At 39.0% G+C, this 57,671-nt stretch carries 50 protein-coding genes, 2 tRNA genes and 3 pseudogenes (2 of these 55 only partly in view); 17 read left to right on the top strand and 38 right to left on the bottom strand.

Going from position 1 to position 57,671, the window contains the following annotated elements:
- The 3 genes and pseudogenes from B3E00_RS00945 to B3E00_RS00935 all read right to left on the bottom strand — a co-directional run.
- On the bottom strand, positions 1-1,178 hold the 5' portion of the coding sequence (locus B3E00_RS00945) for a DUF4876 domain-containing protein (protein ID WP_293936342.1). It extends 187 nt beyond the left edge of the window; only the first 1,178 of its 1,365 coding nucleotides appear in the window; it begins with the start codon at positions 1,176-1,178; the stop codon falls past the left edge of the window.
- A 15-nt stretch (positions 1,179-1,193) separates the two neighbouring features.
- Complete coding sequence (locus B3E00_RS00940) at positions 1,194-3,905, bottom strand: TonB-dependent receptor (protein WP_293936340.1); 2,712 nt, start codon at positions 3,903-3,905, stop codon at positions 1,194-1,196.
- Between the two features lie 387 nt (positions 3,906-4,292).
- Positions 4,293-5,062, bottom strand: a pseudogene (locus B3E00_RS00935) (peroxiredoxin-like family protein).
- A 75-nt stretch (positions 5,063-5,137) separates the two neighbouring features.
- Between B3E00_RS00935 and B3E00_RS00930 the strand changes: the two are divergent.
- A pseudogene (locus B3E00_RS00930) lies at positions 5,138-5,347 on the top strand (winged helix-turn-helix transcriptional regulator); the annotation flags it as partial.
- Positions 5,348-5,692: 345 nt separating this feature from the next.
- On the opposite strand, the gene eptA reads toward B3E00_RS00930, so the two are convergent.
- Both eptA and B3E00_RS00920 read right to left on the bottom strand, forming a co-directional pair.
- Positions 5,693-7,213 (bottom strand): phosphoethanolamine--lipid A transferase EptA, encoded by a 1,521-nt coding sequence (eptA, locus tag B3E00_RS00925; protein WP_293936336.1) that lies wholly within the window; start codon positions 7,211-7,213, stop codon positions 5,693-5,695.
- Positions 7,214-7,353: 140 nt separating this feature from the next.
- The gene (locus B3E00_RS00920; protein ID WP_293936334.1) at positions 7,354-8,712 is read right to left on the bottom strand and encodes a Gfo/Idh/MocA family protein; all 1,359 of its coding nucleotides are present in this window, start codon (positions 8,710-8,712) and stop codon (positions 7,354-7,356) included.
- A gap of 148 nt (positions 8,713-8,860) precedes the next feature.
- Here B3E00_RS00920 and B3E00_RS00915 point away from each other — a divergent pair, with 148 nt between their 5' ends.
- Positions 8,861-9,526: a hypothetical protein gene (locus B3E00_RS00915; RefSeq protein ID WP_293936331.1), complete on the top strand. Its 666-nt coding sequence runs from the start codon at positions 8,861-8,863 to the stop codon at positions 9,524-9,526.
- A 222-nt stretch (positions 9,527-9,748) separates the two neighbouring features.
- Here the strand turns inward: B3E00_RS00915 and B3E00_RS00910 are convergent, their stop codons facing one another.
- From B3E00_RS00910 to B3E00_RS00900, 3 genes are all read right to left on the bottom strand, one after another.
- Positions 9,749-10,846 (bottom strand): DUF2891 domain-containing protein, encoded by a 1,098-nt coding sequence (locus B3E00_RS00910; protein WP_293936328.1) that lies wholly within the window; start codon positions 10,844-10,846, stop codon positions 9,749-9,751.
- A 23-nt stretch (positions 10,847-10,869) separates the two neighbouring features.
- Positions 10,870-11,559, bottom strand: a complete 690-nt coding sequence (locus B3E00_RS00905) for an SIR2 family NAD-dependent protein deacylase (RefSeq protein ID WP_293881432.1) — start codon at positions 11,557-11,559, stop codon at positions 10,870-10,872.
- Between the two features lie 74 nt (positions 11,560-11,633).
- Positions 11,634-12,089: a hypothetical protein gene (locus B3E00_RS00900; protein ID WP_293881430.1), complete on the bottom strand. Its 456-nt coding sequence runs from the start codon at positions 12,087-12,089 to the stop codon at positions 11,634-11,636.
- A gap of 391 nt (positions 12,090-12,480) precedes the next feature.
- On the opposite strand from B3E00_RS00900, the gene rnhA reads away from it, so the two are divergent.
- Positions 12,481-12,975 (top strand): ribonuclease HI, encoded by a 495-nt coding sequence (rnhA, locus tag B3E00_RS00895; RefSeq protein WP_293881428.1) that lies wholly within the window; start codon positions 12,481-12,483, stop codon positions 12,973-12,975.
- Between the two features lie 44 nt (positions 12,976-13,019).
- Here the strand turns inward: rnhA and trxB are convergent, their stop codons facing one another.
- The 7 genes from trxB to B3E00_RS00860 form a co-directional block, all read right to left on the bottom strand.
- The gene (trxB, locus tag B3E00_RS00890) at positions 13,020-13,976 is read right to left on the bottom strand and encodes a thioredoxin-disulfide reductase (protein WP_293881426.1); all 957 of its coding nucleotides are present in this window, start codon (positions 13,974-13,976) and stop codon (positions 13,020-13,022) included.
- Between the two features lie 28 nt (positions 13,977-14,004).
- The gene (locus B3E00_RS00885; RefSeq protein WP_293881424.1) at positions 14,005-14,958 is read right to left on the bottom strand and encodes a 3'-5' exonuclease; all 954 of its coding nucleotides are present in this window, start codon (positions 14,956-14,958) and stop codon (positions 14,005-14,007) included.
- A 71-nt stretch (positions 14,959-15,029) separates the two neighbouring features.
- A complete protein-coding gene (locus tag B3E00_RS00880) occupies positions 15,030-16,349 on the bottom strand; it encodes a M16 family metallopeptidase (RefSeq protein WP_293936326.1) in 1,320 nt (439 codons plus the stop codon).
- Positions 16,339-17,598: a M16 family metallopeptidase gene (locus B3E00_RS00875; protein ID WP_293887419.1), complete on the bottom strand. Its 1,260-nt coding sequence runs from the start codon at positions 17,596-17,598 to the stop codon at positions 16,339-16,341. The genes B3E00_RS00880 and B3E00_RS00875 overlap by 11 nt, the downstream gene beginning before the upstream one ends.
- 19 nt (positions 17,599-17,617) lie before the next feature.
- A complete protein-coding gene (gene hemF / locus B3E00_RS00870) occupies positions 17,618-18,514 on the bottom strand; it encodes an oxygen-dependent coproporphyrinogen oxidase (RefSeq protein WP_293887417.1) in 897 nt (298 codons plus the stop codon).
- A 19-nt stretch (positions 18,515-18,533) separates the two neighbouring features.
- Positions 18,534-19,538 (bottom strand): NAD(P)H-dependent glycerol-3-phosphate dehydrogenase, encoded by a 1,005-nt coding sequence (locus B3E00_RS00865; protein ID WP_293881416.1) that lies wholly within the window; start codon positions 19,536-19,538, stop codon positions 18,534-18,536.
- Between the two features lie 88 nt (positions 19,539-19,626).
- Positions 19,627-19,962, bottom strand: coding sequence for a Rieske (2Fe-2S) protein (locus B3E00_RS00860; RefSeq protein ID WP_293881414.1), 336 nt, complete (start codon positions 19,960-19,962; stop codon positions 19,627-19,629).
- A 68-nt stretch (positions 19,963-20,030) separates the two neighbouring features.
- Here B3E00_RS00860 and ychF point away from each other — a divergent pair, with 68 nt between their 5' ends.
- Positions 20,031-21,131 (top strand): redox-regulated ATPase YchF, encoded by a 1,101-nt coding sequence (ychF, locus tag B3E00_RS00855; protein WP_293936324.1) that lies wholly within the window; start codon positions 20,031-20,033, stop codon positions 21,129-21,131.
- A 293-nt stretch (positions 21,132-21,424) separates the two neighbouring features.
- Here the strand turns inward: ychF and B3E00_RS00850 are convergent, their stop codons facing one another.
- Complete coding sequence (locus B3E00_RS00850) at positions 21,425-21,721, bottom strand: YgaP family membrane protein (RefSeq protein WP_209579990.1); 297 nt, start codon at positions 21,719-21,721, stop codon at positions 21,425-21,427.
- A gap of 130 nt (positions 21,722-21,851) precedes the next feature.
- Between B3E00_RS00850 and B3E00_RS00845 the strand changes: the two genes are divergently transcribed.
- The gene (locus B3E00_RS00845) at positions 21,852-22,697 is read left to right on the top strand and encodes an ATP cone domain-containing protein (RefSeq protein WP_293936321.1); all 846 of its coding nucleotides are present in this window, start codon (positions 21,852-21,854) and stop codon (positions 22,695-22,697) included.
- Positions 22,698-22,733: 36 nt separating this feature from the next.
- Here B3E00_RS00845 and ispE read toward each other — a convergent pair whose 3' ends face one another.
- The 5 genes from ispE to B3E00_RS00820 all read right to left on the bottom strand — a co-directional run bounded on the left by ispE (position 22,734) and on the right by B3E00_RS00820 (position 27,871).
- Entirely contained in the window at positions 22,734-23,549 is an 816-nt protein-coding gene (gene ispE, locus B3E00_RS00840) for a 4-(cytidine 5'-diphospho)-2-C-methyl-D-erythritol kinase (RefSeq protein WP_293936318.1), read from the bottom strand.
- Between the two features lie 30 nt (positions 23,550-23,579).
- Positions 23,580-24,107: an adenine phosphoribosyltransferase gene (locus tag B3E00_RS00835; protein WP_293936316.1), complete on the bottom strand. Its 528-nt coding sequence runs from the start codon at positions 24,105-24,107 to the stop codon at positions 23,580-23,582.
- Positions 24,094-25,056, bottom strand: a complete 963-nt coding sequence (locus tag B3E00_RS00830) for a helix-hairpin-helix domain-containing protein (protein WP_293936314.1) — start codon at positions 25,054-25,056, stop codon at positions 24,094-24,096. The genes B3E00_RS00835 and B3E00_RS00830 overlap by 14 nt, the downstream gene beginning before the upstream one ends.
- Before the next feature lie 108 nt (positions 25,057-25,164).
- Complete coding sequence (locus B3E00_RS00825; protein ID WP_293936312.1) at positions 25,165-26,469, bottom strand: efflux RND transporter periplasmic adaptor subunit; 1,305 nt, start codon at positions 26,467-26,469, stop codon at positions 25,165-25,167.
- A 22-nt stretch (positions 26,470-26,491) separates the two neighbouring features.
- Positions 26,492-27,871: a TolC family protein gene (locus B3E00_RS00820; RefSeq protein ID WP_293936310.1), complete on the bottom strand. Its 1,380-nt coding sequence runs from the start codon at positions 27,869-27,871 to the stop codon at positions 26,492-26,494.
- Positions 27,872-27,926: 55 nt separating this feature from the next.
- On the opposite strand from B3E00_RS00820, the gene B3E00_RS00815 reads away from it, so the two are divergent.
- Positions 27,927-28,538 (top strand): polysaccharide deacetylase family protein, encoded by a 612-nt coding sequence (locus B3E00_RS00815; RefSeq protein WP_209579972.1) that lies wholly within the window; start codon positions 27,927-27,929, stop codon positions 28,536-28,538.
- On the opposite strand, the gene B3E00_RS00810 is transcribed toward B3E00_RS00815, so the two are convergent.
- The 4 genes from B3E00_RS00810 to B3E00_RS00795 all read right to left on the bottom strand — a co-directional run bounded on the left by B3E00_RS00810 (position 28,535) and on the right by B3E00_RS00795 (position 33,612).
- On the bottom strand, positions 28,535-29,332 hold the full coding sequence (locus tag B3E00_RS00810) for a DUF4249 family protein (RefSeq protein WP_293936307.1): 798 nt from the start codon (positions 29,330-29,332) through the stop codon (positions 28,535-28,537). The genes B3E00_RS00815 and B3E00_RS00810 overlap by 4 nt on opposite strands.
- 6 nt (positions 29,333-29,338) lie before the next feature.
- Positions 29,339-31,663, bottom strand: coding sequence for a TonB-dependent receptor (locus B3E00_RS00805; protein ID WP_293936304.1), 2,325 nt, complete (start codon positions 31,661-31,663; stop codon positions 29,339-29,341).
- Positions 31,664-31,803: 140 nt separating this feature from the next.
- Complete coding sequence (locus B3E00_RS00800) at positions 31,804-32,727, bottom strand: alpha/beta hydrolase (protein WP_293936301.1); 924 nt, start codon at positions 32,725-32,727, stop codon at positions 31,804-31,806.
- Positions 32,728-32,730: 3 nt separating this feature from the next.
- Positions 32,731-33,612 carry a hypothetical protein gene (locus B3E00_RS00795; RefSeq protein ID WP_293936299.1) on the bottom strand — a complete coding sequence of 294 codons (882 nt, stop codon included), beginning with the start codon at positions 33,610-33,612 and terminating at the stop codon, positions 32,731-32,733.
- On the opposite strand from B3E00_RS00795, the pseudogene B3E00_RS22210 reads away from it, so the two are divergent.
- The 3 genes and pseudogenes from B3E00_RS22210 to B3E00_RS00785 form a co-directional block, all read left to right on the top strand.
- A pseudogene (locus B3E00_RS22210) lies at positions 33,611-33,925 on the top strand (DUF4377 domain-containing protein); the annotation flags it as partial. The gene B3E00_RS00795 and the pseudogene B3E00_RS22210 overlap by 2 nt on opposite strands.
- Positions 33,926-33,943: 18 nt before the next feature.
- Positions 33,944-34,546: an META domain-containing protein gene (locus B3E00_RS00790; RefSeq protein WP_293936297.1), complete on the top strand. Its 603-nt coding sequence runs from the start codon at positions 33,944-33,946 to the stop codon at positions 34,544-34,546.
- Positions 34,547-34,798: 252 nt separating this feature from the next.
- Complete coding sequence (locus tag B3E00_RS00785; protein ID WP_293936295.1) at positions 34,799-35,752, top strand: glycoside hydrolase family 43 protein; 954 nt, start codon at positions 34,799-34,801, stop codon at positions 35,750-35,752.
- A gap of 83 nt (positions 35,753-35,835) precedes the next feature.
- On the opposite strand, the gene B3E00_RS00780 is transcribed toward B3E00_RS00785, so the two are convergent.
- Entirely contained in the window at positions 35,836-38,055 is a 2,220-nt protein-coding gene (locus tag B3E00_RS00780; protein ID WP_293936293.1) for an NADP-dependent isocitrate dehydrogenase, read from the bottom strand.
- A gap of 271 nt (positions 38,056-38,326) precedes the next feature.
- On the opposite strand from B3E00_RS00780, the gene B3E00_RS00775 reads away from it, so the two are divergent.
- Entirely contained in the window at positions 38,327-39,166 is an 840-nt protein-coding gene (locus B3E00_RS00775) for an aldo/keto reductase (RefSeq protein WP_293936291.1), read from the top strand.
- Between the two features lie 62 nt (positions 39,167-39,228).
- Here the strand turns inward: B3E00_RS00775 and B3E00_RS00770 are convergent, their stop codons facing one another.
- On the bottom strand, positions 39,229-39,879 hold the full coding sequence (locus B3E00_RS00770) for a peptidylprolyl isomerase (protein ID WP_209579950.1): 651 nt from the start codon (positions 39,877-39,879) through the stop codon (positions 39,229-39,231).
- Positions 39,880-40,091: 212 nt separating this feature from the next.
- On the opposite strand from B3E00_RS00770, the gene mgrA reads away from it, so the two are divergent.
- The gene (mgrA, locus tag B3E00_RS00765; protein ID WP_293936289.1) at positions 40,092-41,132 is read left to right on the top strand and encodes an L-glyceraldehyde 3-phosphate reductase; all 1,041 of its coding nucleotides are present in this window, start codon (positions 40,092-40,094) and stop codon (positions 41,130-41,132) included.
- A gap of 57 nt (positions 41,133-41,189) precedes the next feature.
- On the opposite strand, the gene B3E00_RS00760 is transcribed toward mgrA, so the two are convergent.
- The 4 genes from B3E00_RS00760 to B3E00_RS00745 form a co-directional block, all read right to left on the bottom strand.
- Positions 41,190-41,723, bottom strand: coding sequence for a DUF1697 domain-containing protein (locus tag B3E00_RS00760; RefSeq protein WP_209579944.1), 534 nt, complete (start codon positions 41,721-41,723; stop codon positions 41,190-41,192).
- A 9-nt stretch (positions 41,724-41,732) separates the two neighbouring features.
- Entirely contained in the window at positions 41,733-42,035 is a 303-nt protein-coding gene (locus tag B3E00_RS00755) for an MGMT family protein (protein ID WP_293881371.1), read from the bottom strand.
- A gap of 160 nt (positions 42,036-42,195) precedes the next feature.
- Entirely contained in the window at positions 42,196-42,465 is a 270-nt protein-coding gene (locus B3E00_RS00750) for an ASCH domain-containing protein (RefSeq protein WP_293936286.1), read from the bottom strand.
- A 437-nt stretch (positions 42,466-42,902) separates the two neighbouring features.
- A tRNA-Arg gene (locus B3E00_RS00745) sits at positions 42,903-42,979 on the bottom strand.
- A gap of 185 nt (positions 42,980-43,164) precedes the next feature.
- Here B3E00_RS00745 and B3E00_RS00740 point away from each other — a divergent pair.
- Both B3E00_RS00740 and B3E00_RS00735 read left to right on the top strand, forming a co-directional pair.
- The gene (locus tag B3E00_RS00740) at positions 43,165-43,683 is read left to right on the top strand and encodes a YceI family protein (RefSeq protein ID WP_293936283.1); all 519 of its coding nucleotides are present in this window, start codon (positions 43,165-43,167) and stop codon (positions 43,681-43,683) included.
- A 55-nt stretch (positions 43,684-43,738) separates the two neighbouring features.
- Positions 43,739-43,823: transfer RNA gene (locus tag B3E00_RS00735), tRNA-Ser, on the top strand.
- Positions 43,824-43,930: 107 nt separating this feature from the next.
- Here the strand turns inward: B3E00_RS00735 and B3E00_RS00730 are convergent.
- The 5 genes from B3E00_RS00730 to B3E00_RS00710 form a co-directional block, all read right to left on the bottom strand.
- Positions 43,931-44,296 (bottom strand): response regulator, encoded by a 366-nt coding sequence (locus B3E00_RS00730; RefSeq protein ID WP_293881365.1) that lies wholly within the window; start codon positions 44,294-44,296, stop codon positions 43,931-43,933.
- 68 nt (positions 44,297-44,364) lie between these two features.
- Positions 44,365-45,195 carry a CheR family methyltransferase gene (locus tag B3E00_RS00725; RefSeq protein WP_293881363.1) on the bottom strand — a complete coding sequence of 277 codons (831 nt, stop codon included), beginning with the start codon at positions 45,193-45,195 and terminating at the stop codon, positions 44,365-44,367.
- Complete coding sequence (locus B3E00_RS00720; protein WP_293881361.1) at positions 45,196-45,567, bottom strand: response regulator; 372 nt, start codon at positions 45,565-45,567, stop codon at positions 45,196-45,198.
- Positions 45,568-45,581: 14 nt separating this feature from the next.
- Positions 45,582-49,184 carry a response regulator gene (locus tag B3E00_RS00715; protein WP_293936281.1) on the bottom strand — a complete coding sequence of 1,201 codons (3,603 nt, stop codon included), beginning with the start codon at positions 49,182-49,184 and terminating at the stop codon, positions 45,582-45,584.
- Positions 49,171-50,658 (bottom strand): ATP-binding protein, encoded by a 1,488-nt coding sequence (locus tag B3E00_RS00710; RefSeq protein WP_293936278.1) that lies wholly within the window; start codon positions 50,656-50,658, stop codon positions 49,171-49,173. Before B3E00_RS00710 ends, B3E00_RS00715 begins: the two co-directional genes overlap by 14 nt.
- 145 nt (positions 50,659-50,803) lie before the next feature.
- Between B3E00_RS00710 and B3E00_RS00705 the strand changes: the two genes are divergently transcribed.
- Genes B3E00_RS00705 through pdeM form a run of 4 tightly spaced genes read left to right on the top strand, consistent with a single transcriptional unit; the run spans position 50,804 to position 56,533 of the window.
- Complete coding sequence (locus tag B3E00_RS00705; RefSeq protein WP_293936276.1) at positions 50,804-51,802, top strand: ligase-associated DNA damage response exonuclease; 999 nt, start codon at positions 50,804-50,806, stop codon at positions 51,800-51,802.
- Positions 51,803-51,810: 8 nt separating this feature from the next.
- Entirely contained in the window at positions 51,811-53,391 is a 1,581-nt protein-coding gene (locus tag B3E00_RS00700) for an ATP-dependent DNA ligase (RefSeq protein WP_293881353.1), read from the top strand.
- A 17-nt stretch (positions 53,392-53,408) separates the two neighbouring features.
- A complete protein-coding gene (locus B3E00_RS00695) occupies positions 53,409-55,871 on the top strand; it encodes a ligase-associated DNA damage response DEXH box helicase (RefSeq protein WP_293936274.1) in 2,463 nt (820 codons plus the stop codon).
- Positions 55,868-56,533: a ligase-associated DNA damage response endonuclease PdeM gene (gene pdeM / locus B3E00_RS00690; RefSeq protein ID WP_293936272.1), complete on the top strand. Its 666-nt coding sequence runs from the start codon at positions 55,868-55,870 to the stop codon at positions 56,531-56,533. The genes B3E00_RS00695 and pdeM overlap by 4 nt, the downstream gene beginning before the upstream one ends.
- Positions 56,534-56,547: 14 nt before the next feature.
- Here pdeM and B3E00_RS00685 read toward each other — a convergent pair whose 3' ends face one another.
- Positions 56,548-57,510: a helix-turn-helix transcriptional regulator gene (locus B3E00_RS00685; RefSeq protein ID WP_293936270.1), complete on the bottom strand. Its 963-nt coding sequence runs from the start codon at positions 57,508-57,510 to the stop codon at positions 56,548-56,550.
- Between the two features lie 91 nt (positions 57,511-57,601).
- Positions 57,602-57,671: the 3' portion of a heme ABC transporter ATP-binding protein gene (locus B3E00_RS00680; protein ID WP_293936268.1), read on the bottom strand. Its footprint extends 722 nt past the window's final position; only the last 70 of its 792 coding nucleotides appear in the window; its start codon lies beyond the right edge, outside the window — the gene reads right to left on this strand; its stop codon occupies positions 57,602-57,604.

Here is a 57,671-nt window from a genome sequence, read left to right as displayed (position 1 = left end):
GGTAAACGACGTGGGATTTGCTCAGCGACAACCGGTTCCTGAATCTCAATAGCATCCAAAATAAACCTTGCCGGCATTTGGGCGTAACGCACAGTACTGGTTGTAACAGCTTGTATAGTTGGGATCGCAAATGAAGGAATATTATTTAAATCAAAGTTTCCATCAGCTTTCATCAATACAAAAGACTCTCTGGCCTGTGGTGGAAAATACATATCACGCATACTTAGGGCAAGAAAAACCTCTACGTTTGTGACGGATGGATTGTCTACGTCATTGGCAAAGATCGTTCGTCCAGGCTGAATTTTTTGTTCATAGGGATATAACCAGGCTTCAAAATCAGCATTACTCAGGTCTACCGTCAGTTCAGGCTTTTGAGCACCGATTATATTGCCGTTGTTGTCCTTATAGGAACCAGCATAATTTAGAGCCGAACCAGCGATGATAATACTTTTTCCTGATTCAACAGGATATTTTTTGCCCGTCCCATCACTTGGAATCATAAATATTCCTTTTGCGTAAACATAATCTTCGTTCGCATTATCGGATACTGCCATATTGATAGATTTGCTCCAATCGTACTGATTATTACTTAAAGAATATTCGTCAGTTTTATTATTCGGTTTTCCGTAAGCCAATACCACCAATAAGCTATCAGCATACAAAGTTTCATCTGAATTATTATAAATTTCAATAAAATTATCCCGGTTAAGAGCCCCTTCCTTGGTATCCGATCCAGCGTAATAGATCTGTTTAATAACAAAACCGCCAACAGGTTCACTGGTCACTAAGCCAATATTAAAATCTTCATCGGCAAATAATGCCTTATCAGCTAATGCATAATTTAGATAGAATATAGATGAACGGTTTACACCTGTCAATTTGGTATATTCCTCAGCTGAGATGGCTAACGAGACATTGATACTGTAATTGCCCGGAGCAATATTATGCAATGAAATTTTACCCTTTGTATCTGCTTGAAGTTTATAGGAACTGCCATTACCTTTATTTATCAATGTAATTTTAGCCTTGTCATATGGCACCTCAAACCAAACTTCCTCGGGATTGACCGATAACTGCACATTAACGTTGATAGGTTGCACTTCGTCAATATCCTTTTTACAGCCTCCAAATAAGGCCAGTATTAAGGAGAAAAATAGTAGAATATAATTCTGTTTCATAGTATATGGTATTTGTTAAAGTTTAATTGATATTCCGCCCGTAATACTTAAAGGACTATTATAGCTGACGACTTCTTCTTGCTGTGTATTGGGATTCCAATAGGAAATAATGGGCTGCATGTTAAAAGTATTATAGGCTGTTACAGCGATACGGATCCTTTTACTGATTTCTTTGGCGACCGACACGGAGAAATTCATATAAATAATACGTTGCTTGCTGTCCGACAATGTTAGATCTTTCATGGGAAGAGATGACGCTAAATCGTCATTAATTAGCACTTGTCGCATGTTGGCATCCAGATAACCCACTGGTTTTCGATAATTGTCATTATAGTTTCGCTGATAGCGATTCTTCCAGAAAATATCCGTATTTGTCATGATGACAAATCCGATAGAAGGAATGTGCGTGGTGGTATTTAACTTACTCGTCAGTACATCATGTCTCCCTTGGTTGCGAGGTTGATATAACAGGTAAGAAACTGGCTGTCCATTGATCTGAACAGGAGAAGATAAATCCATTATATCCAAAACCTTGTCATCCTGATTAGATAAAATATAGGAAGTACTTGTAGATAAACTTGTACGAATAGATTTAATCTCCCTAAAGGCCAAAGACCAATCAAAACCGTAGGTAGAAGAGTTCTTAATATTTTCTATCCGATTATAGCCTTTATCGTAGTAATCTATATATTTTCCTGTTTCTTGGTAGACAATCTGATTTAAACCTTCATCATAATGGTAATCAAATACAGGCAAGTGAAACGGTTTGTAGACCTTGACAGAATTAAAACCATTTTTGTTATTTTTATAATAAGAATTGATACGGGATGTTATCCAAGAATTTTTAAATTCTATATTAAACTCAGCACTTTCCGATTTACTTGACTTTAAGTTTTCATTCTTTGTAATGAATTTCTCTGTATATACTAAATATAAGGAACTTTGGGTGTTCTGCGCGATAATCAATGGAATATCTATCCAGGAAGGTGATGGATAACGGTGTGCTAGCGTTGGAGATTTCGTTGCAACTCCAAAGGCCGCACTTAAAGCCCATCTCTTATCTAAAACAATTCTTGTATTTAAACGTGGCTGAAAGCTGGTGCTTCCATTTTGATTATCAAAACGAACACCAAAATTGCTGTTCATGTTTTTACCCAACAGTTTATAGTGAAAGTTGTCTGTCACGTAAAAACCTGTATTGATTAAAGCAGGATTAAGCTCAAAAGAATAAGGTCTAATATTTTGATTATTAAAATTAACAAATCGAGGTCTATCTGGATCAGAAATAATACCCCTCCCCCCATTATTTGCATACGAACCATTAAATCCATAGAGGAGACTGTGAACAGTTTTACCTATCTGAAACCTTTTCGTGAATTTTAAGCTAGTACTTGCTGTAATGGGCTTCCCTATAATCTCCTCTTCTGCCAGATACTGTGAGTTAAGAATTATCCCTTCATATATACCTGTCGTATCCTTAGCTGTATAGGGTTTGTTACCGCCATTTAACAACCATTGTGCAAAGCTCTCTTGCTTGCTCATGGAATAAGAAAACATGAGGCTGATCTCGTCAAAAAATCTTGTATTATAATTTAACTGTGTAGTGTTCGAAAAACGTACACCAATTTCTTTCGAGTAATATTTTCTTTTGGAATTATCGTCCGGATCCTGTTTTGCATCATCAATTCGCATGTTAAAATCTAAACTTAACTTATTGCGAAGTTTTCGTGATGCCGCCGTGTTCCAGCGCAGTGAAGTGCCGTACCTTTTGTATTCCTGTACCTTATCCTGTGGATTCGAATTTGAAATAGCATAGTTTAGATCTGTTGTTATCCCGCCCCAGTTCTTAGGAAGACTGAACCCTTTATTAAGTGAATAATTTCGGGAACCGTCATTTATATTCGTTGTAAAATGTAATGGCGAGTTTCCTGCTTTTCTTTCGATTAGAATAGCGCCATCGGTCAATTCGCCGTACTCTGCAGAAGCTACTCCCGGAATAACCTCTATTTTTTCAATAGATTCTACAGGTATCTCCCTTAAATCCACTCCTCTAAACGGTACATCGGCGGCATTTCCACTCGTAACAGCAGAAAGTACAGACCCCTCCATTCCACGCTGACCTACAGGTCTTGATTGCATATTAGCGTCATTGGAAAGGCGTACTCCGTCGATTATGATCGGTATTCCCAGCGAATTATTAAGCGTATTGCTGCCATCTAATGTATTTCTAAGGTTCAACGTTTGGGGAGCATTGATATTTGGCGCTGTCATTTGCTTGCCAGGCAATGTATTTAGTACATCCATCAAACTAAACGCTTGTACCCTTTCGATCGCCTCTTCGTTAAAAACGATCGATGAAACGGAATTCTTATTCTGTCTAAATTCCTGATTAACATTTATTTCCTCCAGTGTCAGGCTGTTATCCTTCAATACAAAACTTAAATTTTCATTCGTTTTTCGGCTATCAATCCAACGTTCTGCACTTTTCTTTCCAACATAACTTATCGATAATAAAAGGCTGTCACCATAATTTTTAACGGGAAGAATCAAACTAAACTCTCCCTTAGCATTTGTGATACCATTCAAATCAAAAGCCCCGACAAAAACAATGGCCCCATTCAAAGGTTTAGCCAACTGATCCATAACTATACCTTTTAGCGTGGTTCGCTGAGCACAAAGAATAATAGTGTGGGAAGCAAAAATTAATGTTAAAAATGTCTTTTTCATAAGTATGAATAAAAACGCAAAATAGATTCACACTATTTAAAATCGTTCTAAACAAATGCAAATTTAACGTAATTTAATTCATAAAATCAATTTATTTTTAATAATTCTAAATAAATAATGCATAAACAAGTATAATAGAATCAAAAAGAGGTATAAGAAGGAGCCTAAAAATTCAGTATCAATGAAAAAGAATGGTAGAAAAAGTATAGTCTTTTTTGATAAAAGCAGCTATTGAGGGTACTATTTTATTTCAAACAAAACGGGCAGCTGATCAGACTATTGCTCCAATTCAACCCATAGCAAATTTATCGGTGTGAAGTTGAGACGTATGGCTTCCTATGTTGGGTGACCGTTTTGTTTTATTGACTATGTCTAACATTTATTTTGCTATTGTTCGCGGTGCCTTTCGGATGATATATTGCGTCTCTTTTGTATCACTTTCCTCTTCCCAACGATTGCATACTTCCTTCGCTTATTTTGCTTAAGTACATTTTCCAGGAGAAGTGTCTGGTCTATAGCAAGCCATTCGACGAGATTAGCTGTTTCAATCTCTCCTCGATTCAAACTTTCCAATATAGTTAATGGGATATCAGTAATGCGCTTTGCTCCTTTTCGTTGTATTTTACTCATATGCGTTGCTAGTAACTCATCAATACTAATTCTATTTGTATAAGTGACATCCAAAAATCGATAGCTTACCCTACAATCTTTATCAATTACAAAAACAGCAGGCGCAGGTAATCCATTGTTGTCATTACCATTGTACTCACTTAATCGGATTCCCAACTTATTGTACGTTGAATTGGCATAATCCTGAAGTTCAAATGAGATACCACAATTGTTGGCCAGCATATTATCTTCGTCAAATAACCATTCAAAATCTAAAGCGAGATCGCCCCTGAGCTGATCATTGTATCGGGGCATTTGTGGCGAAATAGCAAGGAGAGAAACTCCGTGTTGTTTGAATAAGGCAAGTTTTCCTGCAACGCCAGTAACTCGAGATTGCAATATGGACACCAACTTCCGCGAAAAAACGCGACAATTACCTTTCCTTTAATCAATAGTTCGCCCAATTCAATGCATTTATTCTCCGTATTTAACAGGCTAAAATTGGGGAACTTATCATCGACCTGGATACTCTTTTCAATGAGATCCATGGCTGACAGATCTTCAATGGGTCTTCTAAATGCCTCTTTTTCTTCACTTGGAAGATTGGCTAAAGACGTCCAAGTGAAATGCTACGTGGCATTGCAAAAGTTGGCCAACGCGTTCTAAATCAACAGTTAACGGAGATGGTTGAAGATGGAATATTGTCCAAAAAGTCCTTTCATGAACTTCCGCCACGTGTAAAGTATTCACTTACGCCTTTCGGAGAGAGTTTGGTGGAAGTACTTTGGAAAACCCTCAGCAATCATAACAGGTTAACAATTGATAAAATATAGAAGAATATAGCTTTAAATATCAGAACAAAATCGGAATAGGCTATCTCCTCACAGTGCTGATTGGGATACCATTTTTTATAATCGCTGTAACCGTTTGGTTGATGGGTTGTATCTCTTGGCTTTTTTGGGTAAGTGTACCAATCTACAAATAATCCAAATAGCGATATCATTCCCATATAGCAATTACTATTCCAGCCATATTTGCAATAGTTTCACATATAAAATACTGACATACAATGTTTTATTCTTTCATAAAGAGAAAACGAATATGATAACTTTCGATACAGCTATGACGTCGTCCAAAATTTTGTCAACGAGAAAAATCTCCTCACTAGCTATAATTTACTATTTGAAAATATCCATATGCTCATCATAGATAGGACTTTTCATATCCAAAAATTTAAGTACACTATGAAATACATGATTTTGAGTCAACGTTCTATTTGGTTTCAATTGTTTAGAATGATCAGATACCCAAACAATAAAGGGAATCTCATATTGTTCTTTAGGTGCAATGCTCATAGGCAGTCCATGCATATATAGGTTATTTTCACCCAATGATTCTCCATGATCGGATACAAACAACATCGCACTATTGTATTCCTTTAATCCTTTTAGATCCTCGATCAGCCTGTGCAACATATAGTCGGTATAAACTACCGTGTTATCATACGCATTAATTAACTCTTTTTTCGAACAATTCCCTAATTCTACACTATTACAAACGGGCTTAAACACTTCGAATTTAGCCGGATATTTCTTGCTATAAGTTGGGCCATGACTTGTACTTGTATGAAGAACAACAAATACTTTATCCTTTTTACTCGCTGATATCCGTTCTTTTAAACCTGTTAATAAAACCTCATCGTAAGCACATTCTTCACCTTTACAGTTTGCAGCAAGCTGGTCACTCGTTTCATATTCTTTAATATGTACCGGAGGCTCACCCCAATTGCTTGTACGCCATATTACATCAACATCATTTCTGTAAAGGTAATTTGGCAAAATTTCATATAAATCGTCCGTATTTTTATGCTCTAATAGACACTTTACTCCTGCTGTCGTATAGGTCGAACAAGAAGTTGCATCAAAATGATGAAGATTCGGTGTCTTTGAAAGCAAAGGATTTGTGTTTTTTTGATAGCCATATAGCGAAAAATTCTCCCTTCGAGCGGATTCACCAATAACCAAGACGACCACGGTCTTTTTGTCACTAGTAATTGTCGCATCCGGCAATAATATCTCCTTTTTATTTTTTTGATGTTCATGGATATAAAAACGTGATATATTGACAGTATAAGACCAAGGCATGGCAAGTGCACCTAAAGTCTTAGAATTCTTATCAATCCATAACCAATTAGTTGCATTCGCAAATATTAAAATAACAACAAATAATAACGAAAGGGAGGACGTAACCAAGAACTTCTTTGGTTTATCCTTTACTATGTTGGCTTTGATGATGAAAATGCTAGGAATAATACCCAGAACCAAGAGATACAAGATCATTCTCAGGGAAAAGAAACCACTCGACTCGGAATAGCGAGTATTCAATATATTGCCGATCATTGTTTCGTCCAAAATAACGCTATAGGTGTTAACAAAATAAACGGCAATGGAATTGATCAGAAAGAACAAAACAAGTATGGATTTCCCAAAGCGACGTGATAGCGAAAAAAATAAATAAAGTACAAAAGCGTTCATCACCAGCATCAAAACCATTAAACTACCAATCAGGATAATACCCCCAAAGCTCCTGTAGTCAACATTGTTAAAAACAAAAGTATAAAATGGAAAATGGAAGAATATAAAATTCAACACACTCATTAACAGGACAAAATGGACTAGTTTTAAGCTATTTTTTAGCATAAATGGTAACGATTCTAAAGAATGAAATAATTAACAGATAAATGTAAAATAAATTATTAGCAAATTATTATTAATTATCCTATCAGCCAATACAATACTCAAAATAAGGGAGTAAAATTTAATCATACCCTATTTACCAACTATTCATACGGATGTTGCCACGGGCTGCGATAGGGTTTGCGCAGCAACTGAGTTGCCTCGGGGTCATCAATACATATTTTTTGAGTTGGATCATAAACTAAAGGGCGATTCAGCTGCATCGACAAATTGGCCAAAATACAGCTTGCGGTCGATATATATCCTTCTTCAATATCCGCTATAGGAAGATGGTTGTTATCAATTGCCGATAAAAGATCAAGCATATGCTTTCTTGTAGCAGGAGCGGTATGAAGCTCTATTCGGTGTTCTGTAAGATCTTCGGGAAACTCCTCTTTTTCCAAAATAACATCTTGTCGAATGGATTCACCTTCTCCAATCGGGATAAATTCATATTTCATGACGCTCCCCTTCAAAGTACCTTTATCACCATATATAACGAATGCCCAAGGATAGTCTGGGTCTGCTGCTGAGCCCCATGTCCTATGCTGCCATACGCAATTAAGATCTTCGTATTCAAATATGGCAGTTTGAGTGTCTGCAATTGTCGATTTCCCACCTTTTTGAACATAAATCCCCCCTTTTGCATAAACGCTTTTGGGCCATTTAAGCTGCAAAAGCCAGCGCACTGTATCAAACATATGCATTCCCATATCCCCGGTTATTCCGTTCCCGTAGGCCATAAAAGTTCGCCACCAGCTCCCATGAGGTAGACCATCAAAGGTGCGCAAAGGTGCTGGCCCAGTCCAAAGTTCATAATCAAAGAATTCTGGCACTGCTTCGGTAGGTGGATTGCCATTCTTTCGCATATGGTAGTAACAACACATCTCTACATGAGAAATTTTACCGAGTAAGCCGCGATCGATCACACGATTCTTGGCATCGACAAGGTGAGCTGTGCTTCTGCGCTGAGTTCCTACCTGAACTTTTCTGTTATATTTCCTTGCAGCACGACAAATCGCATCCCCCTCAAGCACATCAACACTGATAGGTTTTTGCAAATAAAGATGAGCACCCGAACGTATTGCGTCAATAGCCTGCCTTGCATGCCAATGATCTGGGGTTCCAATTAAAACGAGATCAAATTTGTGATTAGCAAGCATCTCTCTATAGTCATTGTAAAGTTTCGGAACCTTTTTCGAAACCTGACGATCACTAATTAGACGCCCCGCTTCTTGTAAGTGACGGTTATCAACATCACATATTGCAACGACATCGACATCACGAACCTGAATTAAACGACACAAATCACTTCTGCCGTACCAGCCTGCACCAATTAACCCAACCCGAAATTTTTTTACGACATCTTTAAACGACAGCGCTTTGACTTGCAATGCTGACAAGGTTAGCACCGCCCCTGCTCCTTGGATAAATCTCCTGCGATTTAAATTGAAAGTACTCATAATTTAATGGTTTATTACCTAATATAAGAATAATAGGTAATAAACTATTAAAAAGCTGTCATTAATAGCATCCTACGTAAATGCTTAATTGCTTTTAAATAATACTTTTACTATCTTCGATAACGATTAAAACCATTAAACAACTATAATGCTTACAAAGAAGATTCTCTGTTTTGCTTTTGGCTACTTTTTGCTTACGCAGACATATGCTCAAAAGATCACATTGACACCAAATAATGTAATGCCTTCGCAGGTAGCTACTCAGTTAACAAACTTCAAGGGACAAAATGCACTACAGGTAAAAGGACTCACAGATGGTGAAAAAACAATGGCGCTGATAAAAGATATTGACTTCCATAACGGAGTGATCGAGGTAAGCATTGCGGGCCAGCCCATGGATCAAGCCGGAGAATCCGCCCGTGGCTTTGTTGGTATTGCTTTTCGAACAAGCGCCGACATCTCAAAATCAGAAATATTTTATTTACGTCCTACAAATGGGCGGGCCGAAGAACAATTGCGTAGAAACCATGCAACCCAATATATCTCTATTCCGGGATATCCTTGGGAGAAACTAAGGGAGGAGACTCCTGGGAAGTATGAGGCTTATGCTGATATGGGACCTGGGGAATGGATAAAAGTAAAAATTGAAGTCAATAACGAAAGGGCAAAACTTTATTTAAATGAGTTTTCTCAGCCAACTTTGATCGTTAATGATCTCAAACAGGGCAAAGATTTGCGGGGAAGCATTGGACTTTGGGTCGGCCCGGGCACTTTAGGCCATTTTAAAGATCTCACATTAGTTAAAGCAGATTGATAGTACACCAATTAACTTTATCTGAGTGACTATGATTTGATTTATCGACTTCGAACTAAACTGAATATAAAAAAGCCCTAGAGCGGGGAACTCTAGGGTCTTAGCCATATATTAACCTATTTTATGAAAAGTATTTGTATTAATAACGTCCGATTTCTCTATTTATTTTGTACAAAATAGCGATTTCTTATTTTTTTATTTTACAAAAACAATCTTCTATAATCAATGCTTTGATAATGCATACAAAGCGAATGTACCTAGCCAATGCGACCCCATATAGTCATCATTGTTTGTAATATTGGGCAAAGAGTACATTAAATGTTTATTAGCCAATTTGTGCAAGTAACTTAACTCAGGTAAAGCCCTTGCGATACCATTCAAACAATTTGCACGACTAAAATTAAGTCCATCCAAATGAACCAAATGTCCATCTGTCCGGTCTTTCACAATACCGGGCTCAAGATTAAAATTTGCACTAAACAGCTCTGGCATAAATACCTTCAGCCATTTGCGGTAATCCTCTTTTTGAAGTACCAAGCTCATACATAGCGCTTCCTCAAGACAAGGAGAAAGAAAATCACTTCCACTTGGCTCAAAAGAAATATTACAGCCTTTATCTTGGCTAAATAATCGTGAAGCATTAGTCATCAATGATTTTTCAAATGTCACATTCCCCGTGCTTCTCGCGTAGTCTAAAGACAACGAAATACCGAATGCAGAATTATCGTGGTATCCTGTTCTGATCGGATAAACCAATTTGGGCAGATACTCCTCATAAGATTTTACTACATGATTCACCAAAGGTTCAAGACTCATGGCCCAGCGTTTTGCATCTTTATATTTCCAAGTTAACAACTCTTTATGTAACTGTAGCAACCAAGCCCATCCATACGTACGCTCAAAATTTTTATTGTTCTTATCTTTGAAAAAAGCTAATTCGATCGCAACATTTTCTGCTGTAATATTTTGGTTTAATTGTTCCCGAATTTCTCCAGAACTATCCAAATTTGGAAATTCTTTCAAAATATGGACAATTGACCAATAACCATGTACAGAAGAATGCCAATCAAAACAACCATAGAAAATTGGGTGCAGTATGCGCGGTGATTTCAGATCGAGATCACTACCTAGCACCTGTCCGAGTTTATTAGGATACTCCACTTCGATGCAATGTAATGGTAAACTGAGCAAATGCTTCGCTTGAATACTATCCAAGACTAAAGGCTGATTATTTGTACTTGTGTTTACTTTAATTTGCGAATTATTATGGCAGGCTAAAACAGCAAATGAGACGCAAAGAATTCCTATTACTTTTTTCATATTTTTTTGAAACTGTCCGTTATCTAATCAAGTAATTGCTCAACTAATTTGGGAACAGCGACAGTAGCTGCCTCCTCAAAAAAAGTTATATTACGCAAGAATTTATTGTTTGGTATTTTTTTATCGATTAAAAATGTTTTACAATGATTGGGAGCAAATTCCTTGAGTCCAGCTGCAGGATAAACTTGCAAAGAGGTGCCTACAATTATTAAAATATCAGCTTCCGAAACGACAACGACAGCCTCTTCAATCGCTGGTACAGCCTCTCCAAACCAGACGATATTAGGTCTCAACTGACTGCCTTTTTCACACAGATCCCCCATTTTGATCTCATCCCCGGCAATTGGATAAACCAGTCGGTCATCAACAGAGGACCTTGCCTGATCTAGGCGACCATGCAAATGAATAACTTGAGATGACCCAGCTTGCTCGTGCAAGAGATCGACATTTTGTGTGATAACAATTACGTTGTATTTGGATTCCAGTTTAGCTAAAGCAAGATGAGCGAGGTTTGCTTGTGCAAGCGAAGCAGCTCTCCGTCTCAAATTATAAAACTCTTGAACCAGTGACGGATTTCTACGCCAGCCCTCAATAGAAGCTACTTCCATCACATCATGCCCCTCCCATAAGCCGTTTGCATCTCTAAATGTAGGTATACCACTTTCTGCCGAAATACCAGCTCCACTTAATACTACGATATTTTTCTTTTTCATCTAAATTTACTTCTTAATGAATTTAAAAATAGCCCTTTTAGATGACCATCTGGAGGAAGAACACCTGCCATCGATCATTCCTCTATCAGCAAAGTCGCATAGTCATTGGGAAGCTGTAACCGAATAGAATCTTTACTCGCTGCAGCCCGCCGATTCATTTCCTCAAAAGAACGTTGGTAATATACAAAAGCTTTATTTGTAATATGCAATTGCCTGGCATTTTGAATATGAAACCTATACCGATTGTTCTCCAATTTAACATGCTGATATATTCTATAGGTCACCACTTGAATTTGTATTTTATCAAAGTTTGAAATAATCTTCAAATTTGCAGGCTCATAAAAATATTTATCCTTGAAATACATGAATTCATTAGAATTGGCCAAGCTTATTAAAGATAAATTTCCGTGAACCACTTCGCTTACCAAAGAATCAGCCCGCAAGCGTTCAGTACTACTTCCATCTCCAGAATAGCAACAAATAAAAAGAAGAGCGAACAGCGGAATTAATGCAATTTGAACCAGATTCATGGGACTAAATTAATAAAAAATGCTATCGCGCCACAATTCAGGAGAAAATATAGCGCCCGAATAATTTAAAGGTTACTCTCAATAGCACCGGCCTTCTTATCCTTCGATAGTTCATAAGGCTATTTTACTGTTTACATAACAAGTTTATGCAGGAAAAATACATATAAATGCGCAGAGTTATATTGTTTAAGAGATAAATTGTGATACAACAACTAAATTGCTTCAATATTTTCAAAGCAGCATAAGTTGAATCTCCCATTTCAGAAATCTCCTATAATTGGCCATGTATGGATAATAAACTCGAGGGTACTCAGAAAGTTACCTATAACCTATTGTAATAGATGTTCGTTATTATTGGATATAAAAGCAAATTTATCTATGTTTGAGGGGTATGATTGAATTATATACAGATGGTGCTTCAAGTGGGAATCCAGGCCCTGGAGGTTACGGAACTATTTTAAGAACTATTTATACGGGCGATAATGAAACCTTTAAGGGAAAACTTATCGAAAAGGAGTTTTCGGGTGGTTACCGCAAAACGACCAACAACAGAATGGAACTAATGGCGGTTATTGTTGGCCTCGAGGCCTTAAAAAACTTGCATCAGCAAGTTACAGTGTATTCTGACTCCAAATATGTTATTGATGCCATTGACAAAAAGTGGGTATATGGCTGGATCCAAAAAGGTTTCGCGGGAAAAAAGAATAAAGATCTTTGGTTGCGTTTGATGACTGCCTATAGATTGCACAACGTACGCCTTGTCTGGGTAAAAGGTCACGCTGGGCATCCGTTAAATGAACGTTGCGATCGTTTGGCCGTTGCTGCAGCAAAGGATAAAGCGAACTGGAAAATCGACAGTGTCTTTGAAATGGAGGAAGCCAAATAAAAAGGGACATATTTTTTGCAATGCCCCTTTTTATTTTAATTTGATTATTCGCCGCTTTCTTTAGCCGCTAGATATCTTTCAGCTTCCAAAGCTGCCATACAACCTGTACCCGCAGCGGTGATAGCCTGACGGAAGACATTGTCCTGAACGTCTCCACAAGCAAACACTCCTGGTATATTTGTCGCAGTACTATCTGGTTTGGTGATCAAATAGCCTGTTTCATCCATATCCAATACTCCCGTAAAAAGATCCGTATTGGGCTTGTGCCCTATTGCAACAAAGAATCCTGTCACTTCTATGTCTTTTTCAGATTGATCCTTATTGTTAATAACGCGAATTCCAGTTACCACCTGACCATCTCCTAAAACCTCTTTTGCCTCAGAATTGTAATGCACTTCGATATTGGGCGTATTCATCACACGGTGAACCATTGCTTTAGAAGCACGGAACTCATCTCGGCGCACTAACATATGTACTTTTGAGCATAATTTTGCGAGATATGTAGCTTCTTCTGCGGCGGTATCTCCAGCACCAACAATAGCAACTTCCTGGTTTTTAAAGAAAAATCCATCGCAAACGGCACATGCAGAAACACCAAAACCATTATATTTTTGTTCAGATTCCAGACCTAACCATTTTGCGGTTGCTCCCGTTGCGATAATCACTGTATCGGCGGTAACTTGTACAGTTCCGTCGATTTCGACACGGTGTACGGTCCCTGTAAAATCGACTTTTGTAACATATCCAAAACGAACTGAAGTACCAAAGCGCTCAGCTTGTTCACGTAGATCTTCCATCATCACCGGCCCCGTAATACCTTTTGGATAACCTGGAAAATTGTCCACTTCAGTGGTTTGTGTCAATTGCCCTCCCGGAACAATACCGGTATAAACTACTGGTTTCATATCCGCACGTGCCGCATAAATCGCTGCAGTATAGCCTGCTGGCCCCGAACCAATAATCAAACACTGTATATGCTCAACTTCTTGTTTGAATTCCATAATACTTTTTCTAAGCTATTAATTAAAGTTATTTTTTAAATTTATCTTGCAATCCTTTCAACATGTCCAAGGAAATGCTCTGTGGCGCCTCCTCATTTTGTTTGTTGAACTCTTTTTTCGCAAGTTTTTTATCTTCCGCTGAATGAGCTACAGCCGCTTTAGCTTTTTGCTCGTTCTTCTCCTTTTTGTACCTATTCCAGATATTTTCTAGCACTTTTTTGGTATACAATGGAAAATCTCCATTTTGCATCCAAGCATAGTAGCTCGGCTCCTGCTCAAATACCTCCACAATTGGTTTTCCTTTGTGTTTTCCAAAATTGATCGTTTCCAACCCGTCGGCATTGTAAACAAGACGTCCGGCAAAATCCACCGGCTTACTTAAATTTGTAAATGCATGTAAAGCTTCCACATCGTTGACGACTGGATGAGACACCACACCATGTTTATCTTCAAAAGCCGCACCTTCATACTTCGTCAACTGCGCTTTCAAAACTTCGTAAGTTGCGCGTACATCCGCTTCAGCAGTATGTGCATTTTCGAGGTTTTCATTGCAATAAAACTTGTAGGCAGCTTTCAAGGTCCTTTGTTCCATTTGATGAAAGATATTTTGAACATCCACAAATGCCCTACCCTCCAATGAAAAGTCAACACCAGCCCGTAAAAACTCCTCCATCAACATTGGCACATCAAACTTATTGGAGTTATAACCCGCTAAATCTCCATCCGCAATAAAAGCAGCTAGTTCTACTGCTATTGCTTTAAAATTAGGAGCGTCTTTCACATCCTCATCATAGATGCCATGGAAAAAAGAGGATTCCGCCGGAATAGGTATTTCGGGATTAATCTTCTTAGTATAGACTGTTTCTTCTCCACTGGGCATCACTTTCAGAAATGACACTTCAACAATACGATCGGACGCCACATTAACGCCTGTAGTTTCCAAATCGAAAAATACCAATGGCCTTTTTAATTTTAATTCCATGCTGGATAGTTCACTTTTTTATCAAAAACCAAAAATACAAAGTAGTATTCGATTTTTGTAGTCTAAGAAATTTAATTTACAACCGCTTGATGAACTGGTTCTTCCTGGCTTATTTTACCAACAACAACTTTCACCATTGCGTTAAAGTCCAAATATTTATTGGCAATATCATACACCTTCTCAGGCGACATATTTCTAATCTGATCCATATAATAGGAATAATATGTTAACGTCATCTCATTTAACAATACACTTTTAAACTTATCGGCATGCGAAAAGATACTTTCCAATGATCCTAACATCGAACCTTCCATATAGGTTTTAACAAGATTCACCTCCTCTTCAGAGGCCAATTTTGCTTTTAACAAGTTGATCTCTTTTTCAATCTCTTCCAAAGTCGCTTGCGTTACATCCACCCCAACTTCGGTTACAATGGTCATAAACCCTGTATGTTTGAGGGTAGCAACGGCCGAACCAATACTATAGGTATAGCCTTTTTCTTCTCGAATATTCCGCATGAGACGAGAACCAAAAAAGCCTCCTAACAGGGTATTAACAAACTGTAGTGCAGGATAATCAGGATGTGTTCTTGAAATGGTTTGACAACCTAAGCGAATCGCCGACTGCAAGGCGCTATCTTTCTCCTCATAGGCTAGTTCAGAGGAACCTTGAATCAACACAGGTTTTTCTACGGAAATCAAAGGCGCCCCGTACCACTCCTCTCCAAAAATCTGCTCGAGTTCTTGCAAAAGCTCATCGGAAACGTTTCCAGAAACAATTAACGTGCAATTGCCAGGTACAATTTCTTTCCGGTACAACTCAATTAATTGCATGCGCGTAATCGTGTCATAATCTTCTAGCTTCGGCGTCCGTCCATAGCGATTACCCGTACCGAAGATCAGGTTATAGAATTTACGCCGCGCCAGATAATCATTTTTCTGAATAGAAACTTGAAACTTCTGTTTGTTGTTACGTAAATAGGTATCCAGCTCCTGCTGTGGTATCGATGCCTCCGTAAGAATATCTTTTACAAGAGGTAGAAGTACTTGACTATGTCTATTCAAAGTATAAAGGGATAGAGAAGTCACGTCAAAAGAGTATTCAGGAACTAGAAATGCTCCATAAAAATCCACTTTATCCGCAATCTCTGCACTGGACATTGAGTTGGTCCCCTCTTTAAGTAAAGCATTTAAAGCACTATTTAACAAAGGGTTCTCTGTCTGTCCATCAAGATAGGCATTGTCAAAAATCCATTCGATACGCACCAACTCTTGCTCAGGCGACTGGAAAATATAAACTGGCAAACCGTTTCCAAATTGTTTCTTTATCGGTTCTTTTAAACTGATGTTTCCAATTTCACGAAACACAGGTCCTTGCGTTCTATCCAACATATATAGCCTCCTCCATTTTTGATTTATATAGTAATATCGAAGCATTCTCGGGTCTAAAAATTGCTTGTGCCTGGCGTTGAACCTCCTCGGCACTTACCAATAGGTATTTCGAGACCTCAGTGTTGATACCATCTGCATCGCCTAGCAACTCATGGTAAGCTAAATTCATTGCTTTATCCAAAATGGACAACTCCGCAAAGACATTGGTCGATTCGATTTTATTTTTCACCTTTTCCAATTCCTTCATAGGTACTAATTCGGATTTTATAATCTCCAATTCAGACCACACCGCCCGCTCAGCTTCGTCAAGCGAAACGCCCGCAGTTGGCTTCCCTTCTATAACAAAAAGGTTACTATCTATGCTTCCCATCACATAAGCATTTATCTCACTAAATAACTGCCCCTCTTTAACCAACCGTCGATACAAACGAGAAGAAGAACCTCGAGATAAAATATCTGATAAAAGATCCATGGCAAAATAACCTTCTTCCAATCGTGCTGGCCCGTGAAATGCCATGTAGAGTGCATCAAGAGGTACCTCTGCCCAAATAGTTTCACGCCGCATTTCCTGCTGTTCTGGTTCTTTCGGCAATTGACGATTATATTTTATACCAGGTTCAATATCACCAAACCATTTTTGGGTTAAAAACTTAACTTCTTCAAAATGTACATCACCAGAAACAACCATTATTGCATTCTGCGGATTGTAATGTAATTTGAAAAACGCTTTCACATCTTCCATTGTAGCTTCTTCGATATGACTCAATTCCTTGCCGATCGTTGCCCAGCGATACGGATGTACCTGATAAGCTAAGGGTCGCAACTTAAGCCATGCATCCCCATAAGGTTGATTCAAGTAACGCTGCTTAAACTCTTCGATCACTACATTCCGTTGTACTTCGAGACTTTGTGCTGAAAAAGCCAAACTCAACATCCGGTCCGACTCTAACCACAACGCTGTCTCTAGATTTGATGAGGGCAATGTGATGTAATAATTGGTGATATCGTTGCTTGTGAAAGCATTATTCTCTCCTCCAACTTTTTGCAATTCAGTATCAAAATTAGGAATATTGATACTTCCACCAAACATCAGGTGCTCAAATAAATGGGCGAATCCGGTTTGCTCTGGCGACTCGTCCCGTGCACCCACATCGTATAACATGTTGACACAAGCCATAGCCGTATTGTGGTCCTCGTGAACCAAAACACGGAGCCCGTTTTCTAATATAAATTTTTGATAAGAAACCATCTAATTTTTTTCGGCGTTTTTAAATCCAGTTAATACCTTTTCGTAATAAAGATAAGGTCTTGGCTTCTTCGGAGCCGGCTTCAGGACGATAATCATATGCCCAATTGGCTTGGGCTGGTAAACTCATCAATATCGACTCTATACGTCCATTCGTTTCTAACCCAAATTTAGTACCCGAGTCCCATACAAGGTTAAATTCTACATAACGACCGCGACGTATTAGCTGCCAGTTTTTTTGTTGTTCGGTAAAAGTTTTATGCTGGTTCTTTTCAACTAGTGTTGTGTAGGTCGGCGCAAAAGTGCGGCCGAGATCACATGAAAAAGCAAAAATCTCATCCATACTAAGCCCTGTATTTTCAGTATTTAACTTGTCATAAAAGACACCGCCCACACCGCGCGTTTCTTGTCGATGACGAATATAGAAATAGTCGTCGGCCCATTTCTTAAATTTACCGTAAAATGTATTATCGTGCTTATCGCATACCGCCTTTAGTTGTTGATGGAAATAACGGGCATCTGTTTCATCAACATAGTGCGGTGTCAGGTCTATTCCTCCGCCGAACCAACGAATCTGATCGTTTAGCTCAAAATAGCGAATATTCATGTGTATAATCGGCACCAATGGATTATTGGGATGAATCACAATCGAGACACCTGTAGCAAAAAAGTCATCTTCATTTACTCCGAACGATGTTTTAAGCGTTTCAGGCAACTTCCCATAGACAGCAGAAAAATTAACCCCGCCTTTTTCTAAAATACGACCATTTTGAATAATTCTAGTACGACCGCCCCCGCCGCCTTCTCTCTCCCACAGCTCCTCTTCAAAACGCGCCGATCCATCTAATTCTTCCAGCGCCCGGCATATTTCATCCTGAATTTCTTTATAAGCTAAAGCAATTGCTTCTTTTTTTATCATCTATTTTCTTACAAAATTTTTATGTTAATTTTTCGCTCAAAGCTTGAATAATTTTAGACGAAGGAAGATGCTCATATAAAATTTGATGTACAGCATCACATATAGGCAATTCAACATCATATTTTTTGGCGTATTCCTGAATACAAGCAGAAGCATAATACCCTTCAGCTACCATATTCATTTCTAATTGCGCGGACTGTACGCTATACCCTTTTCCGATCATATTGCCAAAAGTCCTATTTCTGCTGAACTGAGAATAAGCTGTTACTAAAAGATCTCCCAAATAGGCCGATGTATTTACATCACGTGAGGTATCACCATCCACTTTGCCAACAAACCGCCGCATTTCTCGGATTGCATTGGACACCAATACAGCCTGAAAATTATCACCATAGCCTAATCCATGACAAATACCTCCAGCCAAAGCATAAATATTTTTTAATACTGCTCCAAACTCAATTCCAAGTACATCGACAGACAAAATGGTTTTGATAACACGTGAGGATAAAAACGAGGCCACCAAAGCCGCACTATCTAGATTTTTACATCCGAAAGTTAAATAAGACAATTTACCTAAGGCCACCTCCTCGGCATGGCAAGGACCTCCCACCACACAGATCTGGTCTATATTAACCGAATAGCGCTGCTCCAAAAACTCACCGATAATCAAATTATCTTTAGGAATAATCCCTTTGATAGCCGAAACAACAATTTTATCACTGAAGTCTTCCTTGGTGACATTTGCTAATGCATCTTTCAAATAAGCAGCGGGAGTATTCAAAATCACTATATCTGAATTCGCAATCACATTTTTCGCATCAGTATCAATCGTAGTAATGTTAAGGTCAACTGATACGCTGCTCAAATACGTAGGATTATGCTTAAACTTCTGGATGTATTCTGCGTCCTCCCCTTTTCTAACCCACCAAAAAATATGTTTATCTTGGTCATTTTCGCATAGCATCTTGATCATAGCTGTAGCCCAGCTTCCGCTACCAATTATACCAATCTTTTTCCCCTGCATGTCTTTAATTTGTTTTCGGAAGCAAATATACTTATTTACTGGCTAGATATACGATTCACGCGGCGAGATATGATATTTTCGTTACTTTCTAAGTAAATAAACCTTTCCAAAAACCGATCTCCAACCCAACAAAATACTCGTTATCCTCCATTTTTATAGGATATACATGTATAAAATTATGCTGTTCCGGATTCCCCTTTCCCGTCGCAAGGTCGAATTCATGGCGATGAAAAGGACAGATTATTTTTCCTCGCTCACACCAGCCATTTTTCAACATGGCGCCAGCATGTGGACATTTTCGAGAGAAGGCATAGATTTGATTTTCGAACCAAGTAATACAAATAATTTTCCCTCCGAATTTATGCTCGCTAACACCATGTTTTTTTAGAATTTCGGCGTGTTCAATTTTGTACCAATGAACCATGTGACAAGATAGCTAAAAATTACAGTGAATTTTCTATCTTTGTGGAATTTCAAAAATTTGCACTATATATGGCTTTACAATGCGGTATCGTGGGTTTACCAAACGTTGGTAAATCAACATTATTTAACTGTTTGTCGAACGCGAAAGCGCAGGCAGCAAACTTTCCATTTTGTACAATTGAACCAAATGTTGGGGTTATTACCGTACCGGATGCCCGTCTTAATAAATTAGCTGAATTAGTCAACCCACAACGAATTGTTCCAAATACAATAGAAATCGTCGATATCGCCGGTCTTGTTAAAGGAGCATCAAAAGGGGAAGGCTTAGGCAACCAGTTCCTAGGAAACATTCGTACGACAAATGCCATTATACATGTTTTAAGATGTTTTGACGATGGTAATGTTATCCACGTCGATGGTTCTGTAGACCCTATCAGAGATAAAGAAATCATCGACACTGAACTACAACTTAAGGATCTGGATACAGTTGTAAAACGTATTCAAAAGGTTGAGAAAATGGCCAAAACAGGTGGGGATAAAGATGCAAAAAGAACATTTGATATTTTATCAATTGTGAAAGATCATCTCGAATCCGGAAAATCTGCACGTACGGCAGCGATCGACGAGGAAGATTTCGAGTTTATTCAGGATCTAGCGCTGTTGACAGCCAAACCTGTACTTTACGTATGCAACGTGGACGAAGGATCAGTCAATACAGGAAATGCTTATGTAGAACGGGTTAAAGAGGCTGTTAAAGACGAAAAAGCTGAAGTATTGGTGATTTCTGCGCAGATCGAATCAGAAATTGCTCAACTGGAAAGCTATGAAGAACGCAAGATGTTCTTGGACGATCTAGGTTTGGAAGAATCTGGTGTGCACAAGTTGATCCGTGCTGCGTATTCTCTCTTAAATTTAGCGACGTATTTTACAGCTGGCGTACAGGAGGTTCGTGCGTGGACAATCGAAAATGGCTTTACAGCTCCTCAAGCTGCAGGTGTTATACATACCGATTTCGAAAAGGGATTTATTCGTGCTGAGGTAATCAAATACGACGATTTCGTCACACTCGGATCGGAGAGTGCAGTGAAGGAAGCTGGAAAATTATCCGTAGAAGGAAAAACCTATATTGTCCACGATGGTGATATAATGCACTTCCGCTTCAACGTGTAACGCTCATGTGTTCTAGAGTCAAAAAACAAAAATAGGCAGTAAATAATTTACCGTCTATTTTTGTTTTTATCACCCCGCCTTTATAAAAGGTATTAGTTCACACTACACGGCAGGCTAATTGAATCTACATTGGCGCGCGTCTGATGGAGCATTATACCATACACCCAAATTTATACCACCTTAAGGCGATATCGACCATGTTACCATAATTTGAAAACGCGCTTACATGACCGCTAAAATTCTGTCATGCGTATCTAAATAGCTTAATTGGGATGAGCTTCGATAAACACTGGCTATTTTACAAAATAGCGATGTTCAATTACCTCCACTTTTTTGATGTCCTTGTCTTCCAAAACTTTTTTCACATCACAATGACCAGTCACTCCTCGGTAAATTAAAGCTCCGCCAAGTGTTAATCCAGAAAATCCCGTCAATGGCGATTTGATTAGTTTTTTGACACCCATACCTAAAATAAAGCCCCCTGCAATGACCGATAAAACCCGTTCAGAGGTACCAATATTTTCTTCGATGCAATCGTCTTCTATTTTCGTCTTGATCTTGTCAAATGCAAATGTTAGTAGGTTACTCATAATTCTCTATGTTTTAAGTCTATTATCATATAAACAAATGACAGTCCAAAAAAGTTTAAGAATAGCATATAGATTTTATGTTGTTTCTCCAACAACAACTCTTATATTCGTATTTAGAAATTTCAAACACATGCAAATCAAAAAATATTCAGGTGAAATAGTACCTTTCAACGGTGAAGCTTTACGCAAATCGCTTAATCGTTCTGGTGCCAATGCGGATGAGGTCAATCAAGTTTACGATAAGGTTCTCAACGAAATATATGATGGAATTTCAACTAGAGAGCTATATAAGCTTGCATTTGACACTTTGAAAACTGTTCGAGCCTCCTATGCAGCTCGCTATAGTTTAAAGAAGGCACTTCGAGAACTCGGACCAGAGGGCTTTTATTTTGAAAAATACATTGCGCACATTTTACAGTCAATGGGCTACAAAAGCACGACCGGACAAACCGTGCAAGGGCATGCTGTTTCACATGAATTAGATGTCGTGGCATATAAAGATGGAAAATTAATTACTGCAGAATGCAAGTTTCGCAATGATATTGACGCTAGAATTTCGGTGACAACTCCGATGTATTACCTGTCCAGATTTAAAGATATCAGCAATATCAATTATCAGTTCTTTGGAAAACAGCTGCAGTTTCATGAAGGATGGCTAATCACAAATGCGTACTTTACCTCCGATTCGATTGATTTTGCCAAATACTATCAAATTAACTTGTTATCGTGGGATTATCCCAAAGATAATAGTATTAAAAAAAGAGTAGACAAAGCTGTCTTCTATCCGATTACATGCCTAACAACACTTTCTGACACTGAAGAGCAGCAACTACTCAAAAACCAGCTAATTTTGGTAAAAGACCTTGTCAACAATCCTGAAAAACTTGACCTCTTAAACCTCGCAAGAGAGCGTAAAGAAAAAGTTTTAAATGAGGCTCATGAACTCTTGAACTACAAAGTGGAAGAAGAGTATTAGGAAATCTCACATTAAATACATGGAATGCGGCAGTAACTAAATCTTGGAGGGATGATATATTTTACCATACCTAACAAATTCGCTTAAATCAGTCTTATCCCAAAATATACCATAAATAGCCGCTCCTGATCCAGACATGGAAGCATACACTGCACCTTTTTGATATAAAGCTTCTTTAATTTCCTTCAACAATGGATAACGCTCAAATATACCATCCTCAAAATCATTCCGAATGTGAAACTTCCATTCCTGAATAGGCAGACGTATTGCTTCTTCCAAATTAATTTCGGGTATCTTAGGTTGTACACCTGCATAGGCTTCAGCAGTGGAAATATGGATATTAGGCATGATTACCGCAATATGATAGGCATCAAGGTTCAAATCCAAAGGCTTAAAATCAGTACCGATACCTGTTGCAAAAACTGGATTATTCGCAACAAAAAAAGGACAGTCGGCTCCAAGTCTGGCCGCATAACCTTCTAGCTGCTCATTGCTGAGATTCAGGTGGAAAAGCGTATTAAGTCCCTTTAACACAAAAGATGCATCTGCAGAACCTCCACCCAATCCCGCTCCAATTGGAATTTGTTTGATCAAATCGATCGAAACACTTGAAATATCATGATCCTCTTTTAGCAATAGAAAAGCTCTTAAACAAAGATTGTCAACACGATTTCCTGGAATATGTTCTCCTTGCATATTTAATATAGTTTCCGCCGAGTCAATCTCTAATAGTTCGATAATGTCGTAAATTGGCAACGGGTAAAGAACACTATTCAGCTCGTGATAGCCATCTGGGCGCCTCGCAATTACTTGCAGTCCAATATTTATTTTTGCGTTTGCAAAAAGTATCATTTGAGTTTATCTAGATTGTATATTTCAAAATTAATAGCTCACCAATGAATAGATGTTGTCACTAAACCTGGATAATCTACCTTTCGCTTTTAAAAAGTCTAAAGAGATAATAAAGCTATAAGCGACAATCTCTCCTCCCAATCTTTCAATAAGCTTACTAGCTGCAACAACTGTTCCGCCTGTAGCCAACAGATCATCATGAACCAATATTCGGCTTCCTTTTTTGAATGCATCTTCATGAATTTCAATCGTCGCCTGACCATATTCCAGTGCATAAGACTCAGATACTGTCTTAAAAGGTAATTTGCCTTGCTTTCTAATTGGAATAAAAGGTAAGCCTAATCTGTTTGCCAGTAAAAATCCAAATAGAAATCCACGGCTCTCAATTCCAGCAATCGCATCGATCTCTACACCTTGTAATTGATCAACAATCGAATCAATCATTTCACTGCACAGTGCCGCGTCTTTCAATAAAGGTGTGATATCTTTAAACACAATACCAGGTTTAGGAAAATCCACAATATCCCGGATTTCCAGTTTCAATTTATCTTGAATCATTTTCAAATATTAAATAAGGTGCGATCTTGGCAATAGCTAAATCTGAAAGCGTTCCTATTTTTGTCAGATCCTCTATATTAACATAATTTCCATGCTGATCCCGATAATTAATGATCAGTTTCGCATCTTTGGCGCTAAGATACGGATGTTTGGCCAATGAAGCTGCATCGACCTTATTAATATTGATTTTTTTGATTTCATCTAAACTTGACACAACAATATAGTCTTTAATGAGATCATAAGTTTCTGCTGGAACACCATAAACTTCTTTTAACTGTTCAATACGGTAGAATCCTCCCAGTACATCTTTATATTTCAGAATGCGTTTGGACAGAACTGAACCTATCCCTTTAAGAGTCATCAAAGCCGTAGTGTCACAGGTATTTATATCAATAAGTTCAGCTGTATTCCTTTCGAATTTATCATACAACAAAGACGTTCTTTTTTGCTGTTTGGTTATTGCCGTATCGGGAATTGTTTTTATGCGGATATAGGGTTCCAGTCGCTTGTAAAGTCGATCATTAATGGAATAGATTTTTTTTAGATCGGTCTTTTGTCTAAATCGTCCTCCTTTATTTTCGTAGTTTTTCAATACCGCAATCTGTTTATCAGAAAGCCCCAATTTATGCCAATCGGCATGCGGTAAATCATTTGGGTCGAAGTAGAATAGTTTACTATCATCCAAAACAGTATTTGGATTTACTGACAACTCTCTTTCATTATTAGTTAAATAGGCTGAATTTCCCACCTCTTGTTTTGTCGAACTTGAGAGCTCAAGAGAGTCATGAAAGGATTGTTCAAATAGCTTGGCCTGATTTGGAATTGTATCAATTGTGTTGCTTTTAAGCAAGGCATAGATTGTGAAAAACAATACGATAATCACCAAAATTATGAAAAACCCATTTTGCTCTGTTTTATTAAATTTAAAATACGTCAATAGCCTCTTCATAAGCCGCTGATAATTGGGTTTTTAAATTTAATAAATTATAAGGAAAATAAAAAGGAGGTTATTAAAATTAAAAACCTCCTTTTCAACAGTTATTATCTACAAAGAGATTTACAATTTAGATTTATCCACTTTCTCCACTTGGCTACCATCCTTTAAAGTCTTTGAAATGGCATCAAATGGTCTAGAAACAACCTCATCTCCTTTTTTTAATCCAGAAATGACTATGATGTTTTTATCATCTTGAATCCCTGTTTTCACTAAAACTTGTTTAACCGCTTTATCTTTTAAAACAAATACATACTCTTCAACTTTCTTATTGGTAGTTGTAGAATCTTTGTCATCAGAGCGTACAGTCACCGATTGAATGGGAACGACCAATCCTCTAGCATGTTTTGTAAATATCTGAACAGTTGCAGAAAGCCCCGGTTTAAATGGAGACGCAACATTCTCTCTCATCAAATCCTGATAAGATTCTGCACTGATACGAACCTTTACATTAAAATTTGTCACCTGGTCAGTTGACGACGTGGACGCAGTGGTTGTTGCTATGTTTTTAGATGAACTAGCAATTTCGGTCACCACGCCTTTAAACTTTCTGTCCTTAAAAGCATCAACTTCGATCTCAGCTTGATTGCCTACTCTTACATTATTGATGTCATTTTCATTTACATCAACATTCACCTCCATAGAACTCATATTGGCTATGCGCATAATTTCCGTACCTGCCATCTGTGCCGTACCCACCACACGTTCTCCTTTTTCGATAGATAAAAGTGATATGATGCCGTCAGAGGGCGCATAAATGGTCGTTCGATTTAAATTGTCCTGCGCTTCCTTTACCGACGCTTGCGATTGGTCAATACCATATTTCGTAGAACGTACTGTTTCTCGCTGCGCCTGAATAGACGCCTGTGCAGCGAAATATTCAGCTGAACTTTTATCCATCTCCGCCGCAGAAATAACACGCTTTTCAAAAAGTTCCTGATTCCGTTTATATGTAGCGGCAACATTCTTAAAGTTCTCTTCCTGTTGTTTTAATTGTTGTTGTGCAGCTGCTAGATTAGCGCGCTGTGAATTCATAGCTGCTACAGACCGATCATAGCCAGACTGCAAGATATCGGGTTTTATGCGGCAGAGAACTTGCCCCTTTTTAACTAAATCACCTTCTTTTATATTAAGTTCAACCACCTCGCCTGACACTTCGGAACTTAACTTCACCTCCACCTCGGGTTGAATTTTTCCACTTGCGGAAACTAACTCATCAACATCCACTTCCTTTACCACATCCACGGCGACTTTAGTAATATCTCCTTTACCAAACCATCCGACTTTAAAACCGATAAAGCCAAGGATTGCCAGGAGTACGACAATGATCAATATAATTTTTCCTATGCTACGTTTTTTCTTTGCCATTTCTTTTGTTGGATCAAATAGGTTAATTGTTATCGAATTGAATTGGATTTCCAATGTAATAATCGATGATCTTTGATCGGAATATTACATTATATTTTGCTTGGATAAGATCAAATTCAGCCTTATTTCGTTCAGTTTGCGCGGTGAATAATTCAAGCGAATTAGCCATGCCTATATCATAGCGTTCCTTGGTCGCCTTAAATGCTGTTTCAGCGCTCTCAAATGCCACAGTGGCGGAGCTGTACCGCTGTTTGGCCGCATTCACATCGAGCACTGCCTGATTAACCGCTTTATTCAAGTTATTCTTTGCTAATTGCTCATTAGCTTTAGCTTGCTTAAAACCAATCTTTGCTTTGGCAACATTCACTTTATTCTGATTCCTAGAAAAAATTGGAACGGCGAGAGATAAACCTGTAAAGAAAGATTTGTTATCGGATAGTTGTTGACCAAAAGGCACCCTAAATAAGGTTGCGGGATCCAATGGATCCGTCTGTCTAGTTGTTGCAGAAGAATAATTTGTACCATAACTTACATTCAAATTGACTGTAGGATAATACCCGCCTTTTGCTATGTCTATTTGCTTTAATGCCACCTCTTTATCCAGGGACGACTTGCGGATATCAGGCTGCAATGTTAAAGCCTTTTGGTATATATCGACCGCATTTTTATCCTCAGCATGAACCAATACCGATTCTAAGTTCGGACGTTCTAAAGAAATTGCGGTTTCAGGTGGCATCTCCATCAATTGCTTTAAGGTCAACAAAGACATTTCATATGAATTCTTCAAATTCACTTTGTTCAATTCATTCGTAGCGACCTGATTTTTCGATTTCGCAAGATCAGCAATAGTTTTATTTCCGACTGCAAACTGAATGGAATCCAAAGAGAATTGTTGCTTTGATAAAGCGATCTGATCCTCACTGGCAACCATCATTTCATGATTGGTAATAGCTTCCAAATAATTCACTAATACATTTAGAATTAGATCATTTTTTATCTTGTCTACCTGCGTCGCTGTGGACTCTAACTGCAATTTACTTGCTTTTATCTGATTGACCTGTTGAAAACCCTGAAATAAATTGACACTCGATCCCACTGAGCCACTAGTTCCTTTCGTCCAGGTGTTATTGACAATTCGTCCGGAAGTTAAATCGAAACCAAAACCATAACGGAAACTTTGATCCACGGAGGCACTTAGGTCTGGTAAGAGATTGCTTTTCGCTTGAAATACATCTTGAGCAGCTAAATCTTTATTCAATTCCGCTTGTTTAATTTGTACATTGCGTTCCAGGGTCATACGAATAGCATCAGCCACCCCAACCACCTGTTGCGCGCGAACCAAGTCATTAGTTCCTAAAAGTAATCCAGTAAATATTACTGCAGAATAATAAAATCTTTTCATGTCCATATGTAGAACCATACATTTTTTCTTTAGATTTGATCTTCATTTATCGGTTATGTATTTTGTCAAATCTCCATTCTTCCTAAGATGGCTATATTCCAAATCAATATGGCATATGCCACGCCATGATAAAAAAGTCTACCTTACATTTGATGATGGTCCAATTCCTGAAATTACACCTTTTATACTCGATATCCTAAAAAAATATCAGGCAAAGGCAACATTTTTTTGTGTTGGTGAAAATATTAAAAAAAATCCACATTTGTTTCAACGAATTTTAGCTGAAGGACATCAGGTAGGCAACCATACTTACAATCACCTTAAAGGCTGGGAAACAAATGATGAACAATATTTGATGAATGTTGCGCAATGTCAGGAACTGACACAGACCGATCTTTTTCGTCCTCCTTATGCCAAAGCAACAAAATCACAACTGCGACAACTCTATCAAAGCTATAGGGTTATCATGTGGGATATTATGTCGGGCGACTTCGATCTGAATTTGAGTCCGCAAAAATGCCTAGAAAACGTTTTATCTAATATTAAAAATGGCTCTGTTATCATTTTTCATGATAATATCAAAGCCATTCCCCGTGTCAAATATGCCCTACCTAAAACGATAGAGTTTTTGTTAAAAAACAACTATCAGCTTGCGAGAATAGATTAAGATTTACCTCGGGCAAAAGTGACTTCGGATTCGTAATACTTACCAACACTAACACTAAAATAACCCAGCGCATTATTGCTCAGATTTGAAATAGGATTGGACGGTGAAGCCGCACCAGGATTAATCATCTGAAAGCTATTCCAGTAATTGTAGGCCCCTACATCGATACACTGACGGAGAATACGCACCCGATCACCAACTTTTAGATCCCTATCGCGGTCTATAATATCGTGCTGTACTTCAAGCCCATTATTAAATTTATCGCTAAAAACATCAATAAACCTTAATTTACCACTATTCACCGACATTTTATACTTATAATAATTACCTTTTTCTGGTGGGTCAATGAATACAAGCGTTGGGTAATAAATTGTGTCTGTAAATATAACCCGCTCCGATAGCCCTATAGAATCTACATCTACATAACTTGGCACCTTTGATGTTCCAACGATTTCCCTTCCATCGGCTGTCCGTACCTGCAACTGGTATGTGACCTTCTCTTGTAAACGCAAGCTCTTATTGGTATAAACGCCATCTTTCCCCGCTAAAAAGGTGTAAGTGCGATTATTCTGCATATTTGTAATGATCACCTCCGCGTCAGTTATCGGTGAAAACAGAGAGTCTTTGATCCTTACGACCTTTTGAATACTAATTTCATGCTGTTGATCCGAGACCATTAGGTCGGCTGTGATAACCAACTGACCTGTATTTTCTGGCAACTCCAGATCGATCTTATCTTCGCATCCCCATAGTGTGACTAGTGCAACAACGATGGCACCCAATATCTTCTTCATTCTTTTTTAAAATTTAAAGTTCCAAGTAATCGATGGTATAGTCCCAAATAATGCTATTCGATAAATCTCAGTGACATTGGATTGCCCTTCTTTTTCTCTGAAGTCAATCAAATAGGCATTTTTTCTATTATATGCATTGTATAACCCAAAAGATAAGCTGGAGTAACTATTCTTTGTTCGCTTGATATCATACGTTGCTGCCAAATCTAGGCGGTGATAATCAGGCATCCGCTGGCCATTCCTTTTATCGTAGTAAAAAATTGCACGGTCGTCAACAAAATATTTACCCGCAGGCATGGTAACGGCATCCCCTGTATAATAAACGAAATTAGCACTAAGGTTCCACTTCGGATTTAGTTGATACTGTCCTACAAGGGCTATATTATGGGTTTTATCCTGACGAGCGTTAAACCATTCACCATTATTGATCTGCTCGAATTGCCTTTCACTTTTCGATAAAGTATAACTAAGCCAACCACTGAATCGTCCTAATCTCTTTTTTAGGAACCATTCGATTCCGTAAGCTCGACCTTTTCCAAACAACAATTCTCCTTCCAACAATTCATTTGCCTGCAAATCGGCTCCGTTTCTATAATCGATCTGATTTTTCAAATCGCGATAATAACCTTCCACAGAGAATTCATATCTGTTGGAGGCGAAATTCCGAAAGTAGCCAAGTGAATACTGGTTGGATAACTGGGGCTTAATTGTATTGTTACTCAATACATATTGATCAGTTGGCAGACTGCTCGTCGTATTACTCAATTGATGCAAATATTGAACATTTGTGTTAAAAGATGCCTTTAAAGTGGCTAAATTGCTGATAGCGTAATTCAGCGATACACGAGGTTCCAGATAAAAGTACTTTTTCTCCATTTTGTTATTACCCACGTAGGTTGAGTCTACCACCTCTCCATTATTATCGAATGCATAGAAAGTGCCAGGCCCCAAAGTGGCATAAGCAGAAGCCCGCAGCCCGTAATTTAATTTTACGCGGTCTGTGACGGACCAGTCATCTGTTAGATAAGCTGCTACATCGGCACCTTTTCGATGTTGAATCTGTAATGAATTCACTTTCGAATCCTCGCCGGCTTCGATACTTGCTGGTCGGACCTCTTGTAGTGCTCCCTGTAATCCAAATTTTAAATTGTGACCGTCAGAAAGGCTGTATTGAAAGTCTTGTTTAAAATTGTAATTATAGATATCAGAACGAATTTTAAAATTGCTATCGTCCTCAATTTTAACCTGATAATTAAATTTGCTAAAAATGAGCGTTGTATTGCTGAATAGTCTATTGTTCCAAACATGGTTCCAACGCATTGTGCCGGTAGCATTTCCCCAATTGAAATCAAACAAATCATGATAAGCCATGGCATCCTTGCCAAAATATCCTGAGAGATAAAGGGTATTTTTATCATTGATCCGGTAATTTAGTTTTGCATTGAGGTCGTAAAAAAATAATGCGCTCTTCTTTATGTTTTCATCATTTGAAAGTTTTAAGAAAAGGTCTGCATAAGTACGCCTGCCGGAGATCATAAATGAACTCTTCCCCTTTTGGATTGGCCCCTCCACTTTAAGTCTTGAAGCGATAAGCCCCAAGCCCCCTTCTACATTGAAATGCTGGTTATTTCCATCTAGAGTTGTTATTTCCATTACAGATGATATTTTACCTCCATATTGTGCAGGAACACCTCCTTTATAAAAATTGACATCTTTAATTGCATCTGAATTAAATGTCGAGAAGAAACCAAACAAATGGGAACTGTTGTAAACAGGGGCTTCATCCAGTAAAATGAGATTTTGATCACCACCGCCACCTCGCACATAAAAATTGCTACTTCCTTCTCCGCCACCTGTCACTCCTGGAAATAACTGAATAGTTTTTAAAATATCTTTTTCTCCAAAAAGCACAGGAACTTTTTCAATTTCTTTTGGACTGAACTGGGTAAGGCCGGGAGTCAAATCTTTAATTGATTTTCGCCTACTGCCTGTCACTGTTACTTCCGCTAGTTGATTTTCCTCTGGAACCAGCTGAACGATATACGTTGAATCCCTATCAAATTGAACAGAAAAGGCCTTTGTCTTATAGCCAACAGACGAAACTTCCAGAGGTCTGCTCGCATCTCGTATCGAGAAACTAAAAAATCCATATTTATTTGAAGCTGTAGATTTCTTTTCCATATCATTCCTTATGACAGCACCAATAATATTTTCACCACTGATACTGTCCCTTACAAATCCGGAAATAGATTTAGATTGTTGACTATACGCTTGCTGTACGCAAAACACAAGGGAGGAAAAACAAAAAACAACCTTTATAGGTCTAAACATAATCAAGTAAAATCAAAAATTTTGCTGAAAATAATAAAAAAGCCTTACAATTCGTAAGGCTTAATAATAAGTTTATAATTTGTTAGTTAAGGTCTCTGTTTAGCAAAAATAGTAATTTATTCATTTAAGCCAAATATTTATTATTTTTTATTCTTATTTTTTTCCGATTCACCAAAATACCCTTTGAAAAAAGCCATCTGATACACTATGGACCGAGACCAGTACTCCCAATTATGCCCACCTTCGCTTGTAACAAAAGTATGATTTATATTATGGTACATCAATTTATCGTGCAGTGCAACATTCACAGCATAGAAAAAATCTTCCTTACCACAATCTATCATTAAACGAAGCTTATTATTAACCAATTTTGGAACCATATTGATAACCACACGGCTATCCCATTCTTGTGGTACATCGGCATAATTCCCAATACGGTCTTTAATTTCCCAGTTCATCGGAAAAGGCCTAAAATCTACTCCGCCGGCTGTGCTGCCTGCTGCACCATATATATCCTGATGCTTAATCGCTAATGACAAAGCACCATGTCCGCCCATACTCAGCCCTGTTATTGCCCTTCCATCCCGGGTTTTAATCGTCGAATAATGTTGATCTATGTACTCAACCAACTCCTTAGACACGAAAGTTTCATATTGATAATTCTTGTCGTTCGGCATATCCCAATACCAGCTTCCAAAACCACCGTCAGGACAGACCACCACATAACCATATTGATCTACTAATGCACCCACACTCGAGTTCTTAATCCAATTACTATAATTGCCTGAATATCCATGCAACAAATACAGCACTGGGTAATTGATTTCTTTAGAATAATTTTGAGGAAGAATGACCACAGTCTTAATCCCTTTGTTCATGGAATGGCTTGGAACAGATAGGGTATCAACTTTGGCGGCATAACATAACGTAAAGGAACAAAAAAAAAGAATGAGGACCGTGAGCACCGGAGCGCCCCTTCTCTCACGGAAAAACCAATTTTTAGCGACATCGGCGATACGAAATCGATCATTTGAATTTGCAGAAATAGATACAGTGTTTATCATAAATTATAGCGTTTTTTCAAAAAAATAAAGATAGGACTTTAAACCGAATGGGCGTTCACTTATCGTGTAAAATCCGCTTCCCATGCTGTCAAATGTGATTGCTTCTCCCTGCGGTTCCACCTGATAAGGTAAAATAGTGGGCCTTCGCTTAAACACCTGCTCCCAAGATTCCCTAGCGTGCCTCTGCCAGTAAAATATATGTGTAATGTTCTTTACAAGTACTTTAGTCCCTGTCGGATCTATAGCAGCCCCTGTTGCAAAAGTTAAGGGTAATTCGACAACTTTATCTAAAGTAAAATATTGCTGTTTAGGATTGCTAAATACTGGAGCACTATAAACAGTCGATCGGAATTCACGTTTAGATATCAAATACAACATTTTGTCTATGGGATCTATCATTACCGATTCGGCATCCAAGTGTTGGTGATTGGGAAATTTTAGATAAATTACACGAATTGACTTTTTGGGAATAAGTTCAGGATCTTCCGCCTGAGGCTCCGGAAACACGTAAAGACATACCCAGGTCCTTTTTCTGAGATTATTACCGATATCCGCAAGGACAAGGAAATAGGTGTCGCCAATCTTTACCCGATCGATATCCTCACAGTCAACCACGGACACCCCTTCAAGCGTAATCTTTTTTAATAGCTGGGCTTCACGACTAATTAAATAAATATGTGCCCCATCGCCACTATCATTATGTACCCAAAAATTACCTGAACTAGCCGCCGCTGTAATGCCAGATACTTCTTTCAATTGTGGATCGGTCAGTTCTCCGAGGGCTATTTGTGTTTTAAAATAATCCTTCCTATTTTGGCTATAGACCTGCAGACTTAGTAGAAAAAAAAGGAACAGTAGGTATACCTTCACTCGTGCAATATTCATGTTTAAAGATACGTTTTTATTGATATTTACTTTACAGTTTATGAAGAAGTCCTCAATCCACCATTTGTTATTAATTTTTTTAGTTCTCTTATTACCATTCCATAATTTACTAGCCCAAGGCTCTTCTTTTCGGTTAAAAGTGAAGTCAGGCCTTTCGGAAGCTCCACCTTATCTAGTTAAATACTATAATAGCAATGATTGGGAGAAATTCTATGCTAAAATTTTCAAGTTTGATTATAACCCAAAATTTGAATACAATATCCTAGTCCGCAAACACAAAAACGATTCGCATCCGAGATATAGCTTGATAAAAATAATATCCAAATCACTAATGGAAAATACTGAAGTCGGAATTTGGGAGGTTGGAGAAAACTATGTGTATGCGCCAAAGCTCGGGCAAATGAAATGCCTCCAAATAAAATCGGAAAAATCGAATAAATGGAAATATCTGAGTACACCAATTCATGGTTTTGATTATCAGGAAGGCTACCGCTATCGTGTTCGTGTAAAGAAAACGAAACGAAGAGATACTGACACTGTCAATTACAGTTTAATTGACATCCTTTCGAAAGAACGTACAAATGAATTGCCCAGCGTAGCGGCCTTTCTAGCTCGGTTTAAATGGAATTTACTTCAATTGAATGGAAAGGATGTCAGCTCAAGTAAGGCGAGCCTGGGATTCGATGCCAAGAATGGTACAATCGACGGCACGACGGGCTGTAACATTTTTTGGGGCGGATTTGACATTAAAGGCAATAAAATCACCGTTACCCACCTAGCAAGTACTATGCGTTCGTGTAATACCATACATATAGAAAATGAGTTCTTCCAAATATTCGAACAAAAGCAAATTCAATTCGATATCGCAGAACAGACTCTAAACTTGTATTATAACGGTAAACTAGTGATGATATTTGGGTTGGAGCGGGAATAAAAAACACCCAAAATCTGGGAAACTTTGGGTGTCTTAGCCATATTATTAACCTATTTTATGAAAAGTATTTATGCCATTCGGAAACGACATAAACAAATATGTGAAATAAATCGGAAACAATCGAAAGCAAAACTTTGTTTTAACAAAATTTTAACAAATAGATAGCTCGTGAGACAAATGAGCATAAAATTGATTCATTTTGCTACGCCACCAACAATTGGATACCGTATATTATCAATTTAAAACCATACAATGATTAAAACAATTTTAACATCAACAGCACTACTTTTATCCGCTACAGTTTTTGCTCAAAAGAATCCCGTTATAACTGGAAATTACGCTGATCCTGAAGGTATTGTGTACGGGGATAAATATTGGATATTCCCAACCTATTCGGCGCCTTATGAAGAACAGATATTCTTCGATGCCTTTTCATCTTCAGATTTAGCTACCTGGACAAAGCACAGCCGCATCCTGGATAACAGTAACGTAAAATGGGCAAAAAAAGCCATGTGGGCACCCGCAGTATTGGAAAATAAAGGAAAATATTATTTATTTTTTGGAGCAAACGATGTTCATCAGGGAGAGATTGGCGGGATTGGAGTAGCTGTAGCCGACAAGCCAGATGGCCCTTACATTGATCTTTTAGGTAAACCCTTAATCAATGACATTATCAATGGTGCACAACCCATAGATCAGTTTGTTTTCAAAGACAAAGATGGAACTTTTTATATGTATTATGGCGGTTGGAAGCACTGCAATTTGGTTAAGTTAAAACCAGATTTCACGGGTTTGCTCCCTTTCGAAGACGGCAGCCTTTATAAAGAAATCACTCCTAAAGATTATGTTGAAGGCCCATTTATGTTTATGAAAGATGGGAAATATTATTTTATGTGGTCTGAAGGCGGATGGACTGGCCCCGACTACAAAGTCGCTTATGCCATCGCCGACTCCCCTTTTGGCCCTTTTGAGCGGATAGGAACGATACTGGAGCGGGATCCCGAAGTAGCGGTTGGAGCCGGGCATCACTCGGTCATCAAAATACCAAACAAGGAAAAATATTTTATTGTATATCACCGAAGACCGCTTGGCAAAGAGGGAGCTAACGAGCGGGTAACTTGTATTGAAGAAATGAAATTTGACAAAAACGGGCATATCATACCTGTTAAAATGACCTTTACCGGTGTCAAATATTCACTAAAATAGCAGATATTTTGTTTCATAGAAGGTAAATATAAAAGCCCGTATCGTTTGATACAGGCTTTTATATTTATTTAAAAAACTACCGTTTATATGTTAGCAACAACCTGATTCAATGTTTCCGATGGACGCATTGCTTGCGCTGCCAATTCATCGTTCGGAAAATAATACCCACCGATGTTCTGAGCACTACCTTGCGCAGCAATCAACTCCTCATTGATATTAGCTTCATTTTCTGTAAGAACCTTCGCAACGGAAGCGAATTTATCAGCCAATTCAGCATCTTTTGTCTGTGCTGCCAAAGCCTGAGCCCAGTATAACGTCAAATAGAAATGCGACCCCCGGTTATCAATCTGGCCAACCCTACGGGCTGGAGATTTGTCATTTGCCAAGAATTTCTCCGTAGCTTCATCCAAAGTCTCCGCCAATACCAGCGCTTTCGGATTACTTTGCGTTTGAGACAAGTGTTCCAACGAAGCACCTAGTGCCAAGAATTCGCCTAATGAATCCCAGCGCAAGTAACCTTCTTGAAGAAATTGCTCCACGTGTTTTGGAGCAGAACCACCAGCACCTGTTTCAAATAGACCGCCGCCATTCATCAACGGAACAATAGATAACATTTTAGCAGATGTACCAACTTCCAAAATTGGGAATAAATCTGTCAAATAATCACGTAATACGTTGCCGGTTACGGAAATCGTATCTTCTCCCTTGCGGATACGCTCCAAAGTCAGTTTCGTTGCTTCAATAGGCGATAAAATGCGAATGTCTAAACCTGTTGTATCAAAATCAGGCATGTATTTCTCTACTTTTTTGATGATCTCTCTATCATGAGCACGGTTTTTATCCAACCAGAAAACAGCAGGTGTTTCCGACAAACGTGCACGATTTACAGCCAATTTCACCCAGTCCTGAATCGGAGCATCTTTGGTCTGACACATACGGAAGATATCACCTGCCTCCACTTTTTGCTCCATGAAAACATCACCTGAAGCGTTTACTACGCGGATGACACCGTTTCCTGCAGCCTGGAAAGTTTTGTCATGTGACCCATACTCCTCCGCTTTCTGCGCCATCAAACCAACATTGGGAACAGAACCCATTGTTTTAGGGTCCAATGCACCATGCTCTTTACAGTCTTCAATAGTTGCTTCATAAACACCGGCATAACAGCGGTCAGGAACCATGGCAATTGTATCTTCTTCTTGACCATCTTTATTCCACATTTTACCACCGATACGGATCATCGCTGGCATAGAAGCGTCAATAATGACATCAGAAGGAACATGGAAGTTGGTGATTCCTTTATCCGAATTTACCATCGCTAAAGCAGGCCCGTTTTTAATAGCAACATCAATAGCAGCCTTAACCTCAGTCTCTTTTGCATGACCAGCTATTTTAGCATACACTTCGCCTAATCCGTTGTTTTTGTTGATACCCAACTCTTTAAACAAGTCACCATACTTCGCAAAAACATCAGCAAAGTAAGTTTCTACAACAGCACCAAATATAATCGGGTCAGAAACCTTCATCATTGTCGCCTTTAGGTGCGCAGACAACAATACACCTGCCGCCTTAGCTTCTGCGATAGCATCTACTACAAACCCTTTCAAAGCCGTTAAACTCAAGGTTGAAGAATCAATGACCTCACCAGCCTTTAATGGTGAAAGCCCCTTTAATTCCGTTACTGCACCTTGTTCATCCACAAACTCTATTTTGAATTGACCATCATTTTCAACAGTTACAGATTGCTCGGAACCATAGAAATCACCTGACGTCATCGAAGCAACCTTTGTTTTGGAATCTTTCGCCCAAGCACCCATTTTATGAGGATTTGCTTTTGCATAATTCTTAACTGCTTTAGGCGCGCGACGATCGGAGTTTCCTTCCCGTAATACGGGATTCACAGCAGAACCTAATACTTTCGCATATTTAGCTTTTGCTGATTTTTCCTCTTCTGTTGTGGCTTCATCCGGATAATTGGGAACAGCGTACCCTGCTTGCTGTAGTTCAGCGATAGCACCTTTCAACTGAGGAATTGAAGCGGAGATATTTGGTAATTTAATGATGTTTGCCTCAGGAGTTGTTGCCAACTGCCCTAACTCGGCCAACGCATCACCAATTTTTTGATCTTCTTTTAAAAATTCTGGAAAGCTAGCAAGAATACGGCCCGCTAAGGAGATATCCCTCAATTCAACATCGATACCAGCTGTAGCTGTAATCGCCTGAACAATAGGCAAAAACGAATAAGTCGCCAATAAAGGAGCTTCATCTGTTTTTGTCCAAACAATTTTTGATTTGTTTGACATAGTAATCTATTAGAAATATGTTTAATTTTTAATGCTATGTGAACTCATTGAAAAATCTGAATTTCTCAAAAATTCGCCTAAAGATAAGAATTAATGCCATAATTTACGAGGAATCGGACCCATTTTGACAATAAAATTGTCAAAATAAATATATTTTGGCTATACCGAATAAACACTATCGCATTAGCTTAAAAGTATTCCTCTTGACATTTCAGTGACTAGAGGCATCAACCGAAACCCTATTTTAGCTCAAATCAAAAAACAACTGACAATGAAATCAATTCAATTGAACAATGGAACTGAAATTCCATCCATTGGGTTTGGAACATGGCAAATTCCCGATGGAAACGAAGCTTATCAGGCAGTTAGAGAAGCACTTCACTCCGGCTATACCCATATTGACACAGCAGCTATTTATGGAAATGAAAAGAGTATTGGAAAGGCCATAAAAGACAGTGGAATCGACCGCCATTCATTATTTGTTACCACAAAGCTCTGGAACACCGAGCGCGGATACGACAAAACGACCGCAGCTTTCGAAAAATCGCTAAATGATCTACAAATGGATTATGTTGACCTTTACTTAATCCACTGGCCTGCCAACGAGACACAATTTGAGCACTGGGCCAAAATCAATGCCGATACATGGCGAGCCTTTGAAGATTTATATGAGCAGGGAAAGGTAAAAGCCGTTGGCGTGAGTAATTTCCCAAAAGAGTACCTTGAAAAATTATTGGAGACAGCCAAAGTAGTACCTGCCGTGAATCAAATTGAATTTCATCCGGGTTATCTTCAGAAGGATACTGTGGCGCTATGTCAGTCCAATGGCATTCTTGTTCAGGCTTGGTCGCCGCTTGGTTCTGGAAGAATATTACGCGATGAGACACTCCTTAAACTGGCAAAAGAAAAAAATACAAGTGTTGGGCAAATCTGTATTAAATTTGCGCTGTCTCAAGGAATCTTACCCCTGCCGAAATCGACCAATCCAGATAATATAAAGAGAAATTTAGCCATTGACAGTTTCGAGCTGACAGAAGACGACATCAAAACTATTCAATCATTGCCAGAAATGGGATTTTCTGGATCGAATCCTAAAACAGTTGCCTTTTAGCTTAAAAAAAAAGGACCCTTGCTGGAATAGCTACATGCAGCGTCTAGTAAGGGTTTATACGATTATTTACTAATCTCAACAATCTGGAAGGGCACTTTTTGAAGTGGATAATCTTGATTGTCCGTTTTTAGCCGGCTAATTTTCATAATTACCTCAAAACCTTCATAAATTTCACCAAAAACAGTATAATCATGATCCAGTCTTGGCTGCCCACCGTTGTTTAGGTACTCTTTCCTTTGTGTAGCAGTATATTTTATACCTTTCTTTAATTCCAAATTATCTAGTTCCGTTGCTGTAATTTTCTTCCCAACAACAAAATAGATCTGATTCAAAAAAGACGCCTTTTCGGGATTGCCGTCTCGTCCGGCGCCAAGTGCGCCCATTTTATGAAAAGCACGATCGTCGAACTCTGCCGCCAGTCGTGGTTGTTGATGAAGAGGATCTGCAGCCTCACGTTTTGCAATATCTATATCATGCTCTCCACCCTGAACAACAAAATTTTCGATAATCCGATTAAATAAAGCGTCGTGATAAACATGATCTCGAATTGAACGCAACATCAAATCACGATGATGAGGCGTATAGTCATAAAGCACAGCTTTAAAATTACCGAATTCGGTCTTAAAAAGCAGGTGTTTTGACTGTGCATAACAATTGACTACAGTAATTAAGACAAACCATAGTGTGATCTGAACTTTCCTTATCACTTCCATAAAACAATTTTTTAATGTGTATAAAAATACATTAAATTTAGCTTTGCCAAAGCCAAACTCGAACAGTTTTCTTTATATTTCGCACTACACTAAAAATAGTTCAAGATTTATCCTAAAATTTCCTCACTCTAAAAATTTTCGAGCATAGCTTGCAATTAAAATTTGCAAATAAGCCAAAATTTATCTTAGTTTATAGGAAACTTATCAAAACTATGCAGTATACAGCAAATCCAGAAAGATACCAAAATATGATCTATAACCGCTGCGGCCAATCCGGCCTTTTATTGCCCGCAATATCTTTAGGCATGTGGCATAATTTCGGAGACGACACGCCTCATCAAACCAAAGTAGATATCTGTACAACGGCATTTGACCTTGGCATTACGCATTTCGATCTTGCAAACAATTATGGACCACCTGCTGGAAGTGCCGAAAAAGCCTTTGGACAAATATTAAATGAACAATTGCACGGCTTACGGGACGAAATAATCATTTCATCAAAAGCAGGTTATCACATGTGGAATGGGCCATATGGAGAATGGGGCAGCCGTAAATATTTGATCTCAAGCTGTGAGCAATCACTTAAGAGACTGGGTATCGACTACGTCGATATTTTCTATTCCCATCGTTTCGACCCCAATACCCCCTTAGAAGAAACCATGTTGGCGCTGGATCATTTGGTCCGTAGCGGAAAAGCGCTTTATATAGGTATTTCATCTTATAATTCGCAAAGGACTAAGGAAGCTTATACGATCCTTAAATCATTAGGGACACCCTTTATTATTCACCAGCCCAGCTATTCCATGCTTAATAGATGGGTAGAAACTGACGGCTTGCTTGACACCTTGGAGTCGATAGGAATTGGCTCTATTGTATTTTCCCCGCTGGCGCAGGGCATGCTCACCGACAAGTACTTGCATGACGTCCCTCAAGACAGCCGCGCTTCGCAATCTAAATCACTTCAGAAAAAATTCCTAAACGAAGAGAATCAGAAAAATATCCTTTCTTTACATGCTATCGCACAGCGTAGAGGACAATCTCTGGCGCAGATGGCTATCGCTTGGGTCCTACGTAAGAAACAGGTAACATCGGCGCTGATCGGTGCATCAAAACCGCAGCAAGTTAGTGATTGTGTAGATGCGCTAAGAAATCTGTCTTTTAGTCAAGAGGAGATTCAAGAAATAGATCTCTATGCAAAAGACGGTCATATTAACATCTGGGCTAAATCCGCTGAGATTGATCAAGAACAATAAATCAGTGCTGAGAAAAGTATTGAAAAGACAAAGAGCCCAAATAGAAATGGGCTCATTTTATGATTCGCCCATTTTTTTCAATACCTTCCCAAACGTATTTATATTACGGCTCGTCATTTTATTTTTCAAATTCTTTTTCGCTAACACATTTCCAAACGCAGAATCCAAGGTATTTCCTTTGGGCACTTGCCAATAAAAAATAGCGTTGACTATTTCAGCGTTCTCCCCTGACAAATGCATTGAATTGTTGAATTCGTCCATCAATATTGTTTCGACTCCATCTAGTCCCACAAATGCATATACATTAAAATCCTCATGCTTATCGAAAGGATTATTTTTCTCCAGTAAACACACTTCTTCCTTTGACCGGATAAACAAAGAAGCGTCATATAAAAAATGTGTCGACATGCATTCTTCCATTAGGCGCTTCAGCAGTTCTGCCGGCTGGTCAGATGAGAAGATAATATTTCCAGAAGCGAGTATCGAACTTACATCCGCCACACCTGCATTTTTAAAGACCTGGCAAACATCTGCCATTTTCATATTAGTTCCTTTTACATTGACTCCACGTAGAAAAGCACAGTATTTCATTTCTTTAAATTAATCAATTAATTCCTTCATTGGATCCCAAAACAACTGTTTAAAATCCTTGACTCGAAAGTTCTTCACAACAAGCCCCTCTGCTTCCAAACGTTCCTGAAATCCAGGCACTGCTAACAATCCACCACTTGAAATCACTCGGTGGGCCGGAACATCGGCCGGACATCCACCCATTGCCTTGCCAACATGCCGCGAATGATTGGGATAACCTAAGGCCTTGGCAATCGCCCCATAGGTCGTCACCCGTCCCTGTGGGATCAGTTTAGCTACCTCACATATTTGTTTTTTGAATCTCTCCTCCATATTAACTCTCTTTTTTGTAACCCAAATTATTAATATGGAGAGTCAGCCGACACCTCTCTCCGTCAATTTGGGTAATCACTATTACTAATCCAATTATTTCTTTTGCCAGAACGTCTCAAGGTACTCGCAGACACGTTCCATTTCAATAGTTGGCTTTAAATTATGCTTGCTCAATTCGCGCATATAATAAGTCCAATATACTTCTTTCCAATAAATCTCCTTCACCTTCGATAAAAGCATACTCATCTGTCATATCTTTAAACCTTACAATCTCCACTTTAACGGTCTTGGTGACCGCTTTGGGAATTCCATGCCAATCGGTGATGATAGCTAGGTCTCTAATTGCAGGTAACTTTCTTTGTTGATTTGCAATGCTGTTAAAGAATGTGTAGTAGCCTGTTTGATACCTTTCCGTACAATTTCGGCACATTCGTCTGCATCCATCTTGTTATCACAAAAGTGGTAAGAAACCGGAACTTCTAATCATTAAATACTGGATTTCCATTTTGAATTTCTTTCCATATAGCTACCTATCATATTGCAATTTACAAAATAAAGTTAGGAAGTATGTGTCCATATTGATCCATTATTGCCATTTAGTAAACCTGTCCTTATAAGTTGGTTTAATTATCGCAATTTTTGACCTGTAATCGCTGATAGCTGTCGGAAAATATGCTACAAAATAGAATTTTTGAAAATTATAAAAATATTAAATCGGATGATATCCAAACTTTAGCCCCAAACTTTCGGTTTGATCCAGAAAATGCCGTTAGATCGTTAACACGGGCCTCGATTTGACTAGTTACAACACTGGTAAAATGAAAAATCGGACTTAATGAGGTTATTAAGGCCGATCTTTAACACTTTTGGTACGCCAATCAGGATTCGAACCTGAGACCGTCGGTTTAGAAAACCGATGCTCTATCCAGCTGAGCTATTGGCGCGTTTCTTTCGGTAATGCAAAAGTAGACATTTGCATCATATTTCCAAAATATCACTTCTATTTTTTTGTGGTTTTTCAATAACTAGTTGCATTTCAACAAGATTATTTTATTGATGTAGGTCAAACAAAATGAATAAAACAGCTGTTACCTTTGTGTTATTAAACAAATAATAAAAACATAAAATTATGGCACAAGGAAAATGGGAATTAGACGCCGCACATAGCGAGATAGAATTCAAAGTAAAACACATGATGATCACAAACGTTAAAGGAAACTTTGACATTTTTAAAATAGATGTTGATGCAGAGGGAGAAGATTTTAAAAATGCGCTTGCGAAAGTGGTTATTGATACGTCATCTATCAACACACGTAATGAACAACGTGATGGCCACCTAAAAAGCGCAGAGTTCTTTGATGTAGAAAAATACCCTGAGATTACTTTCGAAGCAACGAGTTTAGAAAATGATGAGATTAAAGGAAATCTGACGATACGTGATGTTACTAAACCCGTATCATTCGACTTAGAGTTTGCAGGTATACAGAAAGATCCTTGGGGAAATACCAAAGCTGGATTTATTGTAGAAGGTAAAATAAAACGTTCGGAATTTGGACTTAGTTGGAATGCTGCACTGGAAACGGGTGGCGTGATGGTAAGTGATGAAGTAAAATTTAGTGCTGATATTCAGCTTATAAAAGCTCAATAAGCTCGATTTATAAAATAAAATTTGGTGGAAGAGTAAAAATTCGTACTTTTGTCGCGGAGAGTTGGCAGAGTGGTCGAATGCGGCGGTCTTGAAAACCGTTAACTGTCACAGGTTCGGGGGTTCGAATCCCTCACTCTCCGCAGAAAAAGCCTTTCATTTCTGAAAGGCTTTTTTTATTGTAGTTTTAGAGAGTACAAAAAAAGGGATCATTCCGAAACTCTTCGAGCAGATACGCACACCAATTTTGTTAAGTGATATATTTATTTACAATATTTTCTAGATCTTCCAAATCAAATGGTTTGGATAGAAAATCATCTGCTCCAGCACGATCAGCCAGCGATTGAATATCGTTGTTGGCCGAAACATAAATTACGGGAATATGATTAAATCGAGCATCGGCTTTCAGCAATCTAGTCGCTTCCACACCTCCTATATTGGGAATCCAATTGTCCATCAAGATGAGATCTGGCTTAGAAGATTCGACCCGTGGGATAATGTCATGTGAAGTTTCGGAAACTTCAACATTCAACCCTAAATCAATTAATACAACAGTTATGACTTCCAAAATAATGGTATCGTCATCAAATATCAATACAGTTTTTGTTTTACTCATAAAATAGTTAAAATACTTTGCTCGCTACGTTTAATATTGAACAGAAAATCATATCTAAAAGTATACGGCTACAATGTATAAAGTTTTTTCCAAATTTTTTGATTCCCAACAGCCGTAAAGTTATGCTGAATGCTAGAAAATCGTATCGTTTCTTTACTACCTAAACCCAAATATCCTAAATTTTCAAGACTCAAGTCAAACAATTTAAAAACTCGTTCCTGCAATTCCTTATTGAAATAAATCAACACATTGCGGCACAAAATCAATTGAAAACTGTTAAACGAAGTATCCGACACCAAATTATGCGTTGATATAATCATTTTTCTTTTCAATTCATCATCAAATTTTGCCCACTCATAATTAGCAGTATAATAGTTCGAAAAATCCTGCTTCCCGCCTGATTCCATATAATTTTCGGAGAAAGTCTTGACCAAGCTCAACGGGTAAACGCCATTACGCGCAATTTCAAGAACCCTAGGATTAATGTCTGTCGCATAAATCAATGACTTATGATATAAATTAGCTTCTTTTAACAAAATGGCCATAGAATACGCCTCTTCACCTGTAGAGCAGCCAGCAACCCAGATCCGTATTAAAGGATAGGTTCCCAATTGAGGAAGAATTTCTTCTCGAAGTTCCCGAAAAAACAGCGGGTCCCGAAACATCTCTGTCAAATTTACAGTAATCTCTTCAACGAAGTGTTGTAGAAATTCGACATTGTCTTTCAAAGCAAATCTGAGTTCAGCAAAGCTTGCCAATCGATCGTTGGTCATAATTCGATTGATTCTTCTCTTGATGGAAGCTCTACTGTACTGCAAAAAATCATAGCCATATTGACGGTATATATCCTCAAGCAAGATATCGACCTCATCGTCTCTTATAATATTATAGCCCAACATCTAAATCAATCTTTCAATTTCAAGCGCCAATTTATCAACGTCAATAGGTTTCGAAACATAAGCTTGCGCCCCAGCATTTAAACATTTTTCTTTATCCCCACTCATCGCTTGTGCCGTCACAGCTATAATAGGTAACCGACTATTGGAATTCAACTTTCGAATTAACTGGATTGCTTCATAACCATCTACCTCAGGCATCATCATATCCAACAAAACCAAGTCAATCTGATCTTCAGTTTCCAATAGTCGGATCGCATCAAGAGCAGAATTACTGCTCAAAACCCGATATCCCTTGGCCTTTAGAGTCAAACGCAGTGCAAAGATATTTCGTTGATCGTCGTCTACAATTAATATCACTTTATTTTTATCCATATATCCAACCTTCCTTAATTTTCATATAACCACACACGCAATAAAGACAACAATTGATCAATATCCACCGGTTTGGAAATATAATCAGACGCACCAGCCTGAATGCATTTCTCCCGATCACCAATCATCGACTTTGCCGTAACAGCAATAATTGGTAGTGCGACGTATTGGGAATCCTGACGGATATTTTTGATTGTCTCATAGCCATCCATCTCTGGCATCATCATATCCATCAGCACGATATCGACGGATTCCCCCGAAGCAAGGACATCTAGGGCCTCTTTGCCATCCATGGCCGGAAGGACCTTTACCTGAAATTTCTCCAAAGCTTTGGTCAAGGAAAAGATATTGCGAACATCATCATCAGCTACTAGTACCTTCTTTCCTTTCAACACATCGGTTAATGACCCTAATCCATTATTTTTCCTTTTTATATCATCTGCATTATTGACCTCTATCAAATGCAAAAACAATCCGACTTCATCAAGAATACGCTGATAGGAATGTGCAGTCTTCACCACAACTGAATCTGCATATTTCTTTATCTTAAGTTCCTCAGACTTGGACAGATTTTTTCCGGTAAAGATGATGATAGGTAAGTTTTCAAGACCTTCATGCTGCTTAATAGCCTCCAAGGTATTGTACCCCATTTCATCTGGCACCCCCATATCCAAAATTACACAATCAACGTCTGCCGTTCGCAAAGCTGTAATACTGTCTTCAACGTTATTTTTTACTTCGAGGGAGATATTAAAATTACTTAAAAAATAAGATAGTGCACTTGCATGTTTGGGATTTTCCTCCACAATAAGTACCTTCTTCGGCGAGGACTTTAGAGCCAATTCAATCTTTTGAAATATGTTTGTCATTTGCTCTAAGGCAACAGGCTTATTTATGAAATCAATCGCTCCTTTTAATAAACTTTCTTTTTTTACCGCTAGGGAGGACATGATATGCACGGGGATATGACGTATTTCCTTATTCCCCTTCAATCGATCCATCACTGCCCATCCATCCATCACGGGCAATTGTATATCCAATAAAACAGCAGCAGGTTTGTATTTTAATGCTGCCGGCAAAGCGTGGTCACCACGCACCACCACCACTCCCTTATACTTTTGTGTGCGTGTGTACTTCAATAGGGCCTTAGCAAAATTAACGTCGTCCTCAACAATCAATATTACCTTATCACCCTCTTTAATCGTATCCCGGTCATCAGGTATTTCCTCGGGTATAGGAATTGTTAATGGATCATAACCATCTTCTTTAATTAGCTCAATGACGTCCTCCACCTCTGAAGATATCTCATCAACAAGCTGCTCTTCCTTTGTCAGTACCTCACTAACCTCAATTTTATATGTTGGAATAACAAACAAAAATGTACTGCCTTTCCCCTCCTCACTCTCCAACCGAATCTCTCCACCCAAAAGACGAGCAATCTCACGGCTAATAGACAGCCCTAAACCTGTACCTCCATACTTTCTTCTTGTCGATCCATCTGCCTGTTGAAAAGCTTCAAAAATGACTTTTTGCTTATCAAGAGGTATACCGATACCAGAATCAATAACGGCAAAAACCAACTTATCCTTATCCTGGGAATCTTCGTAAATATCCAGGCGTATCTCACCTTCCTTGGTAAATTTTATTGCGTTCGAAATCAAATTGCGAAGGACTTGGTCTATTCTAAGACGATCCCCCTCAAATCTTGTAGCCACCTTATCGCTGATATTCGTTTTGAAAACCAATCCCTTTTCTTGTACAATTGGCAAAAACAGACTATCTAAATCTGATAAGATATCGTTCAGATCCAACGTTGTATATTCCAAAGTCATCTTGCCGGATTCAATTTTAGAAAGGTCTAAGATTTCATCAATAAGTGTTAACAAGCTTGATCCCGAACTCTGAATGACTTTGGCAGACTCAATCTGATCTGAATTCAGATTTTCATCGACGTTCTCTGACAGTAACCGCGAAAGTAGCAAGATTGAATTGAGCGGCGTACGGAGTTCGTGCGACATATTGGCTAAAAATTCCGATTTATATTTCGTGCTCATCGCCAGCTCCTCCGCCTTCAGTTGGATTTCCTTATTGCGTTCCGCAATCATTAGATTTTTATCTTCAAGCAATCGAGAACGCTCTTCCAGTTCTTGATTGGATTGTATCAGTTCCTCCTGTTGAACTTTCAATTCCTCTTCCGAAGATTGAAGACGTAGGGTTTGGGCCTCCAGTTCTGCATTTAAACTCTCAAGTTCCGCATGTTGTGTCAACAGCTCTTCAGATTGCACTTGGGTCTCTTCCAATAATGTCTGAATCTTTGCACGTGCCTTGGCAGACATCAGCGCAATGCTGATCTGTCTGGCACATTCATGTAGAAATGTCAGTTCAACCGCAGTAAAATTGTTCATTTGGCCTATTTCTAATACTCCTAGCACTTTATCCTCAACCAATAAAGGTAAGAATTGAATATATGGCACATTAATTTTTCCGTTAGCAAAACTTACTACATAATCCGCCGTATTAATATTATTTAGTGTCTTTGTTTGCCGGTCGCTATATACCTGACCGATATAGCCTTCGCCAGGTAAAAAAGATTTTTGCACCTGACTATCCAGTCCATAGGTACCCATTAAGATCAATCTCTCTTCATTAAAAATATAAATTGCACCACTAACCGCTTCCATATAGCTCACAAGGGTTTTAATGGAGTCCGCAGCAATAGCATCTTGGTTTTTATTCCCCATTAGTCCTATATAGAGTTGAGCATAACCCGTATGCAGCCAGTCATTATCCGTAAGTTGGCCAAAGGATTTCTGCAGCGCTTTAGACATCCTATTAACAGATTTCGCTATCGCTCCTAGATCGTCATCCTCCACCTCTTCCACCCTTACATCGTATTCCCCAAATGCGATACGATTAGTAATCCTTTGGATTAAATTTAAACGTTTTGAAATTACTTCATCTTTTTCCCGAAGTGATTTTTCAAGCGTCAGGCGCTTTTTGAAATCTACCCGTAACCGAACATAAAAATAACTGGTAATGATAAGTGAAAGTAAAGCACTGATTACAATAAATAATGTCGTAATTGAAGAGGAATTATCCACTTTTGCCGATTTGCGGTCAATATTCTCATCCTCATATTGAATAATTTCATCGATAATCTGACGGCATCTGTCCATCACCATTTTACTGCGATCCAACTGCGCTACGCTAACCACCCCACCCTTTCTTTTGGTAGCTACCGATTCCTTTAAAATTTCCAACCTCAAGTTTGCTGCTGTTAGAAAGCTATCCACCTTAACCCCTTGTACCGGGTCCTGATGAGTTAGCATATCCATTTCCTTTAATTCGGCAGGTAAGTTCGCTAATGCATTATTAAAAGGCTCTAGATAGCTCTCCTTTCCGGTTAATAGAAACCCTCGATTCCCAGTTTCAGCTCCTTGCAAAGAATTAAGCGCGCTATTCGATATATTGATAATCTTTCTTGTCACGGCAAGCTCCCGACGATGCCTGTTTTGTTCCTGAATTCCGATATAGGAAGCCGTAGAACTCATGAGCAGCACAATCAAAGAAAACCCTATTCCCCAAGTTATATTACTGAGCATCTTAGTATTTGGCATCTTCGGGTATAGTTACAGGTAAAGTAAAAGAAAATGTAGCTCCTTGTCCACCCGAACTTTCAACAGAAATAGTTCCTTGGTGGGCACGAATAATTTCAGCGCAGATATAAAGTCCTATACCTAGTCCCTGAAAATCAAATGACGTTTCTTCTACACGGTAAAATTTCTCAAAGACATCGGCCTGCTTTTCCACAGGTATTCCTATTCCGAAATCAATTACACTGATTTTTACGGTATCACCAATAACAGTACAGTCAACAATTACTTTTTCCGTACCAGCAGCATATTTGTAAGCATTGGTCAAAAAATTAACCAGCACCTGTTCAAGGCGGATCTCATCACCATAAATCTGTACATCTGTAACATCACCTGTCGTTAGCAGTTTCATATTGCTTTGGTCATGCGTCTGGACAATGGAGTCTATCGCACTTTTCACCATATGCTCAAGCGGAAATACTTTTTTATTAATCAACAACTTCCCGTTATCGATCTTTGAAAGGTCCAAAAGGTCAGAAATCAGGCTATTAAGTTTATCTACCTGCCCCTGCACCCGTGTTACATATTTTGCTTCGGCGCTCTCTTCATCCAATTTTAGCTTTCGATCCAGTAATTGCATGTATGCCTTTATGCTTGTCAATGGTGTTTTCAACTCGTGGCTCGCGATACTAAGAAACTCATCTTTTTCCTTTTCTGCCTTTTTCTGTGCGTCAATATCTGTAAATGTTCCTACCCATTTACTTTCGCCTTTTTCTAAAATGGGCCACACACGCAAAAGTTGATACAGATATTCACCACAAGCCCGCCTTTGAATACGAACCTCCATTTCGAGTGGTTTTCCCGAATGAAGACTGGCATGAACCTCCCTCTCAATAGATGGATCGCCAGGATATGTCTGCGGAAACTTTACAGCATCATCAGAAAACTGAAACCAGCGGCCATTCACAAAATCAATAGTCCCCTCATGATTACATGTAAAAGCGATTTGTGGCAGAGACTCCAGAAGTGTATGCAAATAGTCTACTTTCGAACTTAATTCTTTCTGTGCCTGCTTTCGCCGTTCCACTTCCAGTTCCAACGTTTGCTGAACATCTTTAAGTGCTTGCGTCTGTTCATATAACCGATAGAATGTCTTGACTTTCAACAGGAGAATATCAGGATCAACAGGCTTGGTTACATAATCCAAACCGCCCGAATTATACCCTTTCGTGATAAAACGCTTATCCGTATTTACAGCCGACAAAAATATTATCGGAGTTTCTTTCGTTTTGCTAAACCCTGCAATATTTTCGGCCACTTCAAAGCCATCCATATCCGGCATCTGAACATCCAGTATAATTAATGCATAATTATATTTTAAAATCTTCCTTAAAGCTTCCTCCCCAGAATGAGCGGTATCAACTTCAAAATTTTTGGATTCAAGTAACTTTTGTAACGAGTAAATATTATCCGGATTATCATCAACAATTAATATCATAGTGTATTTGAACTTAGCATCAAGGTTAACAAATCTAAAAAAATTTAACTGAATACCACTAATCGAATTGAGGAATCCCAAAAGCTAGATCTATAGGAATGAAATAAGTAAAACTTTAGTGTGTCAAAGGCTGTTTTATTGCTATATGATACGTTTTACATCGAAAGGTATATACTGTATTCCGGGCAAGTTTTATCTTGACCCTTGGAAACCTGTTGATCTGGCAGTTATCTCCCATGGTCATGCAGATCATGCTCATTGGGGAATGAAAAAATACCTCTGTCATCATTTTACAGTAAATATCCTTCGAAGCCGCATAGGGCCTGATATTCAAGTTCAGGGACTGGCTTACAATGAACCAATACAGATTAATGGTGTACGTGTTTCTTTGCATCCCGCGGGGCACATCATTGGCTCCGCCCAGATCAGACTCGAATATAAAGGGAAGGTGGTTGTATTTACAGGAGATTATAAAATACAGGACGACGGCTTATCTACGCCATTTGAACCAATTAAGTGTCATGAACTTATTACAGAAAGCACTTTTGGTCTACCCATTTATCGTTGGGAACCAGTTGCTACGCAAAATGAACGCTTGCAGTCCTGGATCAAAAACAATCAGAGCAATAAAAAAACGTCTGTATTTATAGGATATTCACTCGGAAAATCGCAGCGCATTCTAAATGCAGTCCATGAGATGGGTCCAGTATTTGTGCATTATAGTATTGCTAAACTGAATGGAGCTTATCGTCAAGAAGGGATAGGATTACCGCCCTATCAAATTGTAGATCTAAAGGATGGCGTCAAAGTACTGGACAACCAGATTGTATTGCTTCCCCCTGCCTTATTGGATAGCCAGACCCTTCAGAAGATACCTAATATGGCTTATGCGATCTGTTCGGGATGGATGCAAATTCGAGGTGCACGAAGATGGCGTAGTGCTGATGCAGGATTTGCGATCAGTGACCACGCCGACTGGGCTGGTTTACTGCAAGCTGTACGTGAAAGCGCGGCCGAAAAAGTATATGTCACACACGGGCAGACGGCAACATTCGCCAAATACCTCAATGAAATCGGTATCGAAGCCGAAGAAGTCACGACTCAGTACGGTGACGAAGAAGATCCTCAGCCCCAAACGACTTAAGATAGCCCATGAAAGAATTTGCGAACTTAATCAATGCATTGGATAGCAGCAATAAGACGAACTTGAAAAAAGAAGCTATCTTGGAGTTTTTCAATCGAGCCTCTGAAAAAGACAAACTTTGGTTTTTAGCACTGATGACAGGAAAAAGACCTAAACGTAGCATTGCAGTAAAGGACCTCAAGACTTGGACATTAGAAATAACAGAAATTCCTGAATGGTTATTTGTCGAATCTTACGCAGCTGTAGGAGATTTGTCTGAGACCTTATCCTTACTTTTACCACCTGCATCGCAACTGATAGAAAAAAGCTTAAGCGAGTGGATGGATGAAATTATCTCCCTGCAACATGCCTCAGTTACGGAAAAGAAAACTTTTGTTCTACATTCCTGGAATGTATTGACGACAGTCGAGCGTTTTATTTTTAACAAACTTCTTGGCGGAAGCTTCCGTTTGGGGGTTTCCGCAAAAGGCCTTATCAATACCATAGCGCAATATACAGGTACCGAAGCCAGTGCTGTAGCACATAGCATCATGGGCGAGTGGAATCCGAATGAAGTCGAGTTCGAAAAGCTTGTTCGCGGTGCATATAGTGATACAAAACTGTCCAAACCTTATCCTTTTTGCCTCGCTTATCCCGTTGAAAAAGATCCTGAGCAGCTAGGACAGATTACCTCATGGCAAGCTGAATATAAATGGGATGGCATCCGCGGACAGCTGATCAAACGCAGTGAAGATATCCACATCTGGTCTCGTGGCGAAGAGCTCGTCACCGCCCAGTTTCCGGAAATTACGGCAGCACTTGGTCAGTGGAAAGGAGATTTCGTGCTGGATGGAGAAATTCTTGCTGTCAAAGACGGACAGGTACTCAACTTTTCCGAACTTCAAAAACGGATCAATCGCAAAACGATTCCGAAAGCGCTTCGAGACGAAGTCCCTATTTCAGTTTACCTTTATGATCTATTGGAACTCGATGGCAACGATCTCCGCAATGAGCCTCTAGCCTATAGGCGTTCTTTACTAGAAAAACTCCATGCCGAAAATCGGGATACTATTTTAGAATTGTCCCCCTTGATACATGCTCAGGACTGGACAGCACTCCAGCATATTCAGGCGGCAGCACGCGAAATTAACAGTGAGGGAATTATGCTTAAAAGAATAGATTCCACCTATCATGCAGGCCGCAAAAAAGGAGATTGGTGGAAGTGGAAAGTAAATCCGATGAGCATCGATGCTGTACTCATTTACGCGCAAAAAGGAAGCGGCCGCCGCAGTGCTCATTACACAGATTATACCTTTGCCGTAAAAGATGGAGATCATTTAGTCACTATCGCCAAGGCTTATTCAGGACTTACCGACAAGGAAATCCTTGAGGTGAGCCGATTTGTGAAAAAGAATTCAATCGAAAAGTTTGGCCCGGTGAGAACGGTTAAACCCGAACTTGTTTTTGAGATTGCCTTTGAAGGAATAGGATACAGTAAACGCCACAAATCTGGTGTAGCATTGCGATTTCCGAGGATATTGCGCTGGCGAAAAGATAAAACTGCTGCGGAAATCGACGAATTGGATAACGTTAAAAAATTGATACAATAAAAGTTTGATAGCATACAGTGAGCGATAAAATAGTACAAAGTGAGGGATTCCGAATTGTAAACAATTATTTTGAATCCCAAGGAAATAGTCCCTTTAGCTTTCAGACAAAGGCCTGGGAGAAATACGCACAGGGCTACAGTGGTTTGGTCATCGCTCCCACAGGATTTGGAAAGACTTTTTCGCTATTTATGGCGGTATTGATAGATTTTCTAAATAAGCCAGAGCGCTACCAAAAGGGGTTAAAACTACTGTGGATAACTCCATTACGCTCTTTAGCAAAAGATCTTGCCCGTGCCATGCAAAAAGCCATAGACGATATCGGACTGGATTGGGTAGTCGAGGTTCGCAACGGGGATACCGATGCCAAGGTGAAAGCCAGACAGACACGATCGATGCCTGATATCCTCCTCGTTACACCAGAAAGTTTTCATTTGCTACTCGCGCACAAACAACGCGAAAAGTATTTTAAGAATCTCCAATGTGTCACGGTCGATGAATGGCATGAACTTATGGGCAATAAACGCGGTGTTATGGTCGAACTTGCTCTCGCTTTCCTCAAATCACAATATAGAACAATGCGTGTTTGGGGTATTACAGCAACAATTGGCAATCTTAACGAAGCGATGGAGGTTCTATTACCAACAGAAAAAAAACGCATTCAAATTGTTGCCAAAGAAAAAAAGAGGATTGCAATCAAACCAATTTACCCCAGCAAAGTGGAACTACTGCCCTGGGCAGGTCACTTAGGAGGAAACCTCGCCGATCAAGTCGTTCCTATTATACTCAACAGTAAAAGCACGATTCTCTTCACGAATACACGCAGCCAAAGTGAAATGTGGTACCAGCTCCTTTTACAGGCTAACCCCGACTTTGCTGGACAAATCGCCCTCCACCACAGCTCTATAGATGCGCACATACGTGAATGGATCGAGGAGAATCTCAGCAGCGGTAAACTTAAGGCTGTCGTATCCACCTCTTCATTGGATTTAGGTGTAGATTTCAAGCCTGTGGATACGGTTATTCAAGTTGGATCAAGCAAAGGTGTAGCCCGATTTATGCAACGTGCTGGTAGAAGTGGACATAGTCCTTTCGAAACATCAACCATCTACTTCGTTCCAACACATTCACTGGAACTTATTGAGGTTGCAGCATTGAAAGATGCAGTGAAAACGCAAACCATCGAAAACCGCGATCCGATGGTGCAGACTTTTGATGTGCTTGTTCAATTCATGGTAACGATCGCCTTGGGCGGAGGATTTCGTTCGGAAGAACTGCATGCGACTGTCGCTAATACCCATGCTTTTAGATATATGGAAGAGCAAGAATGGCAATGGTGCATGTATTTTATTACCGCAGGCGGAAAAATCGGTAAACGCTACGAAGAATTCCACAAAGTTATACAGGATGAAGAGGGAAATTGGATTATCAAAAACCGTCGTTTGGCTCTGCTGCATCGGCTGAATATCGGTGCCATTGTAGGCGATGCCATGATGCGTGTCAAATTTCTTTCGGGCGGCTACATCGGAATGATCGAAGAATACTTCATAAGCAAACTCAAAAAAGGCGAACGGTTCATACTCGCAGGACGAATCTTAGAACTTATTATGGTTAAGGACATGACTGTATTTGTAAAAAATTCATCCGGAAAAGCCATAACGCCAAGCTGGCTTGGCGGCAGACTACCGCTCTCGTCCAATCTCAGTCACTTTCTTCGCAAAAAGCTCTCGGAATCCCAAAATCCCCCATCAAACGAAAAAGAACTGCAATTCCTAGCTCCCCTTATAGCAAAGCAATCCTCCCTTTCTGCAGTACCGAGCGAATCGGAATTCTTGGTTGAGCATATCAAAACCAGAGAAGGTTATCACCTCTTCTTCTATCCTTTGGAAGGCAGGCTAATACATGAAGTGATGGCTGCCCTCGTCGCTTATCGTATCAGCAAATTGTATCCCATCAGTTTTTCCATGGCCATGAATGATTATGGGTTTGAGCTCTATTCCGATAAAGAAATTCAACTGACCCAAACACAGCTCGAAGAAGTATTGAGCCGTAAAAATCTAATGGAAGATGTAATAAGCAGCATAAATTCCGCAGAAATGGCTAGCCGCAAATTTAGAGATATCGCTGTAATTTCAGGATTGGTTGTCCAAAACTATCCGGGCACCCAGCAAAATAACAAATCTTTACAAGCTTCATCTGGAATTATTTTCCGGGTACTGATGGAACACGATCCCGACAATTTACTCCTCAAACAAGCTTTTAGCGAAGTATTCAATCAGCAATTGGAAGAATATCGTTTAGTAAAAGCATTCGATAGGATTAATAATAGCAAAATACGTTATACCTTTGTCGAAGAATATACGCCACTAAGCTTTCCCATTAAGGTGGACAGTCTTCGGCAGTCGTTGTCGAGTGAGGTACTGATTGAACGTATTCAACGAATGGAAAAGACCAACGCGCAAAAAAAGAAACGTAGAAGATGAAGCTTTTTGAACAAACAATCACATTCAATAAACAACAATTAACACTTAACAATCACAGGTCTATATTTTGGAAAGCAGAAAAAGCATTGATCCTATCAGACCTCCATCTTGGCAAAGCTGCACATTTCAGAAAAAACGGCATTGCCATCCCCACTGATACAGCTATTGCCGATCTGAAACGACTTGAAGAATTAGTAGATCACTATAAACCCGATCAAGTTATTGTCGTCGGTGATCTCGTTCATGCAAGCATCAATCGTGAAGTTCTGTTATTGGAAGAGTTTAGAAAAAAATATACTGGGCTCCAGCTCCACCTGGTCAAAGGAAATCATGATCGGCTATCGAAAAATATCACCGAGCAATTTGCTATCCAACACCATGACGAAGTTTTTGCTCTACAGCAAATACAATTTAAACATCATCCTTCCGAAGCAATCGATCCATCATCCTTCCGGATTAGCGGACACCTACATCCTGGCGTGAGTATCGTTATACCACCAAAGCGGCAACTTCGCCTACCCTGTTTTTTAGTCTCTGAGCATCAGATCATCCTACCTGCATTTAGCAAATTTACAGGAATTGACAGCAGGGAACTATCGATTAAATATCAATGTTACGCAATCTCAGAAGATCTCATTTTTCCTATTCAAAAAGGCAGGTAGCAAGAAAAATTTAATTAGATTTTGAGCTCGCCGGGCGAGATCCCGTAATATTTTTTAAAAGCACTGCTAAAGTTATTCTGATGGCCATAGCCAGTTAACAATGCAACCTCGTAAACTGTCATTTTGTCTTCCAAAAGATAGCTTTTGGCCTTTTCCATTCGTACGCGTATAAGGTAATCGTGGATAGTAACAGAGAAATACTCTTTAAAATCTTTTCGGAGTTTACTCTCACTGGTGAGTACCTCTGCGGCGAGTTCCTTTTGGGTTGGTGGATTCGCAATGCGTTGTTCTAAGATTTGCCTAGCCATCTCCAAGCGTTGCACATCCTCTTCGTGGAATAAGGAGTTACTACTTTCCTTCTTCTCGTTATATTGCTCAAATTGGTACATTAATAATTCTACAATACGCGACTCGGTATGCAATCGGCGGATCTCACCTTTTTTTTTGGATTCAATCAATTCAGCTATGGTATGCTGCATCTCGTAGGTTGCTATCAGGTCCTCTTCCGAGAAAGATGCATACTCTCCCTTTTCGATCTCGTGCATAAATTGTTGGTGCAACAGAGAGTCACGTTTAATCAGATTGAGATAGTATTCCTTGGATATAACGGCTATAAAGTAGGTATATTCGATCCCAGGCTCTACCTCATGAATGGATTTAACCGAAGGAATATAGCGGATATTATGCCTGCTCATCCCATAAGGTAATTTGCTGTCCGTCGGCTTAAAAAATATAAACTGACTCGTGATAGTCTCCCCTTCAATCTCCGTAAGCACTTGCACTGGCCGATCAAACTGCATCTTTGAATGCAGGATAAACAACCCTGAAGTGGATAGCTGAAAATTCTCCATATGGACGGGATCCTTGGATATGGATATTCTATTTTCGACCAAAGGTTTGTCGGGAACATAGCCGTCCGGAATTTCTTCTTCAAAAAGCCAATCTGCCAACTCTACTATTTTACTTTTCACCAACATGATTACAAATCCTAAATAAGCCTGAAGCAGTTAAAATTAACGAAATAAGATGGTATTCTAAAATTATTTATAATCTTTCTAAATAATACGGTTAATCCAAGTCAATATCCATTTCCTCCAACTGAACATACGGTTTCAGTGTTCTTGGATTCATAATGACG

The sequence above is a fragment of the Sphingobacterium sp. UBA5996 genome, assembly GCF_002429765.1.
Classification (GTDB): Bacteria; Bacteroidota; Bacteroidia; order Sphingobacteriales; family Sphingobacteriaceae; genus Sphingobacterium.
The sequence above is the reverse complement of the archived record's forward strand: the minus strand, read 5'-3'. Positions and strand labels throughout refer to the sequence as shown.

Bases quoted from the DNA above. Each gene is read 5' to 3' on its own strand.
- B3E00_RS00740 (WP_293936283.1), top strand. From the start codon at position 43,165: ATGGCACAAGGAAAATGGGAATTAGACGCCGCACATAGCGAGATAGAA.
- B3E00_RS00905 (WP_293881432.1), bottom strand. From the start codon at position 11,559: ATGAAAAAGAAAAATATCGTAGTATTAAGTGGAGCTGGTATTTCGGCA.
- B3E00_RS00775 (WP_293936291.1), top strand. From the start codon at position 38,327: ATGAAATCAATTCAATTGAACAATGGAACTGAAATTCCATCCATTGGG.
- B3E00_RS00785 (WP_293936295.1), top strand. From the start codon at position 34,799: ATGATTAAAACAATTTTAACATCAACAGCACTACTTTTATCCGCTACA.
- B3E00_RS00920 (WP_293936334.1), bottom strand. From the start codon at position 8,712: ATGAGTACTTTCAATTTAAATCGCAGGAGATTTATCCAAGGAGCAGGG.
- rnhA (WP_293881428.1), top strand. From the start codon at position 12,481: ATGATTGAATTATATACAGATGGTGCTTCAAGTGGGAATCCAGGCCCT.
- B3E00_RS00770 (WP_209579950.1), bottom strand. From the start codon at position 39,879: ATGGAAGTGATAAGGAAAGTTCAGATCACACTATGGTTTGTCTTAATT.
- B3E00_RS00800 (WP_293936301.1), bottom strand. From the start codon at position 32,727: ATGATAAACACTGTATCTATTTCTGCAAATTCAAATGATCGATTTCGT.
- B3E00_RS00850 (WP_209579990.1), bottom strand. From the start codon at position 21,721: ATGAGTAACCTACTAACATTTGCATTTGACAAGATCAAGACGAAAATA.
- B3E00_RS00730 (WP_293881365.1), bottom strand. From the start codon at position 44,296: ATGAGTAAAACAAAAACTGTATTGATATTTGATGACGATACCATTATT.
- hemF (WP_293887417.1), bottom strand. From the start codon at position 18,514: ATGATAAAAAAAGAAGCAATTGCTTTAGCTTATAAAGAAATTCAGGAT.
- B3E00_RS00805 (WP_293936304.1), bottom strand. From the start codon at position 31,663: ATGTTTAGACCTATAAAGGTTGTTTTTTGTTTTTCCTCCCTTGTGTTT.
- B3E00_RS00900 (WP_293881430.1), bottom strand. From the start codon at position 12,089: ATGAATCTGGTTCAAATTGCATTAATTCCGCTGTTCGCTCTTCTTTTT.
- B3E00_RS00715 (WP_293936281.1), bottom strand. From the start codon at position 49,184: ATGCCAAATACTAAGATGCTCAGTAATATAACTTGGGGAATAGGGTTT.
- ychF (WP_293936324.1), top strand. From the start codon at position 20,031: ATGGCTTTACAATGCGGTATCGTGGGTTTACCAAACGTTGGTAAATCA.
- B3E00_RS00880 (WP_293936326.1), bottom strand. From the start codon at position 16,349: ATGTTGGATAGAACGCAAGGACCTGTGTTTCGTGAAATTGGAAACATC.
- B3E00_RS00755 (WP_293881371.1), bottom strand. From the start codon at position 42,035: ATGGAGGAGAGATTCAAAAAACAAATATGTGAGGTAGCTAAACTGATC.
- B3E00_RS00835 (WP_293936316.1), bottom strand. From the start codon at position 24,107: ATGATTCAAGATAAATTGAAACTGGAAATCCGGGATATTGTGGATTTT.
- B3E00_RS00725 (WP_293881363.1), bottom strand. From the start codon at position 45,195: ATGTTGGGCTATAATATTATAAGAGACGATGAGGTCGATATCTTGCTT.
- B3E00_RS00910 (WP_293936328.1), bottom strand. From the start codon at position 10,846: ATGAAAAAAGTAATAGGAATTCTTTGCGTCTCATTTGCTGTTTTAGCC.
- B3E00_RS00710 (WP_293936278.1), bottom strand. From the start codon at position 50,658: ATGATATTAATTGTTGATGATAATCCGGATAATATTTACTCGTTACAA.
- B3E00_RS00830 (WP_293936314.1), bottom strand. From the start codon at position 25,056: ATGAAGAGGCTATTGACGTATTTTAAATTTAATAAAACAGAGCAAAAT.
- B3E00_RS00685 (WP_293936270.1), bottom strand. From the start codon at position 57,510: ATGTTGGTGAAAAGTAAAATAGTAGAGTTGGCAGATTGGCTTTTTGAA.
- B3E00_RS00875 (WP_293887419.1), bottom strand. From the start codon at position 17,598: ATGGTTTCTTATCAAAAATTTATATTAGAAAACGGGCTCCGTGTTTTG.
- B3E00_RS00820 (WP_293936310.1), bottom strand. From the start codon at position 27,871: ATGAAAAGATTTTATTATTCTGCAGTAATATTTACTGGATTACTTTTA.
- trxB (WP_293881426.1), bottom strand. From the start codon at position 13,976: ATGGAATTCAAACAAGAAGTTGAGCATATACAGTGTTTGATTATTGGT.
- B3E00_RS00720 (WP_293881361.1), bottom strand. From the start codon at position 45,567: ATGGATAAAAATAAAGTGATATTAATTGTAGACGACGATCAACGAAAT.
- B3E00_RS00915 (WP_293936331.1), top strand. From the start codon at position 8,861: ATGCTTACAAAGAAGATTCTCTGTTTTGCTTTTGGCTACTTTTTGCTT.
- B3E00_RS00865 (WP_293881416.1), bottom strand. From the start codon at position 19,538: ATGCAGGGGAAAAAGATTGGTATAATTGGTAGCGGAAGCTGGGCTACA.
- B3E00_RS00940 (WP_293936340.1), bottom strand. From the start codon at position 3,905: ATGAAAAAGACATTTTTAACATTAATTTTTGCTTCCCACACTATTATT.
- B3E00_RS00795 (WP_293936299.1), bottom strand. From the start codon at position 33,612: ATGAATATTGCACGAGTGAAGGTATACCTACTGTTCCTTTTTTTTCTA.
- ispE (WP_293936318.1), bottom strand. From the start codon at position 23,549: ATGATACTTTTTGCAAACGCAAAAATAAATATTGGACTGCAAGTAATT.
- B3E00_RS00705 (WP_293936276.1), top strand. From the start codon at position 50,804: ATGATACGTTTTACATCGAAAGGTATATACTGTATTCCGGGCAAGTTT.
- B3E00_RS00750 (WP_293936286.1), bottom strand. From the start codon at position 42,465: ATGTGCCGAAATTGTACGGAAAGGTATCAAACAGGCTACTACACATTC.
- B3E00_RS00825 (WP_293936312.1), bottom strand. From the start codon at position 26,469: ATGGCAAAGAAAAAACGTAGCATAGGAAAAATTATATTGATCATTGTC.
- B3E00_RS00860 (WP_293881414.1), bottom strand. From the start codon at position 19,962: ATGGTTCATTGGTACAAAATTGAACACGCCGAAATTCTAAAAAAACAT.
- B3E00_RS00845 (WP_293936321.1), top strand. From the start codon at position 21,852: ATGCAAATCAAAAAATATTCAGGTGAAATAGTACCTTTCAACGGTGAA.
- B3E00_RS00780 (WP_293936293.1), bottom strand. From the start codon at position 38,055: ATGTCAAACAAATCAAAAATTGTTTGGACAAAAACAGATGAAGCTCCT.
- B3E00_RS00810 (WP_293936307.1), bottom strand. From the start codon at position 29,332: ATGAAGAAGATATTGGGTGCCATCGTTGTTGCACTAGTCACACTATGG.
- mgrA (WP_293936289.1), top strand. From the start codon at position 40,092: ATGCAGTATACAGCAAATCCAGAAAGATACCAAAATATGATCTATAAC.
- B3E00_RS00790 (WP_293936297.1), top strand. From the start codon at position 33,944: ATGGAAAATACTGAAGTCGGAATTTGGGAGGTTGGAGAAAACTATGTG.
- eptA (WP_293936336.1), bottom strand. From the start codon at position 7,213: ATGCTAAAAAATAGCTTAAAACTAGTCCATTTTGTCCTGTTAATGAGT.
- B3E00_RS00885 (WP_293881424.1), bottom strand. From the start codon at position 14,958: ATGGAATTAAAATTAAAAAGGCCATTGGTATTTTTCGATTTGGAAACT.
- B3E00_RS00815 (WP_209579972.1), top strand. From the start codon at position 27,927: ATGTATTTTGTCAAATCTCCATTCTTCCTAAGATGGCTATATTCCAAA.
- B3E00_RS00760 (WP_209579944.1), bottom strand. From the start codon at position 41,723: ATGAAATACTGTGCTTTTCTACGTGGAGTCAATGTAAAAGGAACTAAT.
- pdeM (WP_293936272.1), top strand. From the start codon at position 55,868: ATGAAGCTTTTTGAACAAACAATCACATTCAATAAACAACAATTAACA.
- B3E00_RS00700 (WP_293881353.1), top strand. From the start codon at position 51,811: ATGAAAGAATTTGCGAACTTAATCAATGCATTGGATAGCAGCAATAAG.